General features: G+C 45.4%; 57 protein-coding genes and 2 tRNA genes (2 of these 59 cut by a window edge). 26 read left to right on the forward strand and 33 right to left on the reverse strand.

The window, feature by feature from the left end; all coding sequences use genetic code 11:
- Positions 1-3, reverse strand: the beginning of a protein-coding gene (locus CSUNSWCD_RS11945) for a porin family protein (RefSeq protein ID WP_009494414.1). It extends 948 nt beyond the left edge of the window; 3 of the gene's 951 nt are visible here — the first part of the coding sequence; its start codon is at positions 1-3; its stop codon lies beyond the left edge, outside the window.
- Between the two features lie 493 nt (positions 4-496).
- Between CSUNSWCD_RS11945 and CSUNSWCD_RS04200 the strand changes: the two genes are divergently transcribed.
- Both CSUNSWCD_RS04200 and CSUNSWCD_RS04205 read left to right on the forward strand, forming a co-directional pair.
- Complete coding sequence (locus CSUNSWCD_RS04200) at positions 497-1,657, forward strand: FtsW/RodA/SpoVE family cell cycle protein (protein ID WP_009494415.1); 1,161 nt, start codon at positions 497-499, stop codon at positions 1,655-1,657.
- A gap of 175 nt (positions 1,658-1,832) precedes the next feature.
- Positions 1,833-2,855 (forward strand): UDP-N-acetylglucosamine--N-acetylmuramyl-(pentapeptide) pyrophosphoryl-undecaprenol N-acetylglucosamine transferase, encoded by a 1,023-nt coding sequence (locus tag CSUNSWCD_RS04205; RefSeq protein ID WP_034964349.1) that lies wholly within the window; start codon positions 1,833-1,835, stop codon positions 2,853-2,855.
- 750 nt (positions 2,856-3,605) lie between these two features.
- On the opposite strand, the gene CSUNSWCD_RS04215 is transcribed toward CSUNSWCD_RS04205, so the two are convergent.
- From CSUNSWCD_RS04215 to CSUNSWCD_RS04255, 9 genes are all read right to left on the reverse strand, one after another.
- Entirely contained in the window at positions 3,606-4,112 is a 507-nt protein-coding gene (locus CSUNSWCD_RS04215; RefSeq protein WP_009494418.1) for a PAS domain-containing protein, read from the reverse strand.
- Positions 4,113-4,343: 231 nt separating this feature from the next.
- Positions 4,344-6,197 (reverse strand): molecular chaperone HtpG, encoded by a 1,854-nt coding sequence (gene htpG, locus CSUNSWCD_RS04220; protein WP_034964351.1) that lies wholly within the window; start codon positions 6,195-6,197, stop codon positions 4,344-4,346.
- A 105-nt stretch (positions 6,198-6,302) separates the two neighbouring features.
- Complete coding sequence (locus CSUNSWCD_RS04225) at positions 6,303-6,572, reverse strand: hypothetical protein (RefSeq protein WP_009494421.1); 270 nt, start codon at positions 6,570-6,572, stop codon at positions 6,303-6,305.
- 150 nt (positions 6,573-6,722) lie between these two features.
- The gene (locus tag CSUNSWCD_RS04230; protein ID WP_009494423.1) at positions 6,723-7,409 is read right to left on the reverse strand and encodes a lysophospholipid acyltransferase family protein; all 687 of its coding nucleotides are present in this window, start codon (positions 7,407-7,409) and stop codon (positions 6,723-6,725) included.
- A complete protein-coding gene (locus tag CSUNSWCD_RS04235; RefSeq protein WP_009494424.1) occupies positions 7,396-8,748 on the reverse strand; it encodes an SH3 domain-containing protein in 1,353 nt (450 codons plus the stop codon). Before CSUNSWCD_RS04235 ends, CSUNSWCD_RS04230 begins: the two co-directional genes overlap by 14 nt.
- Positions 8,742-9,407, reverse strand: a complete 666-nt coding sequence (purQ, locus tag CSUNSWCD_RS04240; protein ID WP_034964317.1) for a phosphoribosylformylglycinamidine synthase subunit PurQ — start codon at positions 9,405-9,407, stop codon at positions 8,742-8,744. Before purQ ends, CSUNSWCD_RS04235 begins: the two co-directional genes overlap by 7 nt.
- Entirely contained in the window at positions 9,404-9,664 is a 261-nt protein-coding gene (gene purS, locus CSUNSWCD_RS04245; protein ID WP_009494426.1) for a phosphoribosylformylglycinamidine synthase subunit PurS, read from the reverse strand. Before purS ends, purQ begins: the two co-directional genes overlap by 4 nt.
- A 1-nt stretch (position 9,665) precedes the next feature.
- The gene (gene purC / locus CSUNSWCD_RS04250; protein WP_009494427.1) at positions 9,666-10,382 is read right to left on the reverse strand and encodes a phosphoribosylaminoimidazolesuccinocarboxamide synthase; all 717 of its coding nucleotides are present in this window, start codon (positions 10,380-10,382) and stop codon (positions 9,666-9,668) included.
- Between the two features lie 10 nt (positions 10,383-10,392).
- Positions 10,393-11,652 (reverse strand): S41 family peptidase, encoded by a 1,260-nt coding sequence (locus CSUNSWCD_RS04255; protein WP_051990299.1) that lies wholly within the window; start codon positions 11,650-11,652, stop codon positions 10,393-10,395.
- 222 nt (positions 11,653-11,874) lie between these two features.
- Here CSUNSWCD_RS04255 and CSUNSWCD_RS04260 point away from each other — a divergent pair, with 222 nt between their 5' ends.
- Positions 11,875-14,448 (forward strand): ATP-dependent Clp protease ATP-binding subunit, encoded by a 2,574-nt coding sequence (locus tag CSUNSWCD_RS04260; RefSeq protein WP_009494429.1) that lies wholly within the window; start codon positions 11,875-11,877, stop codon positions 14,446-14,448.
- A 222-nt stretch (positions 14,449-14,670) separates the two neighbouring features.
- On the opposite strand, the gene CSUNSWCD_RS04265 is transcribed toward CSUNSWCD_RS04260, so the two are convergent.
- Positions 14,671-15,735, reverse strand: a complete 1,065-nt coding sequence (locus tag CSUNSWCD_RS04265) for a tyrosine-type recombinase/integrase (protein WP_009494430.1) — start codon at positions 15,733-15,735, stop codon at positions 14,671-14,673.
- A gap of 167 nt (positions 15,736-15,902) precedes the next feature.
- Between CSUNSWCD_RS04265 and dsrO the strand changes: the two genes are divergently transcribed.
- Together dsrO and CSUNSWCD_RS04275 are read left to right on the forward strand one after the other, a co-directional pair.
- Positions 15,903-16,643 carry a sulfate reduction electron transfer complex DsrMKJOP subunit DsrO gene (gene dsrO, locus CSUNSWCD_RS04270; protein ID WP_009494431.1) on the forward strand — a complete coding sequence of 247 codons (741 nt, stop codon included), beginning with the start codon at positions 15,903-15,905 and terminating at the stop codon, positions 16,641-16,643.
- Between the two features lie 10 nt (positions 16,644-16,653).
- Positions 16,654-19,653 (forward strand): molybdopterin-dependent oxidoreductase, encoded by a 3,000-nt coding sequence (locus CSUNSWCD_RS04275; RefSeq protein WP_009494432.1) that lies wholly within the window; start codon positions 16,654-16,656, stop codon positions 19,651-19,653.
- A 141-nt stretch (positions 19,654-19,794) separates the two neighbouring features.
- Here CSUNSWCD_RS04275 and CSUNSWCD_RS04280 read toward each other — a convergent pair whose 3' ends face one another.
- The 4 genes from CSUNSWCD_RS04280 to pta form a co-directional block, all read right to left on the reverse strand.
- The gene (locus CSUNSWCD_RS04280) at positions 19,795-20,571 is read right to left on the reverse strand and encodes a DUF3137 domain-containing protein (RefSeq protein WP_244263910.1); all 777 of its coding nucleotides are present in this window, start codon (positions 20,569-20,571) and stop codon (positions 19,795-19,797) included.
- Between the two features lie 209 nt (positions 20,572-20,780).
- Entirely contained in the window at positions 20,781-20,963 is a 183-nt protein-coding gene (locus tag CSUNSWCD_RS04285) for a hypothetical protein (RefSeq protein ID WP_009494436.1), read from the reverse strand.
- Positions 20,964-21,024: 61 nt separating this feature from the next.
- A complete protein-coding gene (locus CSUNSWCD_RS04290; protein WP_009494437.1) occupies positions 21,025-22,224 on the reverse strand; it encodes an acetate kinase in 1,200 nt (399 codons plus the stop codon).
- Positions 22,224-23,609: a phosphate acetyltransferase gene (gene pta, locus CSUNSWCD_RS04295; protein ID WP_009494438.1), complete on the reverse strand. Its 1,386-nt coding sequence runs from the start codon at positions 23,607-23,609 to the stop codon at positions 22,224-22,226. The genes CSUNSWCD_RS04290 and pta overlap by 1 nt, the downstream gene beginning before the upstream one ends.
- 62 nt (positions 23,610-23,671) lie before the next feature.
- On the opposite strand from pta, the gene flgH reads away from it, so the two are divergent.
- The 7 genes from flgH (at position 23,672) to CSUNSWCD_RS04335 (ending at position 29,273) form a co-directional block, all read left to right on the forward strand.
- Positions 23,672-24,373, forward strand: a complete 702-nt coding sequence (gene flgH / locus CSUNSWCD_RS04300; protein WP_009494439.1) for a flagellar basal body L-ring protein FlgH — start codon at positions 23,672-23,674, stop codon at positions 24,371-24,373.
- Between the two features lie 698 nt (positions 24,374-25,071).
- The gene (locus tag CSUNSWCD_RS04310) at positions 25,072-26,772 is read left to right on the forward strand and encodes an acetolactate synthase large subunit (protein WP_009494441.1); all 1,701 of its coding nucleotides are present in this window, start codon (positions 25,072-25,074) and stop codon (positions 26,770-26,772) included.
- An 8-nt stretch (positions 26,773-26,780) separates the two neighbouring features.
- Positions 26,781-27,242 carry an acetolactate synthase small subunit gene (ilvN, locus tag CSUNSWCD_RS04315; protein ID WP_167536550.1) on the forward strand — a complete coding sequence of 154 codons (462 nt, stop codon included), beginning with the start codon at positions 26,781-26,783 and terminating at the stop codon, positions 27,240-27,242.
- Entirely contained in the window at positions 27,242-28,198 is a 957-nt protein-coding gene (lpxD, locus tag CSUNSWCD_RS04320; protein WP_009494443.1) for a UDP-3-O-(3-hydroxymyristoyl)glucosamine N-acyltransferase, read from the forward strand. The genes ilvN and lpxD overlap by 1 nt, the downstream gene beginning before the upstream one ends.
- Before the next feature lie 54 nt (positions 28,199-28,252).
- Positions 28,253-28,573, forward strand: coding sequence for a DUF2695 domain-containing protein (locus CSUNSWCD_RS04325; RefSeq protein ID WP_009494444.1), 321 nt, complete (start codon positions 28,253-28,255; stop codon positions 28,571-28,573).
- A 13-nt stretch (positions 28,574-28,586) separates the two neighbouring features.
- Entirely contained in the window at positions 28,587-28,781 is a 195-nt protein-coding gene (locus CSUNSWCD_RS04330) for a hypothetical protein (RefSeq protein WP_009494445.1), read from the forward strand.
- Positions 28,782-28,931: 150 nt separating this feature from the next.
- A complete protein-coding gene (locus tag CSUNSWCD_RS04335; RefSeq protein ID WP_034964323.1) occupies positions 28,932-29,273 on the forward strand; it encodes a hypothetical protein in 342 nt (113 codons plus the stop codon).
- 94 nt (positions 29,274-29,367) lie between these two features.
- Here CSUNSWCD_RS04335 and CSUNSWCD_RS04340 read toward each other — a convergent pair whose 3' ends face one another.
- The 10 genes from CSUNSWCD_RS04340 to murA all read right to left on the reverse strand — a co-directional run bounded on the left by CSUNSWCD_RS04340 (position 29,368) and on the right by murA (position 39,104).
- On the reverse strand, positions 29,368-30,537 hold the full coding sequence (locus CSUNSWCD_RS04340; protein WP_009494446.1) for a pyridoxal phosphate-dependent aminotransferase: 1,170 nt from the start codon (positions 30,535-30,537) through the stop codon (positions 29,368-29,370).
- A gap of 26 nt (positions 30,538-30,563) precedes the next feature.
- The gene (gene speA / locus CSUNSWCD_RS04345) at positions 30,564-32,399 is read right to left on the reverse strand and encodes a biosynthetic arginine decarboxylase (RefSeq protein ID WP_009494447.1); all 1,836 of its coding nucleotides are present in this window, start codon (positions 32,397-32,399) and stop codon (positions 30,564-30,566) included.
- The gene (hisS, locus tag CSUNSWCD_RS04350) at positions 32,392-33,639 is read right to left on the reverse strand and encodes a histidine--tRNA ligase (protein ID WP_009494448.1); all 1,248 of its coding nucleotides are present in this window, start codon (positions 33,637-33,639) and stop codon (positions 32,392-32,394) included. The genes speA and hisS overlap by 8 nt, the downstream gene beginning before the upstream one ends.
- Positions 33,632-34,210, reverse strand: a complete 579-nt coding sequence (gene tmk / locus CSUNSWCD_RS04355) for a dTMP kinase (RefSeq protein WP_009494449.1) — start codon at positions 34,208-34,210, stop codon at positions 33,632-33,634. The genes hisS and tmk overlap by 8 nt, the downstream gene beginning before the upstream one ends.
- Positions 34,211-34,212: 2 nt before the next feature.
- Complete coding sequence (gene coaD / locus CSUNSWCD_RS04360) at positions 34,213-34,680, reverse strand: pantetheine-phosphate adenylyltransferase (protein ID WP_009494450.1); 468 nt, start codon at positions 34,678-34,680, stop codon at positions 34,213-34,215.
- A gap of 83 nt (positions 34,681-34,763) precedes the next feature.
- Complete coding sequence (locus tag CSUNSWCD_RS04365) at positions 34,764-35,699, reverse strand: UbiX family flavin prenyltransferase (RefSeq protein WP_009494451.1); 936 nt, start codon at positions 35,697-35,699, stop codon at positions 34,764-34,766.
- The gene (gene flgA, locus CSUNSWCD_RS04370; protein WP_009494452.1) at positions 35,696-36,502 is read right to left on the reverse strand and encodes a flagellar basal body P-ring formation chaperone FlgA; all 807 of its coding nucleotides are present in this window, start codon (positions 36,500-36,502) and stop codon (positions 35,696-35,698) included. The genes CSUNSWCD_RS04365 and flgA overlap by 4 nt, the downstream gene beginning before the upstream one ends.
- Before the next feature lie 59 nt (positions 36,503-36,561).
- Positions 36,562-36,636 (reverse strand) — tRNA-Gly (locus CSUNSWCD_RS04375).
- Between the two features lie 43 nt (positions 36,637-36,679).
- Entirely contained in the window at positions 36,680-37,837 is a 1,158-nt protein-coding gene (locus tag CSUNSWCD_RS04380; RefSeq protein ID WP_009494453.1) for a molybdopterin molybdotransferase MoeA, read from the reverse strand.
- 1 nt (position 37,838) lies between these two features.
- Entirely contained in the window at positions 37,839-39,104 is a 1,266-nt protein-coding gene (gene murA, locus CSUNSWCD_RS04385; protein ID WP_009494454.1) for a UDP-N-acetylglucosamine 1-carboxyvinyltransferase, read from the reverse strand.
- A 170-nt stretch (positions 39,105-39,274) separates the two neighbouring features.
- Here murA and CSUNSWCD_RS04390 point away from each other — a divergent pair, with 170 nt between their 5' ends.
- From CSUNSWCD_RS04390 to CSUNSWCD_RS04405, 4 genes are read left to right on the forward strand one after another with little or no spacing between them, the layout of a single operon-like run.
- A complete protein-coding gene (locus CSUNSWCD_RS04390; RefSeq protein ID WP_009494455.1) occupies positions 39,275-39,934 on the forward strand; it encodes an NlpC/P60 family protein in 660 nt (219 codons plus the stop codon).
- A 52-nt stretch (positions 39,935-39,986) separates the two neighbouring features.
- A complete protein-coding gene (locus CSUNSWCD_RS04395) occupies positions 39,987-40,520 on the forward strand; it encodes a rhomboid family intramembrane serine protease (protein WP_009494456.1) in 534 nt (177 codons plus the stop codon).
- On the forward strand, positions 40,517-41,356 hold the full coding sequence (locus tag CSUNSWCD_RS04400; RefSeq protein WP_009494457.1) for a ferritin-like domain-containing protein: 840 nt from the start codon (positions 40,517-40,519) through the stop codon (positions 41,354-41,356). Before CSUNSWCD_RS04395 ends, CSUNSWCD_RS04400 begins: the two co-directional genes overlap by 4 nt.
- A gap of 1 nt (position 41,357) precedes the next feature.
- Positions 41,358-41,846 carry a SixA phosphatase family protein gene (locus tag CSUNSWCD_RS04405; RefSeq protein WP_009494458.1) on the forward strand — a complete coding sequence of 163 codons (489 nt, stop codon included), beginning with the start codon at positions 41,358-41,360 and terminating at the stop codon, positions 41,844-41,846.
- 558 nt (positions 41,847-42,404) lie between these two features.
- Here CSUNSWCD_RS04405 and CSUNSWCD_RS04410 read toward each other — a convergent pair.
- From CSUNSWCD_RS04410 to CSUNSWCD_RS04425, 4 genes are all read right to left on the reverse strand, one after another.
- The gene (locus CSUNSWCD_RS04410; RefSeq protein WP_009494460.1) at positions 42,405-43,148 is read right to left on the reverse strand and encodes a hypothetical protein; all 744 of its coding nucleotides are present in this window, start codon (positions 43,146-43,148) and stop codon (positions 42,405-42,407) included.
- A 144-nt stretch (positions 43,149-43,292) separates the two neighbouring features.
- On the reverse strand, positions 43,293-43,802 hold the full coding sequence (locus tag CSUNSWCD_RS04415) for a tyrosine-type recombinase/integrase (protein WP_034964325.1): 510 nt from the start codon (positions 43,800-43,802) through the stop codon (positions 43,293-43,295).
- Positions 43,803-43,804: 2 nt separating this feature from the next.
- A complete protein-coding gene (locus CSUNSWCD_RS04420) occupies positions 43,805-44,290 on the reverse strand; it encodes a hypothetical protein (RefSeq protein WP_009494462.1) in 486 nt (161 codons plus the stop codon).
- Positions 44,291-44,719: 429 nt separating this feature from the next.
- Positions 44,720-44,796, reverse strand: a tRNA-Arg gene (locus tag CSUNSWCD_RS04425).
- Positions 44,797-45,209: 413 nt separating this feature from the next.
- Between CSUNSWCD_RS04425 and CSUNSWCD_RS04430 the strand changes: the two genes are divergently transcribed.
- Genes CSUNSWCD_RS04430 through CSUNSWCD_RS04445 form a run of 4 tightly spaced genes read left to right on the forward strand, consistent with a single transcriptional unit; the run spans position 45,210 to position 48,460 of the window.
- Positions 45,210-46,676, forward strand: a complete 1,467-nt coding sequence (locus CSUNSWCD_RS04430) for an acetyl-CoA carboxylase subunit A (protein WP_009494466.1) — start codon at positions 45,210-45,212, stop codon at positions 46,674-46,676.
- On the forward strand, positions 46,669-46,890 hold the full coding sequence (locus CSUNSWCD_RS04435) for a hypothetical protein (RefSeq protein ID WP_009494467.1): 222 nt from the start codon (positions 46,669-46,671) through the stop codon (positions 46,888-46,890). Before CSUNSWCD_RS04430 ends, CSUNSWCD_RS04435 begins: the two co-directional genes overlap by 8 nt.
- A complete protein-coding gene (locus CSUNSWCD_RS04440; protein ID WP_241091505.1) occupies positions 46,884-47,606 on the forward strand; it encodes an arginyltransferase in 723 nt (240 codons plus the stop codon). Before CSUNSWCD_RS04435 ends, CSUNSWCD_RS04440 begins: the two co-directional genes overlap by 7 nt.
- Before the next feature lie 35 nt (positions 47,607-47,641).
- Positions 47,642-48,460, forward strand: coding sequence for an adenylosuccinate lyase (locus CSUNSWCD_RS04445; RefSeq protein ID WP_009494469.1), 819 nt, complete (start codon positions 47,642-47,644; stop codon positions 48,458-48,460).
- A 517-nt stretch (positions 48,461-48,977) separates the two neighbouring features.
- Here CSUNSWCD_RS04445 and CSUNSWCD_RS04455 read toward each other — a convergent pair.
- From CSUNSWCD_RS04455 to CSUNSWCD_RS04470, 4 genes are read right to left on the reverse strand one after another with little or no spacing between them, the layout of a single operon-like run.
- Positions 48,978-50,240: an RNA polymerase factor sigma-54 gene (locus CSUNSWCD_RS04455; RefSeq protein WP_009494471.1), complete on the reverse strand. Its 1,263-nt coding sequence runs from the start codon at positions 50,238-50,240 to the stop codon at positions 48,978-48,980.
- Complete coding sequence (gene lptB / locus CSUNSWCD_RS04460; protein ID WP_002945224.1) at positions 50,240-50,968, reverse strand: LPS export ABC transporter ATP-binding protein; 729 nt, start codon at positions 50,966-50,968, stop codon at positions 50,240-50,242. Before lptB ends, CSUNSWCD_RS04455 begins: the two co-directional genes overlap by 1 nt.
- Entirely contained in the window at positions 50,961-51,362 is a 402-nt protein-coding gene (tsaE, locus tag CSUNSWCD_RS04465) for a tRNA (adenosine(37)-N6)-threonylcarbamoyltransferase complex ATPase subunit type 1 TsaE (protein ID WP_009494472.1), read from the reverse strand. Before tsaE ends, lptB begins: the two co-directional genes overlap by 8 nt.
- Positions 51,359-51,604: a S4 domain-containing protein gene (locus tag CSUNSWCD_RS04470; RefSeq protein WP_034964362.1), complete on the reverse strand. Its 246-nt coding sequence runs from the start codon at positions 51,602-51,604 to the stop codon at positions 51,359-51,361. The genes tsaE and CSUNSWCD_RS04470 overlap by 4 nt, the downstream gene beginning before the upstream one ends.
- Before the next feature lie 166 nt (positions 51,605-51,770).
- On the opposite strand from CSUNSWCD_RS04470, the gene CSUNSWCD_RS04475 reads away from it, so the two are divergent.
- The 6 genes from CSUNSWCD_RS04475 to CSUNSWCD_RS04500 form a co-directional block, all read left to right on the forward strand.
- Positions 51,771-52,994, forward strand: a complete 1,224-nt coding sequence (locus tag CSUNSWCD_RS04475; protein WP_009494474.1) for an argininosuccinate synthase — start codon at positions 51,771-51,773, stop codon at positions 52,992-52,994.
- 14 nt (positions 52,995-53,008) lie between these two features.
- Positions 53,009-53,455 carry a 50S ribosomal protein L9 gene (gene rplI / locus CSUNSWCD_RS04480; RefSeq protein ID WP_009494475.1) on the forward strand — a complete coding sequence of 149 codons (447 nt, stop codon included), beginning with the start codon at positions 53,009-53,011 and terminating at the stop codon, positions 53,453-53,455.
- Positions 53,456-53,989 (forward strand): ATP-dependent protease subunit HslV, encoded by a 534-nt coding sequence (gene hslV / locus CSUNSWCD_RS04485; RefSeq protein ID WP_009494476.1) that lies wholly within the window; start codon positions 53,456-53,458, stop codon positions 53,987-53,989.
- 7 nt (positions 53,990-53,996) lie between these two features.
- Complete coding sequence (gene hslU, locus CSUNSWCD_RS04490; protein ID WP_009494477.1) at positions 53,997-55,319, forward strand: HslU--HslV peptidase ATPase subunit; 1,323 nt, start codon at positions 53,997-53,999, stop codon at positions 55,317-55,319.
- Positions 55,316-56,185, forward strand: a complete 870-nt coding sequence (gene era / locus CSUNSWCD_RS04495) for a GTPase Era (protein WP_009494478.1) — start codon at positions 55,316-55,318, stop codon at positions 56,183-56,185. The genes hslU and era overlap by 4 nt, the downstream gene beginning before the upstream one ends.
- 105 nt (positions 56,186-56,290) lie before the next feature.
- Positions 56,291-57,304, forward strand: partial view of a hypothetical protein gene (locus tag CSUNSWCD_RS04500; protein WP_009494479.1) — the 5' portion only. 498 nt of this gene lie beyond the right edge of the window; the window shows 1,014 of its 1,512 coding nt (coding positions 1-1,014); the start codon lies at positions 56,291-56,293; its stop codon lies off the right edge, out of view.

Here is a 57,304-nt window from a genome sequence, read left to right on the forward strand (position 1 = left end):
CACCGCATCCTAAAAACCGGTCACGCCTTGGTGATTCATCGTTTCTTTTGTGATCGTGTTTATCTGATATGGGGTATCTAGTACCTTTTTGCCCGCTAGCGGACCGCTGGCGACGCCCTTGTTTAGTATGCCTTCGCTAATACCGCTTTCACTAATATTATCGCCGACGCTGTTTACCTCGACCCCCTGAAGCTTGACCGTATCGGCTGCGCCTGCTTATGCTGCAAATAGCGCCAAAACCGCACATGCGGCAACTGAAAATTTCACTCTCATTTAGACTCCTTATTGGTTTTATGCTAAATTTGCATAATGCGCGTATGTTACAAATTGTTTACTTAATACAAAACTAAAATTATATATTGGTATAATATATATTAGTATATTTTTTATAGCGATAATGTTGGTTAAATTTGAAATTTATAAATATCCGATTAACATCTTTGTAAGTCATAGTTAAGTAAAATCGCCCTTTAAATTTAACTCAGGAAAGGGAAAAATGCAGGCGGATAAGTGGATATTTTACTCTTGCGTCGCGCTCATTACTATCGGCATTGTTTTTTCGCTCTCCTTGCCCGTTTTTACCGTGCTTTTCTTTAACTACGAGCCTTATCATTTTTTTATCAGACAGCTTGTCGTGGGGGCGATCGGGATATTTTTGATGTGGGGCATTTCGCGGCTTGACCCTGATAAATCCATGGTATGGATCGGCTTTTGTCTATTCGGATTTTGCGCTATCGCGATGGGAGCTATGCACGCCCTGCCTAGTTCGCTAGTAACCGATGCGGGCGGTGCAAAGCGCTGGATACGTTTGCCGGGCTTTTCTCTAGCGCCTGTTGAGTTTTTTAAGATCGGTTTCGTTTACTTTTTAGCATGGAGCTTTGCGCGCAAGATTGACGGCAGTAAAAAGAGCCTAAAGCAAGAATTTAAGCTCATTTTGCCTTATATGTTTTTGTTTTTGATAGCCGTTTATCTCATCGCCATCCTTCAAAACGACCTAGGACAGGTAGTCGTTTTGGCGCTTACGCTTATAGTTATGATGCTTTTTGCCGGCACTAGCAAGCGGCTTTTTGTCATCGGTATGGCTGTTGCTTCAGTACTTGCTTTTGTAGCTATTTTTACGTCAGAACACCGAATTTTACGTATCAAATCATGGTGGGGTACGGTGCAAAACATGGTCACCTCGCTACTACCTGAAAGTATAGCGGACGCAATACGCGTCGAGGGCGTACCGGAGCCTTATCAGATCTCGCACTCTCTAAATGCAATAAAACACGGCGGATTTTTCGGCGAGGGGCTGGGAGCTGGCGTGTTCAAGCTCGGATTTTTGAGCGAAGTGCACACGGACTTCGTACTTGCCGGTATCGCCGAGGAGGTCGGGGTGCTGGGGATACTTATCATCACGTCGCTTCTTTTGATTTTGCTTTTCCGCATCTTTCGCGTCTCCTCAAGGAGTGAAAACAAAGTCTACCACCTCTTTACGCTTGGCGTCGGGCTTCTCATCTCATTTTCGTTTATCATGAACTCATACGGCATCACCTCGATCACGCCTATCAAAGGTATCGCCGTTCCGTTTCTAAGCTACGGCGGCAGCTCGATCCTGGCGCTTTGTATAGGGGTCGGCATGGTGCTGATGGTGAGTAAAAAAGTAAAAGATTAGGCCCAAATTTGACTTACGACGCAAATTTAAGGTCAAATTTGAACATCCGAAATTAGACGACAAGGAGTAAAATTTGACGTCTGAAAATCTACAAGAAAAAGAGCAAAATTTGGCTGAAATTTTGCCGTCAAATTTGACTAACGGCGAAGCTCAAAACAAAACCGAAAGCGGCGCTATCATTATATGCGGCGGCGGTACGGGCGGACATTTAGCTGTCGCAAAAGCCTTAAACGAAGAATTGGTATCGCGCGGATGTAGGACGATATTTGTAGGATCAAGTAGCGGACAGGATAAAATGTGGTTTGAAAATGACGCCGCATTTAGCGAGAAATTTTTCCTGCCCAGTAGCGGAGTCGTAAATAAAAAAGGGTTGGGCAAACTTTTTTCGCTTTTTAATATCCTAAATTTAGCCTTTAAATGCCGAAAAATCTTTAAGACCCAAGGCGTAAAAGCCGTCGTTAGCGTGGGCGGATACAGCGCTGCACCTGCGGCTTTTGCAGCTATCATATCGCGTATGCCGCTTTTTATCCACGAGCAAAACGCCGTGATCGGCAACCTAAACAAGCTCTTAAAACCGCTTGCAAAGGGCTTTTTTAGTTCGTATTTTAAGCCTGTATTTAGCTATCCCGTTTCGGAGAGATTTTTTAGCGCGGCTAGGCTTCGCAGCGAGCTAAAAACGGTGATATTTTTAGGCGGTTCGCAGGGTGCGGCGGCGATAAATTCGCTTGCTTTAAAGCTGGCTCCCGTTTTTAAAGAAAAAGGCATAAAAATAATCCATCAATGCGGCAAAAACTCGCTCGAGAGTTTGCAAGAGGAGTACAAAAAACTAGGCCTTGCTGGCGATGAACTTGATCTTTTTGACTTTGATCCTAAAATAGAGCTTAAGATGAGTCACGCCGATCTAGCAATAAGCCGCGCAGGGGCGGGCACGCTGTGGGAACTCACGGCAAACGCGCTGCCTAGCGTATTCGTGCCTTATCCTTACGCCGCAAATAACCATCAAGTTTTTAACGCTAAATTCCTTGTGGATCAAAATTTGGCCAAATTTTGCTTTCAAAAAGGCGGCGAAATCAATGCGGATGAGATGCTAAATTTGATAAACGAGATGAATATAGCGCAAATTTCAAGCAAGCTTTCTAGGCAGATAGATAACGGCGGCGCAAGAAAAATAGCGGATGAAATTTTAAAAAATATTTAAATTTACGGCAGAGCATTAAATTTAAATATCTTTGTATTTTTGCAAATTTGAAAATTAGTTTATAAAATCGTCTTTAAGTTCACGCAGCTCGTAAACTAGATAGTGATACACGAGTTCGCCGGCTTGCAGGCTTTGACCGCTAAAATTAGGTCCTATCATAGCAGCGATCTTGTCGCATACGCTGATATCTCGGCTAAAAGCAGCTGATCGCCTCTACTTTTTGCTAAAAACAGAATAAAGTAAAAATTTATACGCATTCTTAAACTTGCCCAAAATAACGTATGAGATGATGCTAGCCTGTGTTTTCAGCATCTGATCTAATTGTGATTGCACATTTAAAAAAGCTCGGCAAGCTGCGTTTTGACGGCGTGTAGACAAGTCGCGTCATTATTAAAGAAGCTTCGTCTTTTGTATTTTTGCATGATGGCGCTTTGAGCTTGCAGGAGCTCGGTTATATCTTTGATATTTTTTGCGGCGACTTGGAGTTTGTGATTTTATTATGCTTATGCTGTTTTTCTCGCTTTTTAGAGATATCTCTAGGAGGATCTGCGAGAGATAGGGGCTGACGTTGACACAGTACCCATCGTCGTCAAAAACAGCCGAAAAAGTATCCGACAGACTTTACCTTTACCCTTTGGCTGAGCTTACTAGAGTACAAAACAGCGGGGCAGTCATGATTACTTATTGCTGCTTGATGTCCATTTTTCAAGCTTGCCAAGCTTGTTATATATTGCCATAGACGATATTATCTTATATCTGTCCTCGCTGAAGTTTATGCACTAGCTCGTCGTAGCTGATACCCGCATCTGATAAAATTTGCCCGAGCAACTTACCCGAGGCCTCCATGCCGCCGCTTTTTTCGGCCTCAAGTAGTTGCTTATATACACCCTCGATAAATTTGACGCCATCAGGGTTTGGCTTGCGTCTGACGGAGTAGTAGCCGATGATCTCGCCGTTAGCATCTAGTGAGGCCGTAACGTTAGCAAATACCCAATAAAATCCGCCGTCAAAGCTCTTGTTTTTAACGAATGCGAAGATCTCCTGCTTTGCCTTGATGCGATCCCATAGTAGTTTAAACACGACGCGCGGCATATCGGGATGTCTGATGATGTTGTGCGGTTTATGCAAAAGTTGCTCTTGCGTCGCGCCGACGATCTTTAAAAACGGCTGATTGCAGTAGGTTATCTTGCCCTTTAGATCGGTTTTTGATACGATAAAATCTTCTTCTTTTACGAAATATTCTTTATTCTCGTTCACTTCATACCTTAAATTTTTCAGTAATTATAACCAAATATTACGCAAATGTAGCTTACTCGTTTTTCAGCTTAGATGGCAAACGTCTGCTAAATCAAATTTGATGCCGTAAATTTAAGGGTAGGGCGAGCGGATTTTGCTATGTAGATTTGAGTGAGATTTTGAAAAGACTCGGCGGCAAATTTAACTCCGCCGCCGAACCGAAACAAAATTTAAGCCCAAAAAGGCTTAAATTTAGATCGCTTTTAGCAAGATCTTAGTTAGCTTTTTGCTAAACGCCGACGGATCGTCGATTGCGACGCCTTCGTTTAGCTTAGCCATATCCAAAAGCAGCTCGGCCGCGTCATAGATCATCGCCTCGTTTTGAGATAGCTTTTCAAAGAGCTCGTGCTTTGGATTTATCTCCAGTATTGGTAAAATTTTACCCGCATTATGCCCCATCTGCTTTAGCATCATCTGCGTAGCGTAGTCGGGATCGTTTTTATCGTAAACGATGACGGCGGCGCTTTCGCTTAGACGCGAGCTTAGCTTTACGTCCTTTACCTCGTTTTTTAGTATCTCTTTCATCTTGGCTAGCAGCGTGGCAAATTTACCCTCGTCGGCTTCGCTTTTTTCCGGTTTGATTTCGGCGTCGATATCGGTGTGATTTACCGCTTTTATCGGCGTTTTGTCGTAGTCTTGCACCATCGGCATGACGATAGAGTCTATCTCCTCGTCCATGATGAGTACTTCGATTCCTTCAGCCTTAAAGCTCTCTAAAAGCGGCGAATTTCTTAGCATCGTTTCATTGTTTCCGCTGATATAGTAGATCGATTTTTGTCCCTCTTTCATCGCCTCTTTGTACTCTTTTAGGCTGATTAATCCCTCGCGCTTGCTTGATTTAAAGAGGCAAAGGTCTAGAATTTGCTCCTTTTCGCTACTAAATCCGTAAAGTCCCTCTTTGATCACCTTGCCAAATATTTTATAAAATTTGATGTATTTTTCTCTATCTTTTTCTTTTAGCTTGGCTAGTTCGCCCAGGATTTTCTTGACGCTTTGCTCCCTTACGCTACGCATTATGCTGTTTTCTTGCAGGATCTCGCGGCTGACGTTTAGCGGCAGATCCTCAACGTCGATTATGCCACGGACAAATCTAAGATACGGTGGCAACATCTCTTTGGCGTCGTCGCTGATAAATACGCTCTTGACGTAAAGTTTCACGCCGCTTTGATAATCCACGCGAAATAGATCAAATGGCTCTGACGCCGGCACGAAAAATAGGGTGGTGTACTCGATCTTGCCCTCGGCTTTTGTATGTACGCATAGCAGCGGATCCTCGCTATCATGCGAGATTTGCTTGTAAAAGTCATTATAGTCGGCCTCTTTTAGCGCGCTTTTACTCATTTTCCAGAGCGCCGAGGCCTTATTTATCTGCACGTTTTTGGTCTCGTACGAGCCCTCTTTTTCGCCTTCTTTAGGCGGTACGTACTCTTCTTTATCCGCAAATATCGGATACGGAATGTGGTTGGAGTATTTTTTGACGATGTTTTCTATGCGGTAAGACTCGGCAAACTCGTCATCTTTTAGATAAAGCGTGATCGAGGTGCCGTGGCTATCTTTTTGTGCAGGCGAGATTTCGTAGGTTTTGGCATCCGAGCTCCACATGAAGGCCTCTTCGCCAAGCGCCTTTTTACTCACGACCTCGATCTTATCCGCGACCATAAACGCCGAATAAAATCCGACGCCAAACTGTCCGATGAGCGCGCTATCTTTTTTGGCTTGGCCGCTTAGCTTGTCTAAAAAACCCTTTGTACCGCTTCTAGCGATGGTGCCGAGGTTATTTATAAGCTCCTCTTTGTCCATGCCGATGCCGTTATCGCTGATCGTTAGCGTCTTTTTGTCCTTATCTATTTTGATATCGATTCGCGGGGAGTAGCTTAGACTTTTGTACGCGTCGTCCGTGAGGCAGAGGTAGTTTAGCTTATCTAGCGCGTCGCTTGCGTTTGAGATTAGCTCGCGCAAAAATATCTCTTTGTTCGAGTAAAGCGAGTGTATCATCAAATTTAACAGCTCGTTTACTTCGGTTTGAAATTCAAATTGTTCGCTCATTTTTTCGTCCTTTGTTTTTAAAATTTTTAGCAGATTATAGCACAAGGTGCTAAGAATATCTTTAAACTTGATACGACAACTATCAACTTATCTAAAATTTGTTTCTCAAATTTGAGTGCTTTTTTCTATCCTCACAAAGTCTATTTTGCCGGTATTAAAGATAAAAAGCACGAAAAGTCGGTCGCAATACTCGCCCAGCTCGTCGCTTATGCGGTGTGGGTTTTGCCGCAAAAAATCTAAAATTTGTTCTAACCCTGAGTCTGTTTGCTTGCTCGTAGCGTTTTCGTCGAAAAAGATCTCAAGGTCTGGCTCAGGCAAATTTGAAGCGAATAAAATTTGAGTTAAAATCATAAAGATAACTGCGAGTTTTTTCATCAATCATCCTAAATTTACAGTTTTTGCGAGGCGACAAATTTGGCTAGCGGATTTAAGGGCTAAATTTGCTCGCGGTAAATTTGGCTCAACTTTTAGCTGAAAAGTTCGTCAAATTTACGTGCGCGGCAAAATTTATGATAAAGCAGCGCATTAAATCGTCGCTTTTTGCCTCTCGTTGTCGAGCGTTTCTTGCATTTTAGCTCTTGTGTTTTCTAGCCACTCAGGGTTGGCGGTATCGATGAGATCTAGGCAGATTATTTTGATTTTGCCATTTTTAAAGCTGAAATTTTTAACGTCCATTATGTCAGAGCCTACAAGGACGACGGGCTGGATTTTTAGATTTAGCTTGTCGGCGATGATTTTCGCACCGCCTTTAAACGGCAAAAGCTCCTTTGAGTGCGAGCGTGTTCCCTCGGGGAAAATAGCCAGCACACGCCCTTTTTCGACGCGGTCTTGTGCGTCTTTTACGAGTTTGATGAGCGAGCGTTTGTTTTCGCGCTCGACTGAGATCATTTGCGGTATGTGGATGATCTGACCGATGACGGGCAGGTCGGCGATCTCTTTTTTAGCGATCCAGCAGAGATTTTTAGGATAGACTTCCTCTAAAACGACGATATCTAGCATACTTTGGTGGTTCATGATGATCATATTCGCCCGCTCGTCAAAGTTGCCGACGACTTCGAGCGAATAAAAGCCAAAAAGCCGCTGGCTCCTACCCCAAAATCTCCTCACGCCGTGAATGTGCTTTTTAAAAAGCCACATAAAAAACACGACCAAAAGTATGCTGATCAGAAACTCGACCGCGAAATACGCGGCCTTTATCCTAGAAAATATCATCTTTTTTTACCCAGCCTATCTTGCCGTCGTCTAGTAAAATTTTGACGTAGTCCTCGCGTTCGCCAAGTATCTCGACCTTTTGCTGCGCTTTTGAGGTATAAAATACGCTCGAGTTTTGCGTAGGCAAAATTTTTACATTTATGTTTTGCCTTAGCGTCGCTCCGCCAAACGGGTTGTAGCTATAAAGGATATAGGCTCCAAGGCCGACTACGACGACGAGAAATATCGCGTCGCGCTTAAACAAAAATGTGATCAAGAAAATACCGAAAAGCGCGTAAACTCCGATATTTTTGTAAATTTCAAATTTGCTTTGTTTTGGATTTAGCCCGATTTGCGTGCTGATTTCATCGTCTTCCACGACGACAGGGAGCGAAAAGCTCACGAAATCTTTTTTAGTGAGACTAAAATAGTTAAAATCTATCGAGGTTTTTTCAGGCGAAAATATCGCGAAATAATATCCGCTTTGCGCGTCAAATTCACCGCTCGTGGAGTCTACACCCTGTTTAATGATGTCCTTATCCTCGATGAAAAAGTCCGCGATATTGCCTTTTTGCGCGTTTACTTCAACAATCATTATGAGGTTTTTATCGTCAAATTTGCTTGTTTTGTATTTTTTGACTTCGAGATTTTGAGCGACGACGTGATTGTATTTTTTACTGCTTTTTAGCGCCACGATTTTAGGTAGCGAAAGCGTCAAATTCGCCGCTTGGAAAAACTCGCCGTTGCGCTTTAAATTTACAGTAATTTTTGGACTTTTTACGGCTTGGGCGGAGGCCTCGGCGTAAATTTGAGCCTTATAAACCCCTTTGCCGTCGTTATCCCAGCGCAAATTTGAGCTTAGCCATTTTAGGTTTTCGGTTTCTGGCAAGATGGTTTGCAAATCAACTGCGATGTTATCCTGGATATCGACCGAGAGCGTAAAGCTAAAAATTTGCCCGACGTAGACTTGATTCGGCACGTTTAAGGCCTTGATGATGATATCGTTTGGCTGCACGCGCTCGTAGAGCTGGCTGTCTTTTAAATTTAGCTCTGGCTCATTTGTAGGAGCGATATTTTGCGGGATAGGCTGGCGCAGATGCGTGCCGCCCTGGTTGCTTGGGGTTTGGCTTTGGGCTACAGGAGTTCTATTTTGCGTAGCCGTACTTTGCGTCTGGCTCGGAGTTTTATTTTGTGCGCTCGGCGCTCTGTTTTGTAAATTTGGCTTTTGTGCCGGCGTTTGCGGAGCGGGCTTGATTACCTTTTGACTTTGCTCGTCGCCCATCATATCAAATACGCTAGGCTCTGTGGCCGTGCAAGCTAAAACAAATATAGTAAAAAGTGCTAAAAAGGGCTTTAGCAAACTAGCCCTTTTAGCATTTTTAATCCGTCATCCGTGCCTAAAAACTTCTCGCAGGCACGCTCCGGATGAGGCATGAGGCCGAATATCTTTTTGTTCTTATCACAAATTCCCGCTATCGCATCGACCGAGCCGTTTGGATTTAGCTCTGCGCCGTTTGCGTCGCAGTATTTTAGCAACACTTGATCGTTGTCGTAGAGGCCTTTTAGCGTAACTTCATCGGCGTAAAAGTTGCCCTCACCGTGAGCAATCGGGATGTTTACAACCTCGCCGACGCTCAAATTTGAGAGAAATTTATTCGCGTTTGACGCCACTTTTAAGTTATGATACTTTGAGATAAAGCTTAAATTTTCGTTTCGTCTCATTGCGCCCGCGAGCAGTTTTAGCTCGCATAGCATCTGAAAGCCGTTGCAAATGCCAAGCACGTATCCGCCTTTTTGGGCGTGTTTGACGACTGCACTCATTGCCGGACTAAATTTAGCGATAGCTGCCGTGCGCAGATAGTCGCCATAACTAAATCCGCCTGGAAGCACGATAAGATCGGCATTTATCTCACTTTCTTTGTGCCAGATGATTTGCGTCTGACAACCTAAAAGCTCAAAGGCGTATTGCGTGTCCAACTCACAGTTTGTGCCTGGAAACAAAACGATGGCGACTTTCATTTTGCGCTCTCGCATTTGTCGTTCAAATTTATCTCGTAGTCCTCTATGACGGTGTTTGCGAGCAGTTCTTCGCACATTTTGGTGAGCTCCTTGCGCGCTTCGTCTTTGCTTGCGACGTCTACGTCAAGCACGATTTGTTTGCCTATTCGCACGCCGCTTACGTTGTTAAATCCAAGCGAGCCGAGCGCATGCTCGACTGCCTTTCCTTGCGGGTCTAAAACGCCGTTTTTTAGGGATACGTTTATGATAGCTTTCATTCTAAACCTTAGATAAAATTCTTTTTAAAACTTCTTCGTAGGCGACTTTTACGCTGCCAAGATCCTGGCGAAATCTGTCTTTGTCAAGTTTTTCGTTCGTAGTCGCGTCCCAAAAGCGGCAACTATCTGGGCTGATCTCGTCTGCTAGCACGATATTTCCGTCTTTATCGACGCCAAATTCCACTTTAAAATCAACCAGTTTCAAATTTATATCTGCGAAAAATTTAAACAAGATAGCGTTTATCTCGCGCCCCATGTGTTTTAGCCTATCAAGGTCGTTTTCGCTCTTGACTAAGCCCATGATTAGGCAGTGCTCGTCGTTTAAGATCGGATCGTGTAGGTCGTCGTTTTTGTAGTAAAACTCCACTAAAGGAAACGGCAAAACCGTACCTTCTTTTATCGCCAGGCGTTTTGTTAGCGAGCCGGTGGCGATATTTCTCACAACCACTTCAAGAGGGATGATTTCGCATTTTTTCACGAGCTGCTCGGTGTCGCTTAGGGTTTCGACCAGGTGAGTTGGGATGCCTTTTTCTTTTAAAAGATGAAAAAGCTGCGTTGAAATTTTATTATTCAGCGCGCCTTTGCCCGCTTCGTTACCTCTTTTTTGCGCATCAAAGGCGGTTAGATCGTCTTTAAATTCCGCTATGAGTAGGTCCGCATCGTCTGTTGCGAACATCTTTTTTCCCTTGCCTTCGTAGATCAGCTCTTTTTTTTGCATTTTGCACTCCTTATTTTAGCTGTAAAATTTTAATCGCGTCAATCGCCGATTTTAGTTGTATATCGTCGTTTACGTTAGCCTCGGTTATTATCTTTTTGTTGTCTGTAGTTTTAGTGACATTTTTATCGCTGTTGCTGTCGATTTTACTTAGTTCGTTGGTTAGGTGTTTTTTTAGTTCGCTCTCTTTTATAGAAAATGCATTTTCATCCTGCTGCGGCACTTTGCCCGGAAACACGACGATATCAGGCTCTACGCCGGTCGCTTGTATAGTGCGGCCGCTCGGCAAATAGTAGCGCGCTATCGTTAGGCGGATGGCTTCTTTGTCGTCCACAGGCAGGATAATTTGCACGCTGCCTTTACCGAACGTCTTTTCGCCGATAACGACGGCGCGTTTATGGTCTTGTAGCGAGCCGCTTACGATCTCGCTTGCGCTTGCGCTTCCACCGTTAACTAGCACGGCTAGCGGTAAATTTGTTATTTTGTTTGCCCTTGCGGCTTTAAATTCGCTATTTTCGCTCTCGTTTCTACCCTTTTGAGATACGATCACGCCACTATCTATAAATAAATTTGTTAGTCCAACCGCTTGGTTTAAAAGTCCGCCGGGGTTATTGCGAAGGTCTAGTATGATACCCTCTGCTTTTGGATATTTTTTGATAAATTCCTCGGCCTTTTCGGTTACGTGCTTATCAAAATTTGTCACGCGAAGATAGAGGATGTTGTCTTTTTCGATCATTTTTGCGTAAACTGATTCGACCGAGATAATGTCGCGTACGAGCTTGACGTCAAACGGCTTTTGCTCGCCTTTTCTCACGATGGTTATCGTGATAGGCGTCTTTGGCTTACCGCGCATTTTATTTACAGCTTCATCTATAGTAGTGCCTAGAGTCGCGTTGCCGTCGATGCGCAGGATGATGTCGCCGCTTTTTATGCCGGCTTTATCCGCTGGCGTATTTTCGATAGGCGAGATGACGGTTAGAGCGCCGTCTTTCATGCCGACTGTTATACCAAGACCGCCAAATTCGCCGTTTGTCTGCACCTGCATATCTTTAAACGCCTTTTCGTTTAAAAATCCAGAATGCGCGTCAAGGTTGTTTAAAAGCCCCTCTATGGCTTTATCCACAATCTCTTTAAACTGCAAATCATCAACATAATATTTTTCGATAGTAGAAATGGTTTTTGTAAGTTTAGAGAGCGATTGCAGTTTGGAATTCGATCCGTCCTCGGTGGCTTTAGCATTTAAATTTGCGCTAAAAACCGCTCCGAATATCATCGCGCCCGCAACGCTTGAAAACAAAAACGTCTTTTTTTTATTCAAAGTTAATCTCCTGCCTTTTGAGTGGGGGTATTTTAGTTAAATTTGCCTAAAAATAGGATAAAAGAATTAATAAAATTTAATTTTATTTCGTAAGTGTTTATATTAAATAACTTAGATAACTTGACAATAATCGACTAAAGTTATATAATACGCTCATTATAAACTAAAGGAGAAAAAATGGCGAATTTAGGCGAAAATTTAACCGCACAAATGCAAGAGCTGGTAGAAAAGGGTGTCGCACTAGCGATACACGCGAAAAATCCACAAACCTTTCCGCTTCATTTGCTTTGGGCACTAGTCGCAGATAGTAGCTCGCTACTCAACCAAGTCTTTAACAAAATGAACGTCAGCAAGGACGCGGTGGAGCTTGAAGTAAAAAGCAAAGCCGCACAGCTACCGACAAGCTCAAACGTCAGCAAAGAAAACGTGCAAATTTCAAAGGAGCTCATAAACTCTCTTGAAAGCGCAAAAGCTATGATGGTGAGCCTGGGAGACAGCTATATCGCGGTGGATACGTGGATCATTTCGGCGCTTGAGCTGCCTGAGATCAAGCAAATTTTAGGCAAATTTACAGATATTTTAGAGATCCGCAAAAATTTAGAAAGCATCAGAGCAGGGCGCAAGATAGATAGTCAAACCGGCGACGAGACGCTAGATAGCTTGGAGAAGTACGGCATCGATCTCACCACAAAAGCGCTAAATAAGGAGCTAGACCCAGTCATCGGGCGCGACGAAGAGATCACGCGCATGATGCAAATTTTAATAAGAAAAAGCAAAAATAATCCTATTTTATTAGGCGAGCCTGGCGTGGGTAAAACCGCTATCGTCGAGGGTCTCGCGCAAAAAATCGTGGCAAAAGACGTGCCTACAAGCCTGGCAAACAAGCGAGTGATCGCGCTTGATATGAGCGCGCTGATCGCGGGCGCGAAATACCGCGGCGAATTTGAAGACAGGCTAAAAGCCGTCATAAACGAGGTAAAAAGCGCGGGAAATATCATCCTATTTATCGACGAGATACATACCATCGTGGGCGCTGGAGCTAGCGAAGGTAGCATGGATGCGGCAAATATCCTAAAACCGGCCCTTGCTAGAGGCGAGCTGCATGCCGTAGGCGCTACGACGCTAAAAGAGTACCGCAAATATTTCGAAAAGGACGCCGCGCTGCAACGCCGCTTTCAGCCAATCGACGTAAAAGAACCTAGCGTAAACGAAGCGCTTCAAATTTTACGCGGGATAAAAGAGCGCCTCGAGGTGCACCACGGCGTGACGATCACCGATAGCGCGCTGGTCGCAGCGGCAAAGCTAAGCGACCGCTACATCTCGAACCGCTTTTTGCCCGATAAAGCGATCGATCTCATCGACGAGGCCGCAGCTGAGCTAAAAATGCAAATAGAAAGCGAGCCCTACGAGCTAGCCCGCATCAAACGCGAGATCGTAACGCTGCAAGTCGAAAAAGAGGCGCTAAAAATGGAAGACGAGACCAAAAACGCGGCTCGCCTAACCGAGATAGAAAAGCAAATCGCCGACCTAAACGAACAAAAACACGCCCTTGACGGTAAATTTGAAAATGAAAAGGCGGTTTTTGGCGGTATCTCAAAAGCTAAAAAAGAGATAGATAGCCTAAAAAGCGAGGCCGAGATAGCGCGCAGAAACGGCGATCTACAGCGCGCGGCCGAGATCGAATACGGCAAAATTTTAGAAGCCGCCAACCGCCAAAAAGAGCTCGAAAAAAAATGGGACGAGATGAAAAAATCAGGCGTGCTGCTCAAAAATCAAGTAGATGAGGAGCTGGTGGCCGAAATACTAAGCAAATGGACGGGAATTTCGGTCAGCAAAATGCTAACTAGCGAAAAACAAAAATACCTAATGATCGAGGAGCATTTGCGAGAAAGCGTAGTTGGCCAGGATGCCGCACTACACGCGCTAGCAAGAGCCATCAAGCGAAACAAAGCGGGCCTAAACGAGGGCGCGCGTCCGATCGGATCATTTTTGTTTTTGGGGCCTACGGGCGTTGGTAAAACGCAGTCGGCGAAGGCTTTGGCTAAATTTTTATTTGACGACGAGCGTGCGCTCATACGCTTTGACATGAGCGAATATATGGAAAAGCACAGCGTATCTCGCCTGCTCGGAGCGCCTCCTGGATACGTGGGTTACGACGAAGGCGGACAGCTAACAGAAGCCGTACGCAGACGTCCGTATAGCGTTATACTTTTTGACGAGATCGAAAAGGCTCACAAGGACGTGTTTAACGTACTTCTAGGCATTCTAGACGACGGAAGGGCGACTGATAATAAGGGCGTGACGGTCGATTTTAAAAACACGATCATCATCCTCACGTCAAATATCGCGTCAAATTTCATCATGGATCTAAAAGGCGAGGAGCGCGAGCAAGCGGTCAAAAACGAGCTTAAAAACTATTTTAAACCCGAGTTTTTAAACCGTCTAGACGACACGATAATCTTTAATCCGCTTGATGAAGACGGGCTCATAAAAATCGTAGATATAATGTTTAAAGAGCTTGAAAAAACGCTGCAAAATCGCGGTATAAAAGCAAGCCTAAGCGAAGAGGCTAAGAAATTTATCGCAGGTGCGGGCTTTGATATCGTTTACGGCGCTAGACCGCTTCGCCGCGCACTTTATGAGCTAGTCGAAGATCCGCTAGCCGATATGATCCTGCGCGACGAGCTTGAAAGCGGCGACGAGATCGTAGTCGGTAGTGACAAAGAAAAAATAACGATCTCTAAAATTTAAACCAAATTTACGGTCGCGTTTTTAGCGCGGCCGTTTTTGTTCTCGCATCAAATTCTCTAAATTTAACCGCGCAATTATCTTATATTATTATAGACTGCTCAAATTTAAAAGTAGCGTCTTAGCTCGCAAACGGCGAGTAAATTTAGTTAAATTTCAAATTTGCCAAGTCATCGCCTCGCTAACCAGCAAATCAAATTTGCCAAAACCGCACAAATTTAGCGGCTATTCTCCACTTAGCTCCTCGGCCACCTGCGCGGCGAGCTTTAGCTTTTCGCTATCAAAATGCGTGTAAATGCGCGAGGTGTTTAGGCTGGCGTGTCCAAGAGCTTCTTGCACCAAAACTAGGTCTTTTTGCTTTTTATAAAGCATTGTGGCAAAAGTATGGCGCAGCATGTGAGCGCCGTTTTTTTCCTTTCGGATTCCCGCTTTAAAGAGGATCTGCTCGACGATGCGGCTAACGTAGGCCTGCGTTAGGCGCGTGCCTTTTTTGTTGATAAAAAGATAGCCTTCTTTATTTATATAGTTTATCGCGATCGCGTCCAGGTGGGCTTCGATGAGGCGGCGCTTGATCATGACGACGCGGTATTTGTTGCCTTTGCCGCGGATTCTTATGACGTAGAGCTCGCCGTCTTCTGCGATATCTTTGCGCTTTAGGTTTAGCGCCTCGCTCACGCGGATACCGGTGAAAATAATGATTTTTATGATGAGCTTGTTGCGGTTGGCGTTGCTTTTAAACTCGGCGTTTTCGATCGCTTCCAAAAATCTCTTGACCTCATCCTCGCTCATAAACTCAGGCAGCTTTTGCCCGCGCGCTCCGCCCACGCCGCCCCAGTTTTTCAGCTCAATGTCAAAGACATGCGCCTTGCCTTCCTCTTCGTTTTGCTTATCCAAAAATGCAAAAAAATTTATCACGCTTATACGGTAGTTTTTCTTACTCGCGTCGCTTAGCCCGCCCGTGACGCTAGCTAGCACCTCGCTTAGCAGCTCCTCGTCGATCTGTTTTAGGCTTTCTAGCTCGTAAAATTTGAGCGTCTCGAATATCTTTTTAAGCGGATTAAAGTAGGTATTTATACCCGTTAGTCCAGCGTTTCTAGCCGATTTTACGAGGCCGTCTAGTTGGTCGATATTTTTTATCTCGCGGCTAAGGGCGAAATTTACGCTTGCTAGCGCCTTTGGGTCGCGAAGCTCTTTGTTTGAGAGCGAGCTAAGCTTAAATTTGACGTAACGAGTCAGCCAAAATATAAACGAGTTTTCAAAACTATCTTTGCAATCAAGTGCGTATTTCAAGATATTTTCCTTAAATTTATAAAAATTTGAAAAGCATTATAACCAAACGCTTCTAAAAAATAAATTTTGGGGTAATCTAAAAAACACTTTTAATCAAAATATTAATATTATCATTTAAGTTAAGTTATGATAAAGTTACGAAACCATTTTGATTCAAAGGAGAAAAAATGCAATCAACGCTAGGTTCGCGTCGTAGCTTTATCGCTGCGGCTGGTGTTTTTATAGCGGCGACCGCACTTAGGGCCGCTCCGAATACTTTTGAAAAAACCAAAGGTCAGCGCTACGGCATGGTCATCGACCTCACGCGCTGCGTCGGCTGCCAGTCGTGCACGATGAACTGCGCTATGGAAAACAACGTCCAAGCAGGCGCCTTTAGGACGATCGTTTCGGAGTACGAAGCTAGCGACAAAGACGGCAACCGCGCCGTTATCGCCTCGCTGCCGCGCCTTTGTAATCACTGCGAAAATCCAGCCTGTATCGACGTTTGTCCGACGGGCGCGAGCTACCAAAGAAGCAACGGTATCGTAAAAGTAGATAGCGCCGAGTGTATCGGCTGCGCGCTTTGTGCCGAGGCCTGTCCGTATCACGCCAGATACCTAAGCATGCAGACCTACAAAGTCGATAAATGCACATTTTGCGATCACAGACTGCGCGAGGGATTGCTACCTGCGTGTGTAGAGACCTGCGTGGGCGGTAGCCGCATAATAGGCGATCTAAACGACGAAAACTCAAATATCAGAAAATTTTTAGCCGCTCACGAGACGATGGTGCTAGATAGTCCGAAAAATACGCATCCGCAGGTTTTTTACTACGGCGTGAGCGAAATTTTGGCTAAGAACGATAAGGAACTGGCGGCTAAAAAAGGCTACAAACAAGCGATCAGCTGGAGCGAAGAGATCGCGCTGTAAGGGGAAAATAATGCAAAGACGAGAATTTCTAAAAAACGCGGCGATGATCTCGGCCGTAGGCGCGACCGCTGCGGTAGCGGACGACGCGGGAAAAATAAAAGACGACTATAAGCCGCAAGGCAGCTCGCTTCAGCCCGAATTTAGCGTAAAAGACGGCAAAATTTCGATAAACGACGGCCATAGCGTGGTATTTTCTATGTGTCACGGCTGCGTGGCAAAGTGCGGGCTAAGGCTGCATGTGGACGAAAAAGCAGACCGCGTGCTAAGATGCACGGGCAACCCATACCATCCGCTATCAAACGTGCACTGGGCGAGCTTTGAGACCTCGATAAACGACGCATTACTAGCCACCACGGCTAGTGGCGAGGACGAGAGGCGCGCCACGGTATGCGCTAGGGGCGCGGCGCTACCGGAGATGATAGCTTCGCCTATTAGGATTTTGTCGCCGCTAAAGCGAGTAGGCAAAAGAGGCGAGGGCAAGTGGAAAAAGATCAGCTTCGAGCAGCTCATCGAAGAGGTCGTCGAGGGCGGGGATCTTTTCGGCGAGGGGCACGTGGACGGGCTTAGGGCTATACTCTCAGACGAGCTCATCGACGAGGCAAATCCCGAATACGGCACCAAACGCAACCAGCTTTTGAGCTTTTATCTCTACGACGGACGCTCGGATATCGTCGATCGCTTTATCAAAAAATCCTTCGGCACCATAAATCACTACTCCCACGGCGGTATCTGCGGCGGCGGCTTTAGAGTCGGCGGCAAGATCGCGCACAACGCAAAGGGCTTTGCTCACACCAAACCCGACTACGAAAACTCCAAATTTACCATCTACTGGGGCACATCGCCGGCAAACGGCGGAAATCCGTTTCAAAAACAAGCCAAAATGGTCGCCCACGCAAGAAGTACAAACGATGACTTCAGCTATGCGGTGGTAGATCCGACGCTAACAAACGCCGTCAAATTTGCCGCCTCCGATAAAGGCCGCTGGATCGGTATAAAACCGGGTACCGATACTGCGCTTGCTATGGCGATGATACGCTGGATCATAGAAAACGAAAAATACGCAGTAAACTACCTAATGCAGCCAAATTTAGAGCAAGCAAAGCTAGCGGGCGAAATACACTGGTGCAACGCCACCCACCTAGTCATCACGCAAAAAGGCCACCCAGACTACGGCAAATTTGCACTAGTTGGCGACGAATGGCAGGTCTGCTCGCAAAGCGGCAAAATCCAAAGCCACAAGATAAACGAGCCGGCTAAGCTCTACTATAAAGGCAAAATTTTACTTAACGGCAAAAAAGTCGAGGTCAAAAGCTCGATGCAGCTGCTAAAAGAGTCCGCCTACAAACACAGCCTAAAAGAGTACTCTAAAATTTGCGGCGTGAGCGTGGAGGATATCCTCTGGCTGTGCGAAAATTTCACCAAAAACGGTAGGCAGGTCAGCACCAACGTCCACGGCGGCATGATGCACACGCAAGCAGCCATGAGCACGTACGCGATATTTTGCTTAAATACGCTAATGGGCACATACGGCTACAAGGGCGGCAGCGTAAATGCAAGCGCGGGCACTCACGAGTTTTTAAAAGGTAGGTACGATCTAGAGAGTTTCGAGGGCGCATACAAGCCAAACGGACTAAATTTATCCCGCTCGGGCAAGTATTACGAAACGAGCTCGGAGTTTAAGCGTAAAGTCGCGGCAGGCGGTAGCGGCTATCCGGCGCAGCAGCCGTGGTATCCTATCTCGATGCCGCTAGTAAATGAAACGCTAACTAGCCACGCCGCAGGCTATCCGTACAAGGTAAAAGCGTTTATAAACTACATGACAAACGTCGTCTACGGGCAGGCAGGGCTCGAGGTCGCGGTGCTTGACGCACTAAAAGATAGCAAAAATTTACCGCTTTTCATCAGTATCGACGCCTTTATGAACGAGACCAACGCCTACGCCGACTACATCGTACCAGACGGAGTAAATCTCGAAAACTGGGCGCTGCCAAACTCGCTTTGGGGTACGATCGCTAAAACCTCGGTCGTGCGCTACCCGGCCGTCGCCGCCAAGCAAGACCGCGCCGCAGATGGCACGGTGATCGACGTAGAGGCCTTTTACATCGCGGTAGCAAAAAGGCTCGGGCTCAAAGGATTTGGCAAAGGCGCCTTTAAGGACAAAGACGGAAAGCCGATGGATCTGGATACGAAAGAGCAGTATTACGCCGCGGCGCTAGCAAATTTGGCCTTTGACGGAGAGGGCGTAAAAGATATCAGCAAAGAGGATCTAAAGCTAAGTAAAATTTCAAAAACCATGAAAAAGCTAGAGCCGTTTTTAAAAGACGACGAAAAAGCAAAAGTCGCGCACGTACTGGCAAAGGGCGGTAGATTTGACAGCTACGAAAGCGCGTATAAGGGCGATAAAACCACAGTAAAAGTACCCGCCGCCACGCCTGCTGCGATCTACTACGAGCCACTTGGCGGACACAGACACTCTATCACGGGCGAGTACATGCCAGGCACTCCGACTCTAGCCCTTGCGGTCGCTAGCGACGGCACTCCGCTGGAAAAATTTTTCCCAAAATCAGAGTGGAAATACCTCGTAAGCTCACGCAAGTCAAACATCCAGCACTACTACACGATCGTTAGTCCAAAGCTACGCGCCATACATCCGAAAAATTTCGTAAGAATCGCCGAGGATATCGCAAGCGAGCATGGTATCAAGACGGGCGACAAGGTCAAGATCACGACTCCGTACGGCTCGCAAACGGGCGAGGCTTTCGTAACAAACGGCGTCGCTAGCGGCGTCATCAGCCTCGAGCACGGTTTTGGACACGACGAGTTTGGCGCCAGGGTGCATTTTATCGACGGCAAACCGGCCTTTTGGCTAGGAAGCGCGGAAAAGGGCGTAAATCACAACAAACTAGGCCTACTAGATCCGAAACGAAAGGGCAAATTTAGCCTAAACGACTGGCTAGTGGGTACCTGCGCTAGACAGGCGCTACCTGCAAATATCCGTAAAATCGGCTAAATTTAACGCGGCGGCCCTGGCTTAGCTGGGTCGCCGTCAAATTTGACGCTTGGGCGGTAAATTTAAAGTAGCGTAAATTTATCGCGGACGGCGTCAAATTTGCAGTATTTTTAAGGTAGTCCGCGCAAATTTGAGTCAAATTTACCGATAAATATCTAAGCTCAAATTTAGCTCGTCGATGACGCTAAGCATCTGCCTGACGTATTTTTGCTCGCGGCGAGCCTCGGCGATGTCTAGTTTATCAAAAAGCCGCCCCTCAAAAAAATTTCTCCTGCTAAAGCAAAATAGGTAAAATTTATTATCCATAAAGGCCACGCTGGGCGATTTTAGCGTGTTTTTGTAGGCTTTTAGTATATTTAGCTTGCCCATAAACGCAGGCGTAAGCAGATACCTCGCCTCCACCTTGTCGGTCGTAAAAACTCTAAAATTTTCATTAAATTTGACGTCGTCGAGCAGCTCTTTGTCGCCTAGAAATTTAGTGTTAAAATCCTTACTCACGGCGACCGTTTTTCCGTGAAATTTCTTATTAAACTCGCAAAATAGCACGCTACCTTTAAAGTCCAAATACTTATCAAACGCATACTTTAGCAGGACGAAGGCGGCGACGTATTTGTTATTTACGCGCGGATATTCGCGCTCGTGATTGATCACCTCGCACAGGTTAAATTTGACGCCTTTATATGCGCCGCGCACGCTATCTTCGCTGTAAAACGTGCTGGGCCTATAAATCCCTGCCGCGTAAAATTCGCTCTGCGAGATGCCGCCATATGCGCTATACGTAAAGCTCTCGTCGATCTCACCAATGAGCGCGGGTACGAAAACTTCTTTATAAAATTCGTTGTACTCATCCTGGGCTTTGCCTATGCTTTTTAGCTTTGCAGGCACCCAAAATAGCAAGCCAAAAAACAATATAAGCAAAACCAAAGCCGCCTCGCCGCCTAGATCAAAAATCTTAAGCGCCGCAAAAAATAGAGCAAAAATGCCGACGCAAAAGGCGATAAAACCGGGCTATCCCGCCGCCGCAGCTCGGCACTCTTTTTGTTTGTTTTTGGTTAATATAAACGCTTGCGAAAGGGTCATTTGCTCGCTTTTGATTAAAATTTACGTAAATTTTGACCGAGTGCGGCTTAAAATAAAGTAAATCGGTCGGGTAAATTTGAGTGATGATTTTTTAAATTTGAGGTTTTTGGAGTCAAATTTGACTCAGCGTAAATTTTGAAATTTGTCGCCGTTTTTGAGCGTAAATTTGGAGTCAAATTTGACAGCCCCGGAAGCGACTCGTCAAATTTGTAGATCGAAAAGCTCGCCAAATCAAAGCGACCTGCCGCAAGCTTACTACTCCGCGCAGGCCACACAGACAGAAGCTCAAATTTAGAGATTTTCTATCACCCTTTTTGTTTCTAGCGCGATTTCTAGCTCCTCGTTAGTAGGCACGACAAGAGTTTTTACCGCCGCGTCAGGGGCGCTTAGATCTCGTATACCGCCGCTTGCGGCAAAATTTAGCTCGTGATCGATCTTGATGCCCATATGCGTTAGGTCGTTACAGATTTTCTCGCGGCTATACGGGGCGTTTTCGCCGATACCGCCTGTAAAAACGACCGCATCCACTCGGCCCAAAACCGCGTAATACGCGCCGATATACTTTTTGATACGGTAGCAAAACATCTCAAATGCTAAATGCGCGCGCTCATCGCCGCCTTGCATCTTGACGACCACTTCGCGCATGTCGTTTGAGCCGCAGATGCCTAGCAGTCCGCTTTTTTTGTTTAAAAATGCGTCTATGCCCTCGGCCGTTAGCTCGCCTAAATTTAAAAGATATGTAAGCACCGCAGGATCCATATCGCCGCTTCTAGTGCCCATTATCAGGCCTTCTAGCGGACTTAAGCCCATCGAAGTATCGATGCTTTTGCCTCCTTGCACGGCGCAGGCGGAGGCTCCGTTGCCTAGATGTAGTGAGATGGCGTTAAATTTCTCGTACGGCACGCCTAGATGTTCGGCGGCCTTTTTGGTCACGTAGTGGTGCGAAGTACCGTGAAAGCCGTATCTGCGGATATGTAGCCTCTTACAAAGATCAAATGGCAGGGCATATCGGTAGGCGTACTCGGGGATAGTTTGATGAAATACGGTATCAAAAACAACGACGTGAGGCACCTTTTTACCACTCTCATGCATTGCATTTTTGATGCCGGCTAGGTGGCCCGGGTTGTGAAGGGGTGCCAGCACGGAGTTTTGCTCGATTTTGGCGATGACGTCAGGGGTGACTAGAGCCGAGTCACTAAAGCTCTCGCCGCCGTGCACGATGCGGTGCCCGATACCGTCTAGTTCGCTAAAATCATGCAGGATATTTGAGCTAACAAACAGCCGCCTCATCGCCTCAAGCCCCTCGTGGTGGTCTTTTAGCGGCGCGCGCTCCTCGTAAATTTTATCCGCACTAACGTCTTTTAGCTTGGCATAGGAGCTTGCTTCGCCGATCTTTTCGACCAGGCCGCTAGCGATGACGCGGTTATCCGCCATATCAAAAAGCTGAAATTTAACCGACGAGCTACCTGAGTTTAAAACCAAAATTTTCACTATTTTTCTCCTTCATTTGCGGCTTGTATCGCGCTGATTAGAACCGTATTTACGACATCTCCCACGCCGCATCCGCGGCTTAGGTCGTTTACCGGTTTTTTTAGACCTTGCAAGATCGGTCCGACGGCGACGCAGTTTGCGCTTCTTTGCGCGATTTTATAGCCGATGTTGCCCGCGTTTAAATTTGGAAATACAAAAACGTTCGCGCAACCTGCTACGTCGCTGTTTGGCAGTTTTTTGCGCGCTACAGCCGGGTCTATGGCCGCGTCGTACTGCACGGGAGCTTCGATTTTTAGGGCGGGAGCTAGACCTCGCGCTATCTCGCCAGCACTCCTAACCAGGTCTATATCAGCGCCGCTGCCGCTATCTCCGCTAGAGTAGCTTAGCATCGCTACTCGCGGTTCTAGTCCGAATGCGCGCGCCGTATCAGCCGAGACTAGAGCGATTTGCGCTAGTTGCTGCGCATCCGGATTTGGATTTATTGCGCAGTCGGCGTAGATCAGGATATCCTCGTCAAAGCACATTATAAACGAGCTTGAAACTAGCGGGCTATCAGGGCGCGTTTTGATGATTTGCAGCGCAGGGCGGATAGTGTGCGCCGTGGTCGTGTTTGCGCCGCTCACCATGGCGTGGGCTAGTCCTTCTTGTACCATCATCGTAGCAAAGTACGTCCTGTCTCGCATGAGTTCGCGGGCTTGCTCTAGGCTTACGCCCTTGCTTTTGCGGGCTTCAAAAAGCGCGGCGGTTAGGCGATCTGCGTGCTCGTTTTTTTCTAAATTTATAAACCTCGCGCCGCTTAAATTTACCCCGAACTTTTCCGCTTTAAATTTAACCTCGTTTTCGTCGCCCAAAAGGATCAAATCTACCGCGCCGCTTTTTAGTAAAAATTCGCTCGCTCTTAATATCCGCTCATCTTCGCTTTCTGGCAAAACGACGGTTTTTTTATCTTTTGCGGCGAGTTTAAAGAGCGAATTTTCAAAGCGCAAAGGCGTGATTATATCTTGCTTTGCATTTAAAATTTCATCCAAATTTCCGCTTACGATCAGCTTTGAGTTTCGCGTAAAAAAGCTCAAATTTTCACGGCAAAAAACGGGAACGTTTAAATTTCTAGCGATCTGTAAATTTAACTCTATTTCGCCGATATTTGCGATGCTTTTTGCGGGTTTAACGAGTACGAAATCAGCGCTCTCGGCCAGGCGGTCAAATTCATTTATCGCGCTTTTAAAAAACTCACGCTCGCTGCCGTTTTCAAAGGCTTTCTGGGCATTTTCTAGTCCGTAAAAATCATTGATGGGGTCAAAAACGGCTACATTTTTAAATTTTGCTGATATAATTTCGTAAATTTCTTGAAAATTCGCGCCAAGCGCAAGGATAGAATCGGCCATAATTTTCCTTTTGGAACTTGATTTGCTTATTTTATCGTAAAATTTTCACTTTAAGGTAAAACGTGAGAAAAAATATTTACTTTTGCGCCCTTGCAGCAGCGTTTTTGAGCGGGTGTTTGCCTAGCGCCGATCCTCGCATAGATATGAAGCCGCCAGTTTACGTTGAGCAGCTTCCTGCCAAGCAGGTCAATAACCAGCCAAACGCGGGCAGTCTTTTCGGTCGCGGCGACAACCCGCTTTTTGCCGACCGCAAGGCAATGAACGTAAACGACATCGTAACCGTCGTCATCAGCGAGCGCGCCAACCAAAGCTCTAGTGGCAAGCACGACACGAGTAAAAACAGCACGATAAGCCTTGGCGGAGGGATATTTACCGCAGGCTCCGCGCCGCTATCGACGCTGGCTACTCAGCTAAACAAAGCCAGCGATATCGGCTTTAGCGCGGGCACGAAAAACGAATTTACGGGTGCAGGATCTAGCGTGCGCGCAGAGGCCTTTACGACTACGATCTCAGCGCGCATCATCAAGGTGCTAGAAAACGGCAACTACTTTATCGAGGGTTCGCGCGAACTGCTCATAAACGGCGAAAAGCAGATCATGCAGCTTAGCGGCGTGATCCGCCCGTACGACATCTCAAACGCCAACGAGATCGACTCGCGCTACATCGCCGACGCCAAGATCCTGTATAAAACAGAAGGCGACGTGGATAGGGCGACGAGGAAGCCGTGGGGGACGAAGCTTATGGAGGCGATCTGGCCTTTTTAAGCTTTTTTATGCTTAGCTAGATGGCTTGTCTTTTGAGCGCTTTTTGCGGATTTTGTTAAAATTTGACTTGATAGGCTACATGCCTTATCTTCGTCAAATTTTAACTTCAAAACCCCAAAAATCATCTCAAAATACTTCGCCTTATCTTTTTCTATTCAAATTTGAAGTCAAATTTGCAAATTTAACTTAAAATTTTTACTCACCGAGACCCGCAACCTGAAAATGCAAATTTAATTTTGCGGCGCGATAGCGCCAAATTTAGGCCTGCACGCAGTGCAGCAACTTCTAACGTGCAGTGGGGTTGGAGAGGGTTTGGGAGAGGGTCTGCCTTCGGCAGTTGCGAGTGCGTAGCACGACGCAAAGGAAGGCGACGCTCTACTTCGCTTCGCTCGTAGCTGCAAGCAGACCGTAAGTAGAAACCCCTTCTGCCTCCCAAAAAAAGAAAAAGCTTAAATTTTAGAAAACTAAAAAATGTGTATCATTAAATTTGAAAACCAATTTTAGCATTTTAAAGGTACGGGTCTCGGCGCGTCAAATTTAATAGCCTATCCAAATTTGAATCCTTCTAAATTTCACTCACAAAATTTACTCAAATTTAAGCCCTTTTAAAGCCGAGCCCAAATTCTAAGCTCGATTTTACGCGTTTTTAAACCTTAAAGCTGTATAATCGGGGTCAAATTTATCAAAAGGCGATACAGATGATAAAAGGCATTTCTGGCTCGCGCATGGTGATGGAAGCCTTGCGCGAGGAGGGCGTAGAGACGGTTTTTGGTTACCCGGGCGGCGCGGCGCTAAACATCTACGACGAGACGTACAAGCAGAGTTATTTCAAGCACGTTTTGACGCGTCACGAGCAAGCCGCCGTGCACGCAGCAGACGGATACGCCAGAGCTAGCGGCAAGGTCGGAGTGGCGTTTGTGACGAGCGGCCCCGGCTTTACAAACGCGGTCACTGGTCTAGCCACCGCATACTCGGATAGCATTCCGCTTATATTAATCAGCGGCCAGGTTCCGACCTCGCTTATCGGCACGGACGCCTTTCAGGAGATCGACGCCGTGGGCATCTCTCGCCCGTGCGTGAAGCACAACTACCTCGTGCGCAGTATCGAGGAGCTGCCGCGCATCCTAAAAGAGGCCTTTTATATCGCTCGTTCGGGACGCCCGGGGCCCGTTCACGTCGATATCCCAAAGGATATAACCGCAGCCGTTGGGGATTTTGATTACCCGACCGAGATAAAGATGCCGACATATAAACCGACCTACAAAGGCAACGCAAAGCAGATCAAAAAGGCGCTCGAGGTAATCGCCGAGGCCAAACGCCCGCTGCTCTATCTAGGCGGCGGCGTCGTAGCGGCGAACGCTAGCGAGCTCGTGCGTAAATTTAGCGCAAAGACGGGCATCCCAGCGGTCGAAACGCTGATGGGGCTTGGCGTCCTAACTCACGAGGATAAAAATCTACTCTCGATGGTCGGCATGCACGGCAGCTACGCGGCAAATATGGCGATGAGCGAAACCGATCTAATCATCGCGCTTGGCGTGCGGTTTGACGACCGCGTGACGGGCAAGCTAAGCGAATTTGCCAAACACGCCAAAATCATCCATGTCGATATAGACCCTAGCTCGATCTCAAAGATCGTAAACGCGCACTTCCCGATCGTAGGCGATCTAAACTGCGTCCTAGAAGAGATGCTGGAAAAAGTAAGCGTAAACGAGCAAAATTTGACCGTGTGGCGTGAGATATTGGCCAGATACGACGCGCTAAATCCGCTGGATTACAAAGACAGCGACGAGATCATAAAACCGCAGTGGGTCGTGTGCGAAACGGCTAAAATTTTAAAAGAATCGGGCAAAGACGCCGTGATCGCCACCGACGTCGGCCAGCACCAGATGTGGGTCGCGCAGTTTTATCCGTTTGATAGGCCGCGCCAGCTGATAACTAGCGGAGGACAGGGAACTATGGGCTTTGGTTTGCCTGCGGCCATCGGAGCAAAAAACGCGATGCCGGAAAGCACGGTTGTAAATTTCACCGGCGACGGCTCAATCCTCATGAATATCCAAGAGCTGATGACTGCCACCGAGATCGGCAAACCCGTCATCAACATCATCTTAAATAACAATTTCCTAGGCATGGTGCGCCAGTGGCAGACATTTTTCTACGGCGAGCGCTACTCTTCGACCGACCTTAGCTTGCAGCCTGATTTTGCAAAGATCGCAGAGGGCTTTGGCGGAACGGGCTTCGTGTGCCGCACGAAGGATGAGTTTCGCTCCGCGCTAAAAGAGGCGATGGCCTGCGGCAAAACGGCGGTGCTAGACGTGCGCGTGGACAGATTTGAGGACGTACTGCCGATGGTTCCTGCTGGCGCGGCAATATACAACATGATCTTAAAAAGCAAGGAATAAAAATGAGCATAAGAAGAGTGATTTCAGTCATCGTGCTAAACGAGCACGGCGTTTTATCGCGCATTTCCGGGCTTTTTGCGGGGCGCGGATACAACATCGACACGCTCACAGTAGCACCGATCCCGGGCACCGAGCTTTCTCGTATCAGCATCGTCACTAGCGGCGACGAGCGCGTGCTAGAGCAGATCGTAAAGCAACTACACAAGCTAATACCGACCTACAAAGTCTTCGAAAGCGGCGAATTCGTAGAAAAAGAAATGGCGCTAGTTAAAATCCCGCTTAGCGAAAATTTCGGCGGACTAGACGCGATACTAAAGGCCTACAACGGAATCGTAGCCAACACCAACGAAAACTATATCGTCGTCATGGTTAGCGACGACGCGAGCAGGATAGAAAATTTCCTCAAAGCTATCAAAAAATTTAACCCAACAGACGTCGTGCGCGGCGGCTCGGTGCTAATGGATCTATGATGAAACTAAGCGAAATTTATAAAATCTTAGGACTGGAATTTAGCGGCGAGGAGCTAGAGATCACGGCTCTAAATTCGCTCTCAAACGCAGGGCCTAGCGAGCTTGGCTACTGCGATAGCGAGAAAAACGCTAAATTTATCGAGGGCTCAAAGGCGGGCGCGATTTTAGTCGCGTCAAATTTAAAAGAACTTGTCGGCGCGCAAAGCAGGGCGGTAGTGGTAGAAAACCCACACCTTGCCTTTGCCATTTTGAGCGAATATTTTGCAAAAGAGCTTCTAGCATCCCAGCCACAGCCGGCGCAAATTTCGCCAAGCGCAAAGATAATGCCAAACGTTTACGTGGGCTCTGGCGCCGTAATCGGCGACAACACGCTCGTGATGGCTGGTGCGTACGTCGGCGACAACGTAAAAATCGGCGCAAACTGCGTCATCCACCCAAACGTCGTCATCTATAACGACACTGTTATCGGCAACGGCTGCCGCATCAACGCAAACGCCGTCATCGGCAGCGACGGCTTTGGCTACGCGCACACGAAAACGGGCGAACACGTGAAAATTTACCACAACGGCAACGTCGTTTTAGAGGATTTCGTCGAGATCGGCGCGTGCACGACGATAGACCGCGGCGTGTTTGAAAGTACGGTCGTAAAAGCATACGCCAAGATCGATAATCTCGTGCAAATCGGCCACAACTGCGAGATAGGCTACGGCTCGATACTAGTCTCGCAGGTGGGGCTAGCAGGCTCAACCAAACTAGGACGTAACGTCGTGATGGGCGGACAAAGCGGCTCGGCGGGGCATTTAAAAGTCGGCGACTTTGCCCAGATAGCGGCGCGCGGCGGCGTGTCAAAAGATATCGCCGGCGGCAAGAAATACGCGGGCGCATATCCGATAATGGAGCTGGCCGATTTTTTCAAACTACAAGCTAAGATCGCTAGGTTTTTTAAAAAGAACTAAAAATTTGACGGCTTTGCATAATAGCCGTCAAATTTGACTATCAAAGGCGTAAATTTGAACGCAAAATCCATGGAAAAAAGCAAAAGAAAAGAAGTTTTAAAAGCTATAAAAGAAAAAGAACTAGCCGAATTTAGGCAAAATTTGCCTATGTCCGAGGATAAATTTATACAGCTTTTTGAGATTTTGGATGCCCAGCTTCACGCGCACGGCTGCGATCACAGCCTAAAACTCACCGAACAAATTCTCTCAAATTTGGATGTAAAAGACGTTTTAAGCGTGCTTGCGTGGCTCGAAGAGCAGGGCGGATACTGCGACTGCGAAGTGATGGCGAATGTGGAGCAGAAATTTGAGTATTTAGACGAAAAATTAATATAAGGAAGTTGCAGACATGAAACAAAATGATATAAAAATTCAAATAGATAAATTTGAAAAAAATAAAACTAGCTCGCATCACCGATATTATTCATTTGATTTTTGCTACAACTATTTTTACAAGAAACAAAACTCTGGCATAGATTTAGAAAAAGATTGTTTACAGTTGGGCTATTACCTGGCTAGCTGGGGTATGCTTCGCGGTAGTTAATTTTTACTTCAAACAAATCTTGCGCACTATAAAAAAGTTATTAAATTTATAAATAGCCTTGACAAACAAGATTGGGATATAGACATAGATAACTACGAAAATAATTTAGATAGAATTGTTGATATTTATAATGGTATAAAGGATTGTATTATGCCGCCTAAAGCTGATAACAATCACCTTGTGCTAGTTAGTAAAATAATGCTAGGCACACTAGGAATAGTCCCCGCATACGACAGATATGTATCTCAAAGTATAAAAAACATATACAATGGAGATAAGTTTAATATTAATACCCTTAACACAACTAAGAATTTTAACAAAAAATACAAGGAGTCCTTAGAATTTTTAAACAAATTCTACAATGCAAACAAGGTCGATTTTGATACGGTTAGTATCTATACAAAGGAATTCGGTAGCGAAAAAGATTCAAAGTTGCAATATACAAAAGCAAAAATTTTGGATATGTACCTATTTTCAAAAGGTCTACTATGAATTTGTTTGCAAAAAACCAATTTTAATCCATTAGCACAGCATAAATTTGACGCCGCAAATTTACTCGCCGCGTCAAATTTGAGTCAAATTTTAATTATCTTTTATAGCTTTTTACAAACTCGCCGATCCTCTCGATACCTTTTTTGATACTATCTAAATCGGTCGCAAAAGACAGCCTAAAGTATCCGTCCATACCAAAGCCAACGCCCGGCACCACGGCAACTTTCGCCTTTTCTAGCAGCTCTTTACAAAATTTCATGCTATCTGGCTCTACCGCGGAGCAGTTGATGAAAAGATAAAACGCGCCGTCAGGCTTAAGCACACTGAGTCCCGGTATAGCGTTAATCATCTCAACGCCTAGGTCGCGGCGCTTTTTAAACTCGCCCTTCATATACGCGATATCTTCGTCGGCTTTGCCCAGCAGCGCAGGGATGGCGCCAGCTTGCGTTAGGGAGTTTATGTTGCTCGTGCTTTGGCTTTGTAGCTTGTTTACGGCAGCATTTAGCTCCTTAAACGGGCTAGCCATGTAGCCAAATCTCCAGCCCGGCATCGCGCCGCATTTGCTTAGGCCGTTTATCGTGATCGTGCGATTAAACATATCCTCGCTCACGGCCGCAGTCGCGACAAATTCGCCCTCGTAGTTTAGCTTTTCGTACATTTCGTCGCTAGCTACGATGATTTTCGTGCCTTTTAGCACTTCGCCCAGCGCCTCCAGCTCTTTGCGGCTATATATCGCGCCCGTCGGGTTGCAAGGACTGTTTAGCGTTAGAATTTTAGTTCTAGGAGTGATCGCCGCCTTTAGCTGTTCGGGCGTGATTTTAAAGCCTGTTTTTTCGCTAGTTTCGATAAAAACGGGCTTACCGCCGCTAAATTTGACCATCTCCGGGTAGCTCACCCAGTAGGGACTTGGCACGATAACCTCGTCGCCCTCGTCGATTAGCGCCTGAAATACGTTAAAAAGAGAGTGCTTCGCGCCGACGTTGGTGATGATCTGATTTGGCGCATAGTTTAGGCCGTTGTCGCGCTTTAGCTTTGCAGCAACCGCCTCTCTAACCTCTGGCGTGCCGGCAACGGCGGTGTATTTGCCGCAGCCTTTATCTAGGGCGGCTTTTACTTCGTTTTTGATGATCTCGGGCGTGTCGAAGTCCGGTTCGCCCGCGCCAAAACTGATCACGTCCTCGCCGCGGGCCTTCATCTCTTTTGCCTTGGTGCTGATTTCGATGGTTAGGCTCTCGCCTAGCACCTGAACTCTTTTTGATAGCATTTTTACTCCTTTTTCTAAATTTAAATTTAAGATATAGTTTTTAGATAGCCGTTATCGTTTAAAAACAGATACATTTCGCCTAAAATTTGCTTTCGCTGCGAGTCGGTTACGAGTTTTGATTTTTCGATGCGCTCGTTTAGGATGTCCTGGATCTCGTAGATGTCGTAGTCCAGATCCTCCATGATATCAAGGATAGACTGGCTTTCTAGCAGGTGCGACACCTTAAATCCCTCTGCGTCTATCTCGATGGTCGCTTCGGTCGGGTGAGTAAAGAGATTGTGTTTCATGCCTAGCACCTCCTGATACGCTCCGACCAGGAAAAATCCTAAAAAGTACTCCTCTTTTTCCACGTCCACGTCGTGCAAAAACAGAGGATTTTCCTCATCGTCAAAGCCTATCTCGCCGTCAGAATCGCATGTGATATCCCACAGTGACGCCGAGCGAGTAGGGCGCACGTCTAGGCGGTCAAGCGGCATAATAGGAAAATTTTGCTTTAAGCCCCAAAAATCAGGCAACGACTGAAATAGCGAGAAGTTTACGAGATAGCGCTCCTGTGCCTCCTCTTGCAGCTTTAAAAGCTCGGCGTTGTGCTGCTTGGTGCCGAGGATTTTAGCCGCTTTTTTGATGATTAGGTGGGTTAAAATTTCAGCGTTCGAGCGGTCTTGCAGATCGACGTATCCTAGATCAAATAGCGTCAGGATACTCTCCATGTGATCGATGCTATCGTGCAGATACTCTATCGCATTTGACGGTTTTATCGTGTTTAGCAGGTCGTTTAGCTCGGTGATTAGCTGAGGATTTTTCTTTTTTAGTACGAGCTTTTCCTCGGTGTAGTCCTGACTAAAGAGCTCCAAAACTGGAGCTATCAGCACCGCGTGCGAAGCCGAGACGAAGCGCCCGCTCTCGATAAAGATGTCTGGCTCCACCTCGTTTCGCTGAGTCGCCATCGTCTTTAGCAGATAGACCACGTCGTTGGCGTACTCGCTTAGGGTATAGTTTCGGCTTGAGTTTTCCTTAAACTGCGAGTACTCTATGGCTAGACCGCCGCCTAAATTTATGGCTTTTAGGTTTTTTGCGCCCATTTTACGCAGCTCGGCGTAGATGTTTCCTGCCTCGATGAGAGCCTTTTTTAGCGGGTGGATTTCGGTTATTTGCGAACCGATATGAAAGTGGATCATGTTAAATCGATCGAGCAAATTTGCCTCTTTTAGCAAATTTACCGCTTCGATTAGTTCGGTCGCTGTTAGGCCAAATTTGGAGTTTATGCCGCCGCTTTTAGCCCAGATGCCAGATCCGCTGCTATGCAGCCTTATGCGCAGACCGATGTTTGGCTTTGGGGCGAAACGCTCTTTTGCGATCGCGATGATAGCCTCAAGCTCGTTTAGTCCCTCTATCGTTAGCGTGATGTTGTGTCCCATCTCGGCCGCAATAAAGCCGATGTTTATCATCTCTTTATCTTTAAAACCGTTTACTGTGATCGGCGCGCCTTCGTTGTTATACGCCATCACCAGCAGTAGCTCCGCCTTTGAGCCCGCTTCCAGACCGTAGCCGTATTTTTGGCCGTGACGGACTAGGTTTTTTACAAAGCCCGGATATTGGTTTACTTTTAGCGGATAGACGGCGTTAAAGCTACCTTTGTAGCCAAATTCGTTTTTCGCGCTCTCAAAGCTTTTGTAAATTTGCGAAATTTGCTTGTGTATGAGGTGAGGGAAGCGCAGCAGCAGCGGGCCTCGGTAGCCTTCGCTCCTGATGCTTTTTACGATGTCGATGATGGCTGGTTTTGAGCCGGTATTGACGCAAATTTTACCGTTTTCGACGATAAAGTTATTGTTTCCCCACAAATTTAAACCATAATCATACATTTAAAATCCTTTTAAGCTCACTCTCCAAATCTGCCAAATCAATCGTTTTTTCAGCCTTCTCGCTCAGATCTTTTAGCCAAATTTTGCCCGATTTTAGCTCATCTTCTCCGACGCAAAGGCAGATCCTAGCATTTGCGTTATCGGCGGCGTTTAGGTGCTTTTGCAATTTTTTAGGCTCGTAGCTCACGAGAACCGGGAGACTTTTTCTTAAATTTATCGCTATTTTATAGACCGCGTCCACCCCCTCCACGTCCATCGCGCCGATATATACGCCGCCTCTTGCGCTCTGGCTCTCGCGGCCGCCTAGGATTTCCATTATGCGCTCGATACCCATCGCAAAGCCAACGCCGTAGCTAGCCTTGCCGCCTAGGTACTCGACCAGCCTGTCGTAGCGTCCGCCGCCCGCGACTGCGCTTTGTGCGCCGATCTCGTTTGAAACGAACTCAAACGCCGTTTTGCAGTAGTAATCAAGCCCGCGCACGAGCTTTGGATCTATCTCAAACTCCACGCCGTTGCCGCTTAAAATTTCTTGCAGCTTTTTAAACTCGCCCGCACATACGTCGTTTAGACTGCCGATTATCAGCGGCGCGTTTTCGTAGATTTTTTGACAGCTTTCCACCTTGCAGTCTAGCACGCGGATAGGATTTGTTAGCTTTCTGCGCTTGCAGTCCTCGCAAATTTGACCTTCGTGCGCGTCTAAAAATTTAACCAACTTTTCGCGGTATGCACCCATACTAGCGGCGTCTCCGAGCGAATTTATAAGTAGCTTGGTTTTGATACCCAGGCGCGAAAATATTTCGTTTATCATCAAAATAACGCTCGCATCCTCATAAACGCTAGGTTCGCCGAAGCACTCGCAGCCAAACTGATGAAACTCGCGCAAACGTCCTTTTTGCGGGCGCTCGTAGCGAAACATCGAACCGTGATAAAAGTACCGTCTCACGCCGCCCGCGCGGTCAAATTTAGCCTCGATAAAGGCGCGCACGACGCCGGCCGTACCCTCGGGACGCAGGCAAACGTCTTTGCCGCCCTTATCCTCAAACTGATACATCTCCTTGCCCACGATGTCGCTACTCTCCCCGACGCTGCGGCGAAAAAGCGCCGTCTGCTCCAGATGCGGAGCTAGCACAAACTCGTATCCGTAGTTTTTCGCGACCTCTTCACAGATTTTGATTATCCTCTCATAAAGTCCCGACTGGGGCGGCAAAACGTCCTTCATCCCCCTTAATGCGCTAATCATTTATAAACTCCTTTGTCAAATTCGTTATTTTTTCTTCGTCCCAGGCGGCATCGATCGTGACGTAGCGAACGCCTAGTTTTTGCAAAATTTCCTCCATCGCGTCCTGAACTCTTAGTAGATAACCAAATCCGCGAGCCTCTATGTCGTCCATCTGCGCGCGCGAGTTTAGGCGCGATCTTAGCGTGCTTTCGTCCGCTTTAAAAAATACTATTTTTTGCGGAAAACTTCCTTGTAGAGCAAACTTGTTTAAGCTTAAAAGCTCCTCAAAGCTAAAATTTCCACCCGCCAGCGCGTAGGCCATACCGGAGACAAAGCCTCTGTCGCTTAAAATCATTTTATCTAAATTGGGTTTTATTATTTTACCGAAATGCTCAGCTCTATCGGCCAAAAATAGCAAAATTTCAGCCCTTTTATCCAGGTCGTTTTCTTTTAATAAAATCTCGCGTAAATTTTCGCCAAGCTTCGTACCGCCCGGCTCTTTAGTCACGATTGCTTGCGGGTAAGCCGCCGCCAGCCGCGCTATCTGCGTACTTTTGCCCGCGCCGTCGATACCTTCAAATAAAATATACAAATTTAGCCTTTCAAAGTTTCTAAAATTTCGCCCGGAACCAGCTTGCTAACGTCGCCGTTATGGCTAAGAACGGAGCGCACGATCGAGCTCGAGATAAAGGCGTTTTGCAGGCTCGGCATCAGATAAACGGTCTCTAGCTCATCCCAAAGCACAGCGTTTGCGTAGCCGATTTGCAGCTCGTACTCAAAGTCGCTGACCGCGCGAAGTCCGCGGATCACGACGTTTACGCCGCAGCTTTTGGCAAAATCAACGAGCAGGTTATCAAAGCCCACGACATCGACGTTTTTTAGATCCGCCGTTGAGATTTTTACCATTTCTACGCGTCTAGCCAAACTAAAATAGGGCTGCTTGCTCTCGCTTGCCGCAACTGCAACGATAACTTTATCGAAAATTTTAGCCGCCCGCCTGATAACGTCGACGTGTCCGTTTGTTACGGGATCAAAGGTGCCAGGATAGATACAAGCTTTCATTTTTTCGCCTTTAAATTTTAAAGGATGATTTTACTATTTTATGCCTAAAACAGGACTTTATCTTGCGACTGGCGCAGCTGTTTTTAGTCCCATCTTTTGTAAATTTGATGCTCTAACCCGAGCAGATCAAGCCACTTGCCGATGATGAAATTTTCCATATCCTCAAGGCTATTTTGACCGGAATAATAACCCAAAACCGGCGGCGCGATAACGGCGCCGAGCGCAGAAAGCTTGGCTGCGTGCTCGAGCGCTAGCGTAGAAAACGGCATCTCTCTAACACCCAAAACCAGCCTTTTTCGCTCTTTTAGCGCGACTGCGGCGGCGCGAGTTATCAGCGTATCGGCAAAGCCCGCGTGGATTTTAGCTAGCGTGCTAATAGAGCAGGGCACGACGATAGTAGCGTCTATGCCAAACGAGCCCGAGCTAGGAGCTGCGGCGAGATCGGAGTCATCGTGGATAACGGCGCGATTTTGCAAATCTTGCCAAATTTGATAAATTTTGTCTTTTTGAGCACGGTTTTTATCAAATTCGCTCTTATTTTGAAATTTACCGCTCTCAAATTTGTCCAAAATTTGGGTGTCTTGCCGCTCGTTTTTCTCGCTGCTATCAAATTTGCAAATTTCCCCGTCTGCGTCGTCAAGAGCGCAGTTATCCAAAGCGTCAAATTTTAAAACATTACTGCCCAAATATTGCGCATTATCAGCAACTTTACCGTTTTGGGCTTGCGATCTCTCGTCTCCGCCTACAAAGTCCAGCTCGCTTTGAGCGGAGCTAAAATTTACAAATTTTGCGTCTTCGTGATCTTTGTCAAATTTGGCGCTACTTTGGTTTGCGTTAAATTTTAAACCCGTTGCACCGTTTTTATAAAAAATATCCGTAAAATTTAGCTCTTTTTCTAGCACGTTCATCGCGTTTTTACTCACGCACAGATGCAGCTCGCTTCTTTTTGCTATCTCACAGGCGAGCTTTAGCCCCAGATTTACGCCGCTTGCGCCGCTAATACCTAGAAAAATTTTCATCTTATCATCACCTGTTTTTTTGAGACGATTTGAGCGCTGAATACCTTTTTATCGTTGTTTTTGACCTTGATGGTTTCGCCTAGATTGCCGTTTTCTAGTGCCATAACCTCGACGATGATGCTGAGAGCACCGTCGTTAAGCACCGCATTTATGCGCTCGCCTTTTTTAATTAGCGGCAATGGTGTAAACTGCCGCAGTCGCAGCACTTCGCCGCTTTTTATGTTTTGCTTTGTCGCTAGCCTCGCGTTTGGAGCTTCGCTCATCATGTCGGGGCTAAACTCGCCAAGCTCGACCCAGTCTTTCGCAAAGTCGTCTATACCTAGCATCTGGCGCGTCGCGAGTGGCTTAGCAGCCCGCAAAACCGGCATTTTTGCGCTAACTTCGTATCTAAAAAATACGCTTGGCTGCGAGCCGTTTGGCGTGATAAAACTAGCCCTGAAGCTGCCTTTTGGATTGATTTTAGTTACGTAAATTTTGTCAAATTTGTATTCGTGGAAGTTTTTAGGAAGTTCATTTTGAGGTTCAATAAGCGGAAATTTGACGAATTGTAGTCCCTTAAACTCGCTCGTAACCTCTTGTAAAAAGGCGCGCTGCACGAGAGCTAACGCGTCGCAGTTTTTGACAAATATCGTCTCTCCGCCGCTTTTATTCTCAAGCTCTAGCCCGTGTTTTTTTAAAATTTCAGTCAAATCTCTCGAATTTATTTTTGCGGCTTTGTTCTCTCCTAAATTTAAAATCTCGTCGTTTTTACCCGCAAAACCCAAGTCCGCAAGCGTGATTTTGCCGTTTGAAACGCAATACATCGGCCAAAGTGCTAAATCTGACGAAAATAAAAAAATGGGAAAAAATAGTAAGAAAAAAATGGAGCGGGAAACGAGATTCGAACTCGCGACCCCAACCTTGGCAAGGTTGTGCTCTACCCCTGAGCTATTCCCGCACCGTTTAAGAAGTCGCAATTTTAGCAAAAACGTTTTCATTTGTCAAGAAAATTTCAAAATTTTTACGATTTCGCCCGCTTTTAGCTCGCCGAGGCTTTCGTTTGTTACCAAAACGGCGTTACTTTTGATAAGCGGAGTTATCATGCCAGATCCGAATTTATTATTATCCGTTACGCTAAATTTGCCTTCGCAAAAGCTGCCCAGCACGATATTTTGGCGTCCAGATTTTATTTTTACGTCTTGATTTAAAACGGCGTCGAGTTTTTCAAGCTGTGCGCCCTTTAAAAAAGGAACTACTAGCAAAAAGCACATCAAAAACGCCGCCATCGGATTTCCGGGCAGGATAAAAACTATTTTTTTACCTTTTATAAAGGCCTTGCTAGGTCGCCCAGGGCGGATATTTACGCCGTCAAAAAGCTCGCTAAAGCCTAAATTTAAAAGCGCCGTTTTCATAAAATCAGCCTCGCCCTTACTTGCTCCGCCGCTTGTTATGATGACGTCAAATTCGGCCGTTTCAAGCGCTCGAGTAGTGCTTTCTAAGTCGTCTTTTATGATGCCAGCATACGAGCTGGCAAAGCCGAAGCTTTGAAGCAGTGACGAGATGCCTGCACCGTTTGCATTATAAATTTGCTCCTCGCTCGCGTTTTGCCACGGCTCGACCACTTCGTCGCCGCTTGAAAATATACCGATCTTTAGCTCGCGCTCTACGCAGACGCAGTAAATGCCCTGGGCGGCTAGCATCATCACCCTTGCAGGCGTTAAAATTTCGCCTTTTTTTAGCAAAATTTCACCGGCTTTGACCTCTTCGCCTTTGTATCTTAGGGCGTTAAATTTTTTGACTTTACTTTGCGGCGAGAGCTTGCCGTCTAGCAAAACCGCATCTTCAAAAGGCACGACCGTGTCGGCATTTGTCGGCATTTTTGCGCCTGTCATTATCTTTACGCATTTGCCTTTTTTTAGTGAGATTTCGGCTTCATCGCCAGCTAGCACGGTCGCTGCGATACTCAAAGGCTCGTCAAAATCATCAAATTTGAGCGCGTATCCGTCCATCGCGGCATTGTCGAAAGAGGGCAAATTTTTAACCGCGACTGCATCCTGGGCTAAGACTTTACCCGTAGCGCGCTCAAGACTTATAAACTCGCCGCAACCGTCAAATTTAGCTTTTTCTAGGATCAAATTTTGAGCAAGCTCTAGCGTCATTTTACTCCTCCAGCCTGCGTATTTTTGCGCCCAAAGCCGCTAGTTTGCGCTCTAGTCCCTCGTATCCTCTATCTAGATGATAAATTCTATGCACGCGGCTAGTTCCGTTTGCGGCAAGAGCGGCTAGCACTAGAGCAGAGCTTGCGCGCAGATCGGTAGCCATCACGTCTGCGGCGTTTATCTCGCCTCCGCCGTAGATCGTCGCGATATGGCCGTTTAGGCGGATGTCCGCACCCATACGCGTGAGCTCGCTAACGTGCATAAATCGGTTCTCAAAAAGCCTCTCGTCGATCGTGCTAACGCCGTTTGCTGCGAGCGAGAGCGCCATAAACTGCGCCTGCATATCGGTCGGAAAGCCCGGAAACTCCGTCGTAACGATCTCGACGGGATTTATGTTTTTAGCCGGCACTATCGTGATTTTATCGCCGTCCACGACGGTTTCAAAGCCCATTTGGTTAAATTTAGTAAGCACGGCTCGTAGATGCGCGGCGTTGGCGTTTGTGATAGTAACCTGCGAGTTCGTGATCGCCCCGGCGCAAAGATACGTGCCCGCCTCGATCCTATCGGGGATGACCGTTATCTCGCCCACATCCAGCAAGCGCCTATCCGTACCCTCGATCACTAGCTCGTCCGTGCCTATCCCCTCGATCTTCACACCACCAGCTGCCAAAACCTCGCAAAGCTGCACCACTTCGGGCTCTTTAGCGACGTTGATTAGATGCGTCGTACCGTGAGCGAGCGCGGCGGCCATTATGATGTTTTCGCTGCCCGTTACCGTGATCTTGTCAAACACGATCTGCGCGCCTTTTAATCCGTCAGGTGCGGTAGCGACGACGTAGCCTTGTTTTATCTCGATATTTGCGCCCATTTTTTCAAGCGCGCTTAGGTGTAGATCGATCGGTCTTTGTCCGATCGCGCAGCCGCCCGGCAGGCTCACCTCGCAGTGGCCAAACCTAGCTAGCAGCGGACCAAGAACGAGGATAGAGGCGCGCATTTTACGCACGATGTCGTAGTTGGCCTTTGTGGAGCTAACGTAATTTGAGTTGATTTTTAGCGTGTGATCGTCCGTAAATTTGCACTTTGCGCCCAAATTTACCAGCAGCGTCGCCAATGTTTTTATATCCGCGACGTTTGGCATATTTTTTAGCGTCACGTCGTTTTTTATGATTAGAGCTGCGGCTATCAGGGGCAGGGCGGCGTTTTTCGCACCGCTTATGGCAACCTCGCCGCCTAGTTTTGCGTTTCCTTCGATTTCTAGATAATACATATTCTTAAATCCTTAAATAAAACCCAAAGTATAGTAAAATTTAGCTTATAAATTTAAATTTATGCCGATATTTACCGATTTATTTATATAATCTTGCTTTTAGGCGGCCAGTTTCCGGCACTCAAATTTACCGCAAAACGTCGTCTTAAATATAAAATAGGATAATTTAAATGAAATTTACCATTTTTTTACGGCTTGCGCCGATTGCGGCTTTGATTTTTAGCGGATGCGCGAACAGTACTCCCAAAATTTACCCGATCGATCAAAGCGGACAGATCTTAAATGCGAGATTTTTAAACTCGCAACAAGACGTCTTTAACGATCTAGGCGGTATCGCGCTTTCAAATTTTATGCAAGGTTTTTTAGGCAAAAAAGACGGCGGAGACTGCTCTGGTTTCGTCTCGCTCGTAAACAAAAACATAAATAACGTTTACTTTTCCGAGACGAATTTACTCAAATTTTACGGCGAACAAGGATCAAAATCGCAAGCCATTTATAATTTTTATAAAAAGCGAAATTTGATCTCGCAAACAAGTCCGAAGCTCGGAGATTTGGTGTTTTTTAACAACACCACGAGCCAAACCAAAGGCAAAAATAAACAAATCATAACGCACCTTGGCATCATAGACCGCATAGAAGATGACGGAACTATAAGATTTATGCATAATACTAGAGGCAAAAACAAAAGCGGATTTATAAATCTATTTCAAAAAAATAGCCACAAAATAGGCGGCAAAGAGGTAAACTCCTACATCGTAGCGTGCAAGGGCGGCGACGCTACATGTCTAACGTCAAACAGATTCGCCGGCTTTGGCAAGGTTAGTTTTTAGCTAAATTTATGTCTAAATTTTATATGATAAAGCCTTTTAAAAGGAGCCGTTTTTGAAAGCCACGATATCGCTCATCGCGCTAAATTGTCTAATATTTTTTGCCGTTTACTGCGGCATTTGCGGCACTAACGCGACGCTTGGGCTAAATATGTTTTTTGTAGACGGGCTTTACGTTTGGCAGCCCGCGACCTCGATGTTTATGCATGCAAATTTGGCCCATCTGCTGATGAATATGGCGGTTTTGTATCAGTTTGGATCGCTTCTTGAGCGGTACTATGGCAGCGAAAAATTTGCCGTTATTTACTGCATCGGAGGCGTTTTAACCTCTCTACTTAGTTTTGTTTATATTTATGTTATGTTTAAAACTAACGGAACTTTTATAAATTTAGTCGGAGCTAGCGGCGCGATCAGTCTGCTACTGGGCGTTTTGGCGTTTTTGGACGCCAGTAGCCGAAAAGGGCTAATAATCGCGATCTTACTAATAAGCTTCGCGCCAGTGGCTATGGGCGTAAACGTCGCCTGGTACGCGCACATAATCGGCTTTGCGCTAGGATATTTCGGTGTAAAATTTAAGGTGATAAAATGAGATTTTTCGATCAAATTTGGGAAATTTTAGAGTGCGGCGACAAGGAGCTTAAATTTGATAAATTTAAACGATTTTACGCCGAATACAAGGCTGGCAAATTTGACGCGCAGATAGAAGAGGGCGGTAAATTTGACGAAATAAAACCGCTTCGACGCCCGAGTTATGCGGAATTTTGCGAGGTCGTAGCCATGAGAGAAATCGGCAGTAAAAAGCAAGCCGACAAACAAAAGGCTTTCCTCCACTCGATCGCTCACATCGAATACAGCGCCGTAGATATCGCGCTAGATGCGGCGTATCGCTTCCGCATGCTGCCAAAAGCCTACTATGACGACTGGCTAGAGGTCGCAGAGGATGAGATTAGGCACTTTAAGATGATCGAGGAACACATGGCTAAATTTGGCGTGAAATACGGCGGATTTGCCGTTCACGACGGGCTTTTTATCGCTCTGCAAAACACCTCCGCATCGCTGCTTGAGCGTATGGCTGTGCTGCCTAGATATATGGAGGCAAACGGCCTTGACGCAAATGCATTTATGCTAAAAAAACTAGAAACCGAGCGCGAAAAATATGAAGACAAGGCGCGGCTTTGCGAAATTTTGCAAGTCATCCTAGACGAGGAAATCTCGCACGTCTCAAAGGGCGATCGGTGGTTTAAATTTGCTTGCGAAAAAGAAGGCGTAAGCCCCGAAATCTACGCGCAAATCGTGCAAAAAATCTATCCCAAAGCCTTTTTGCAGTCTCGCGAACTAAACGTGAGCGCGCGCCTAAAATCAGGCTTTAGCGAGGCGGAAATCGAGCACATAAAAAATATAGCGAAAGCCGGAAAGGCGGAATAAAATGAAAAAAATATACTTTATCAGGCACGCAAAAGCCGTAGATGAGGGTGAGGGTAACGACTTTGAGCGCGATCTAAGCGAGCGAGGCAAAAAGGATCTGGCGCTGATGTGCGAACGACTAAAAAAGCACGAGGTGAAGGCGGACGCGATATTTTCAAGCCCCGCCAAACGCTGCGCCAAAACAGCTCAAAAGCTAGCCGAAGCAGTCAAATTTAAGAAGAAAATCAAATTTAAAGAGGAGTTATACGGAGCGCAGACGCATGATCTTTTAACCTTCGTAAGAGAGTTTGACGACAAATTTCAAAGCGTATTTGTCATAGCTCACAACGACGCTATAACTGAAATTTGCGAGCTTTTGAGCGATGCTGCGATCGGAAATATCCCTACATGCGGCATCTTTTGCGTCGAATTTGACGACAGCTTCAAAGATTTAAAAGAACACGGCGCAAAAGCTCTGTTTTTTGACTATCCTAAAAAGCATAAAAAGTAGGGCTGTTTACAAGTTCTACTTTGATCCTTGCATGTTTTATCAATCCAATTTACTTCATAAAAATTGCTTCAAAAACACACAATAGAGTGCAAAATATTTAGCAAAATAAGCATAAAAATTATCCGTTAAATTTAGCATGAAATTTGATGGATAAATTGTTTTAACTCAAAAGGTAAAACGCTAAAAAAGACCGTGTTTTCAGTATTTGCTAAAGATACTGAGGCAAGACAAAAGAGATATAAATATTTATTTGAAAATTATAGTTTTCAATACAAAATAGCAAAAATAGTCTGCATTTTACTTTTTGACCTATTATTGTAAGCATTAAACTATGTATCATAAAAATTGAGTAGTTTTTGTATTTTTTATCCAAGAATAAGAATTAAATGATTGTTTTTAGTAAGCCGCAAAAAAATTTAAAAGACAAAGTAATAATTTACTCAAGATCTAACGATTTAAATTTTATCTCTAAAAGTTTTTGCTTATATAATTTATATGCAAAACTACTTAAAACAAGAAAATATAATCAAAAAGAAAAGCATGTTTTCGGGCAACATTTCAGAGGACGCTTTTGCACGGCTTTTTACTGCCAAAGGTGCTATTCCAAGTTTCTAAAAACTGATTCATAAATATATCGATTTCCACATAGCTATTCGGATAGCGCTTAGCCATAGCGTAGTTTTGCGCGCTGTGTAGAATCTTTCCATCTTGCAGGCCTTTTATTGAGTCGCATTTGTAGGTTTTTTTCTTGCCAGCCTCCCATTCGCTTGTGGTCTTTCGAAGCAGTTTCGAAACATCATAGCCGATGACTTGCTCTATTTTTTGACGCAAATGCCACTCGCCCGTATTTTGCTTAAACAAATACTCGGGTGACAAAACTTCGACAGATACGGCCTTGCGCGACAAGTGCCGTTTTAAAAAAGCCGAAACTTTAAAAAAATGCGCAGGCAAACAAAAAACCATGGCGTGGATGTGCGGCATCCCGCCGCAGTGAGCCTCGAATACGTATAAAACAAAGATCGGATATCGTTTTAGCTCTTTCTCAATGAGCGTTTTCAGATACTTTTCGAGAGCTCGCGCGGCTTCGACTGCACTCATACGGCCGCAAGTGCCACGCTTTTTTATGCCCGAATTGTCAAGGGTTACGGCGATACCGAGGGCAGTAAAGCCGATTTTTTCGAGAGTTTTTGAAACGTCTGTAGTTCGCAGGCGTATTTCTCGACCTATTGACGAGCGAGTAAGAAGCTCATCGCTAATCACCTCACCGTCATCGAGTGAGAGAAATTTTCTATTTTCTAGCATACTGACCGCCCTAAAAATAGAATATTTTTTAGCAAAACTTCCCGAGATGTTTTATGTGCTGATAAGGTTATATTAGCTAATATTTCAGAGGTCGAAAGGTGAATGCTTTTACAAGTTTCAACTAATTCGGCCCCGCTTTTTTACTCATAACGCCAACCCCAAAGATTTTAAGTAGTTAAACCACCACGTTATAACTTTTCTAGTCATAGCGATATTCGTTGATTTATTGTAAACCCCTGCTACGCCGTGGATAGCGTGAAAAAGCGTGCGTTCGACCTCGTAAGGTATAAGCCCGTTTTGAGGCATATTTTCATGGCAAAATGTAGAGGCTATTTTCCTGAAGCTATGAAATACAAGGCAAACATTATCCCCTAACTTTTCAGAACAATAGTCGCCTAGCACATTTGAGAGAGTCCTGTCGCTTAAAGGCTCGCCTTTTGTATTTCCAAAAAATAATTGACTTCCTTTAAGATTAAAACTCAATAGCCATTCGCCAACCTCCCGCGGAAGTCCTAGATATTCATCGCCATTTTTTTTGGTTTTGTTTTCATCTTTTGGAAAATATAAGTAAAATTCGCCGTTTTCATCAATTTTTAGATGATTTGCGAACATCTTTCGGACGTTTCCGGCACGAAGCCCTGTAGCCAAGCCCATTATTAGAGCTTTTTTATAGAGGATATAGGACTGCGATAATTTAAAACATACGAAATTAAACTCTCAAGATCGGCTTGGTTGCTAATCCAAGCATAACCTTCGCTAGGCGGGCAATCGTAGCTTTCTTTTGAGAGAATGCCGTCAAAAATATCTTTTTTTAAAATGCCTCGCTTTCTAGCAAAACCCCAAAGCTGATGAACAAACTCGCAATAATCGTCAAGACTAGCGTAGAGTTTTTCGCGAAAAATTTCATCGGCGATATCTTGCAAATGTTTTCTTTCAATTTTTGAAATATCCCTATCGGCAAGCACTCCAAGCCTTTTGCCAAAAATAGTTTTCTTTTTCTTGACGGTTGTTGCAGCAAGCGAGGGGCGAAAGGTTGGATATAACTCGAATACGCTTCGTAAAGTATTTTTGGAAGTTTTAGCAGCACTAGGAACGGCTAGCAAAAACTCATCAAGAGCTTTTAGCGCTTCTTTGTAGATCATATCACCAAAACTCCCCAAAAATTTTACTAATTTTCCATTTTTTGAATAATAGAAATCTTTTCGGTATTTTACATGTGTAGTGTTTTTTTGTGAAGCTTTTTAATTTTTAGACACAAGCCCGTGTCGGTAAGCATTTGGCGTCTTTCTTTTTTATCGCTTGGTAGCTTGTAATCACGAATAGCGTCGTCAGGCGCAACTTTAAAGTTTAGTTGTTGAGTGAGTTTCATTTTCGACCCCGCTTTTAATTTAATTATAAAAACTTTGAGGCCTACTTGCCGGGATTTGCTTAAAAAAACTTCCCAAAAACACTTGGGAAGTAAAGTTGGGAAGTTTTAGGGCGTTAAATTTGATAAATTTCGCGTTTAACGGTTTTCGTTAGTTAAATAAAAGCATAAATTTTGGGGATTTTTATCGGTTTTGTAAGTATCGTGGTGCGCTCGAAGGAATTCGAATCCCTGACCTTTTGAACCGCAATCAAATGCTCTATCCAGCTGAGCTACGAGCGCACTTTAAAAGAAGTGTGAAGTATAGCCAAAGGTTTCTTAAATCTTTCATAAATTTTGACATAGTTGCTAAAATTTTTTATATTTTTGCACCCCCTACTACATCAAATTCGCCGCAAGCCTATAAAATTTCAAATTTGTGCGCCAAATTTGCCGCATTTAATCGTCTATAAAAAATCTTTATGTTATCTTATGCAGCAAATTTAATCAAAAATAAGCGCGCCTGGCTACCGAGCACTAAAATATATAAATAAAGGTAGTACAAGCTAAAAATTTAATAGCAAAAACAGTTAAAGATAACAAAAAGAGCAAATTTAAAGACTGTACGCAAAGATCGTACTCTAAAAAAAGCAAAATTCAAGCATCAGCAAGCAAAAAAGAGTAAAATTCAAAAAACGATAAGAAAGGAAAGCCAAGTGATACATAAAATTTTGATCGCAAACCGCGGAGAGATCGCCGTTCGCGTGATCCGCGCCTGCAAAGACCTACACATTAAAAACGTCGCCATCTACACCAAGCCCGATCAAGACTGCCTGCACGTCAAAATAGCCGACGAAGCCTACCAGATCGGCATCGACCCGATCAAGGGCTACTTAGACGCCAAGCGCATCGTTGAGGTCGCAAAAGCTTGCGGTGCGGACGCCATACACCCGGGCTACGGATTTTTGAGCGAAAACTACGAATTTGCCAAAGAGGTCGAGGACGCGGGGCTGGTTTTCATCGGGCCTACCGCCGACGTCATCCGCAAAATGGGCAACAAAAACATCGCTCGCTATCTGATGAATAAAAACGGCATCCCCATCGTGCCCGGCACCGAAAAGCTAAACAACGAAACGATAGAAAACATCAAGCTCTACGCCGAGCGCATCGGCTACCCCGTCATCCTAAAAGCTAGCGGCGGCGGCGGCGGACGCGGCATACGCGTAGTGTGGAAAGAAGAGGAGCTAGAATCTAGCTTTGAAAGCTGCAAGCGCGAAGCCAAGGCGTTTTTTAACAACGACGAAGTTTTCATGGAAAAATACGTCGTAAATCCGCGCCACATCGAGTTTCAAATTTTAGGCGACAAATACGGCAACATCATTCACCTGTGCGAACGCGACTGCTCGATCCAGCGCCGCCACCAAAAGATCCTCGAGATAGCGCCGAGTCCGACGATGAGCGAAAGCCTACGAAAGAGCATGGGCGTGACCGCAGTCGCCGCGGCAAAGGCTGTAAACTACACCAATGCAGGCACGATCGAGTTTTTACTCGATGATTACAACAACTTTTACTTTATGGAGATGAACACCCGCATCCAGGTCGAGCACGGCGTGACCGAGGAGATCACGGGCGTGGATCTCATCGTGCGTCAAATTCGTATCGCGGCGGGCGAGATCCTAGATATGGAGCAAAGCGACGTCATCACGCAAGGCTTTGCGATCGAGGCGCGTATCACCGCCGAGGACGCATGGCAAAACTTCATCCCAAGCCCTGGCGAGATCAGCGGCTACTACCCTGCTCTAGGCCCTTCCGTTCGTGTCGATAGCCACCTATATAAAGACTATCAGATACCACCGTTTTATGATAGCTTGCTAGCTAAGCTCATCGTACGCGCCCCTAGCTACGATCTAGCCGTAAATAAACTAAAACGCGCGCTAGATGAGTTTACGATCGAAGGCAGCGTCAAAACTACGATCCCGTTTTTGCTCAGCATTAGCAAGGAGCGCGACTTTAGGCGAGGATTTTTCGATACGTCATATGTCGAAAACAAAATGCCTACCCTGCTAGAAAAGATGAAAACCAAAGACAACGAGGACAACGAAGAGGTGATCGCTGCAATCGCAGCAGCGATACAAAGGGTAAAAGACGCTAGAAAATTTAAAGAGGAGCACGCGGATGAATGATTTTTTCGATAGTTTAAAGGATATAAAAAAAGAGCTTCAAAAAGAGCAAAATGCAAATTTGAGTTCAAATTCAGCCGCCAAAAACGCCGCAAAGCAAAATTTAAAACCTGAGCCAAAAACCTTCAGCAAAGAAGAAGCCATCACGCATAAAGAGCAAAATTTGCGTGATGAGTTTCTAGCCTACGTCAAGGACGCGGATATCAAAAAGTGCTAGTAGTGCCGTTTTCCACCATGCCCAGCCCCTGCCCCTACCTCAAGGACAGGGACTCGCGCATGGAGTATCGCTACATAGACGGCTGCGACTTTGCCGTAAACGACGCTCTGGCCAGGCGCGGCTTTAGGCGCTTTGGCAAATATTTCTCCAAGCCAAACTGCGCAGGGTGCCGCGAGTGCATAAATATCAGGGTTGATGCGCTAAATTTTAAATTTAATAAATCCGCCCGCCGCACGATGCGCAAAAACGAAAACACCAAAATCATCCTAACAAAGCCGCTCCTAGACGACGCGCACGTGGCGCTATACAAAAAATACCACAAATTTATGCAAGAAAAGCGCGAGTGGAAGTACTACGAGCTGGACTTTCGCCGCTACTACGAGCTCTATGTCGCCGGGCATGCGGAGTTTGGCAAGGAGATTGCGTATTTTGCAGACGGCCGGCTCATCGGCGTCGATCTAGTCGATATCCTTAGCGACGGTATCTCGGCGGTTTATTGTTATTATGATCCTGATTTTGCAGACCTTAGTATCGGCAGATACTCGCTCTATCAGCAAATTTTACTGGCCAGGCAGCTAAATTTACGCTGGATATATCTAGGCTACTACGTCAAAGACTGCCCTAGCCTAGCCTACAAGGCCGACTACAAGCCCTACGAGCGCCTGTGCGAATACGTCGCGCTAGATGAAACGCCCGTGTGGAAAAAAGCGGAATAAAAAATGCTTTCAAATGCGTTTTATAAAGGCAAAATTTGATAAAAGTAAGTCAAAATCTAGAATCACTAAGCATAGAAACATCAGACGCGGATCTGTTTTTCGAGCTGCAAGCGCTCATAAAGCGAAACTTCGCCAAGACGCTGGGGCAAAAAGGCAAAGTGATGTCGTTTTACGACGAAAACGAGAAGGTTCAGCGCAAATATTTCGTCAAATTTCTAAAAAAACTCTGCCAAAGATACGAGCTAAAAAACGTAAATTTAAACTTCGCCGAGTATAAAACCATCAAACTCCACTACATCCAACCAAACTCGCTAAAAGCCATGGTATTCGTCGACGTCGCATTTGTGCGAAGCGGCGCGATATTTAGCTTTGATCGCTCAAACGAGTCCTTTATCTCGCACATCATCAAGGGCTTTGAGTCAAAGCAAATTTTATCCGCCGAGGGTCAAATCATCCTAAATATCGCAAATTTGGGCGAATGCGCACGCCTAGAGGAGCTGTTTAACAAGAGCGAATATATGAAATTTTCGATCATCTTTAACTATAACGAAGAGGAATTTGAAAAATTTAAAAAACAGATCAAAATCTGCGCCAAGAAAAACGAGGCCAAATTTGCCGCACTTACTAGCCTTTTCGAGGATCATTTTACGGTGCTTGGGTGTGATAAAAACGATAGCTTTGAGGAGGTGCGAAACCGCTATCTCGAGCTCGTCAAAGCCTATCATCCCGACTTTCACGCCGCGCTTAGCCCCGAGCTTTTGGACGAGTGCAAAACGCAGTTTCAGCGCATCCAAAACGCTTACGAGAGTTTGAAGCCATATTTTAAGGAGCTGGAATCGGGAGCGGCGGAATAAGATTTAAATTTAGACTTTAGCATAAAAAATATAATTTAATAACCGTTTAATAGTGCCCTGAAAAATCACGCAAACTATAGCCATAATTAACGCATAAGGGCCTATAAATAACATCAAAATCAAAGAAATAATAAGATTAAAAACGTAAAAGTAACTATCGCCGTTGCTATCGTCGAAAAATATATCTATAGGCGTTAGTTCAATATTTTGATTACAAGGAATAAGCCTTAAACAGCGAAATAACCAAAAAATCGGTATAGCCAAAACCAAACCGAAAAATAAACCGCCCATGATGTTGTCCATGTCGGGGGCGATACCCTCAATCAAATAAGTACTCGCAATGCCTAAAAATAGGACAAAAAGAATAAAAAATATGCGCTTCATATGGATATTTTAAATTTTCGAGACTTAAAAATCAAGAGAAATACGATACGAGCCCCGCCAACCCCCTGGCTTAAATTTAAAATTTACGCTCAAATTTGATGTTACGCGTAAATTTATGATCACGCGGTCAAATTTACTTCCCCGATTGCAGCAGATAGGTCTTTTTGCGCTCGCTGGAGCTGCCGATATTTAGCGCAAGGCGGTATTTTGTTATTGTGCGGCGGACGACCTCGACGTTAAATTCCTTTTTTATAAACTCCAAAATTTTCAGATCGCTAAGCGGCTTGACAGGATTTTCGTTGCGAACGAGATTTGCCACGAAGTCCTTGATGGCCTTGTTTGAGACGTCCTCATCGATCGCGGCGGAGAAAAAGCTCTTTATAGGCACTAGTCCGCGTGAACACTCTAGGTATTTATTTGAGATACCGCGCGAGATAGTTGACGGGTTTCGCCCCAGATCCTCGGCGATGTCCTTTAGGCGCATGGGCTTGATATCGCCGCCAAAAAAGTAATCATACTGATACTCCACTAGCATTAGAGCGATCTTTCGCAGCGTGGCTTTTCGCATGTCAAGCGCGTCTATGAGGTCTTTTGCCTCTTTTACGCGCGAGGCGACGAAGCTCTCTTTTTCGTCCAGTCCCTCGACGTCGATGACGATCTCGGGATAAAAGTCGTCGTTTATGCGTACCTCGATACCGCCCGAGCTCGTGTCGATGACGATATCCGGGATGATCGCCGCAGCCTCGCTCATATACTCGATCGCGGGCGGATTTTTTAGCCTTTTGATGACGGCTAGAGCTTCATTATAGAGCGGGATTTTGCGCATTTGGGAGAGATTTTCGAAATTTAACGCAAGCTTTTTAGCGCTTTCAAAGAGCTTTTCGTCCAAATTTAGCTCCTCAAGCTGAAATAAAAAGCTCTCCTTATAGTCCTTTGCGCCGATGCCCGCGGGCTCGAGGTATGCAAACCGCTTTCGCACCGACTCGATCTCCGCCTCGCTAAATTCGTCAAAGACTTCAGGCTCGTAGTAGCCCTCCTCATTTATGCACTCGATGATTTTCATCGCGATTTTTTGGGATTTTTCGGTCGGAAACAGAGGCTTATCTATCTGCTCGATTAGCTTGTCGTAAAGCCCCGTTTTAGCCATGCTAAAGCTTTCGATATTGTCGGTTACGCTGTTTTTTGATATTTCTTTGAAGAAGTTTTTATCTTTTTTGGATGGCGCGGCGCTTGGTAGCTCGCTTAAATTTCGCTGCTGCACGCTAGCAAACGGATTGTCCGCCAAAAACGGCTCAAGCGTCTCCTTTAGCTCCTCGACACTGCTGCTAAGTATCGGCAGCCACGAGCGCAACGTGTGCGAGAGCTTATTTTTGGGAGCTTGAGTTTGCTTTAGCATTATTCTACAAATTTAAACTCTTCGCCCAGATAGTGGGTGCGCACGAGTTTGTTGTTCGCGACTTCGTTCGCGCTGCCGCTAGCTAGCAGGCTACCGTCCTTGATCACGTAGGCACGGTCGCAGATGGCTAGAGTCTCGCGGACGTTGTGGTCAGTGATGAGCACGCCGATACCAAGCTTCTTTAGATCGCGAACTATGCTTTGTATATCGCTAACGGCGATCGGATCGACGCCGGCAAAGGGCTCATCTAGAAGCAAAAATTTAGGCGTGATAATGAGGCTTCTAGCGATCTCGCAGCGCCTGCGCTCGCCGCCGCTTAGGCTCACGCCCTTTCGCAGGCGTATCGGCTCGATGTTTAGCAAATTTAGCATTTCATTTACTTTTTTCTCGCGGACGGCCTCGTCTTTATATAGGATCTCGGCGCCGAGCAGTAAATTTTCCTCGACGGAGAGGTCTTTAAATATGCTTGATTCTTGCGGCAGATAGCCGATACCCATATGCGCGCGCTTATGCAGCGGCACCTTCGTCACGTCTGCGCCGTCTAAAAAGACGCTGCCACTAGTTGGCGAGATGAGACCGCAGATCATATAAAACGTCGTCGTTTTACCCGCGCCGTTTGGGCCTAGCAGCCCTACTACCTCGCCGCTTTTGACCTCCAGCGAGATACCTTTTATGATGTTTGTTTTTTTGATCGTTTTTTGTAAATCTTTAACTTCTAATTTATGCACAGTAAACCTCGTATTTTCGACCTTTTTGGCTAGGCGAGATGACTACCTTGACGCATTTTTCGCCCAAATTTGCCAGTGCCTTTTCCAGTCGCTCGTCGCCCCACTCCACTAGGTGAAGCCCATCTTCTAGCAAATTTTCAAAAAGTCCGTTTTGCAAAATCGCGTCAAGTCCGTTTTGATAGATATCGTAGTGATAAATTTTATCCCCGTAGCTTTGCATAACCGAAAACGTGGGCGAAGTAACCTCCGCATCGATGCCGCGAGCTTTTACGATGGCTTTTACTAACGTCGTTTTGCCGCTAGCCAAATTTCCCTGCAAGATAACGACACCGCTTTGGGGTAAAATTTTTACCACCTCGCTAAGCTCGCCAAGTCCCAAATTTAGCTCTATCATAGCTCTTTTACGTATAGCGCTTGGGCTGATTTTGGGATACTTTTGGTCTCTGGGATCGCTAGCACCTCGTAGCGCGCCTCTTTGGCTAGAAATTTGATCGTTATCACGTCGCCGATTTTAACCTCTTTGGCCGGTTTAGCAACGACGCTGTTTACGCTCACGACGCCGCTTTTACACATGTCTTCGCTAACTGCACGCCTTTTTGTTATATTTACGGTATTTAAAAACTTATCTACTCTCATGGTGGCGATTTTAGCCAAATTTGGCTTAAATTTTTAATTCCTCGTCATCGCATATTAAATTTAATGTAAATTTGGCGTTTAGCGCACGCGATTTTAGCGGAGATATTTATAACAAATTAATCAAATTTGGCTAAAATACGCGTCATCTCAATATAAAGGATAGAGAATGAAAAAAGATGTGAAAAAAGTCGTTCTCGCCTATTCGGGCGGACTTGATACGAGCATTATTTTAAAATGGCTGCAAGACGAGTATAAATGCGAAGTGGTGACCTTTACCGCCGATATCGGTCAGGGCGAGGAGCTAGAACCCGCACGCCAAAAAGCGCTCGAGCTTGGCATAAAACCCGAAAATATATTTATAGAGGATTTAAAAGAAGAATTTGCGCGAGATTTCGTATTTCCGATGTTTAGAGCAAATGCCGTTTATGAGGGCGAATACCTACTAGGCACTTCGATAGCTCGCCCGCTGATAGCTAAAAAACAAGCCGAAATCGCGGCCAAAGTAGGCGCCGACGGCGTGAGCCACGGAGCGACGGGCAAAGGCAACGACCAAGTGCGCTTTGAGCTAGGCTACTACGCGCTGGGAGATAACCTAACCATCATCGCTCCTTGGCGCGAGTGGGATCTAAACAGCCGAGAAAAGCTACTAAAATATGCCGAAAAAAACGGCATCAAGATAGAAAAGAAACCAGGCAAAAGCCCCTACTCTATGGACGCAAATTTGCTCCATATCAGCTACGAAGGCTTAGTGCTTGAAAACCCTGCTCACGCTCCGGAAGCCGATATGTGGCGCTGGACGGTAAGCCCTAAAGACGCTCCAAACGAAAGCGAGATAATAGAAATCGGCTACGAAAAAGGCGACCCGGTTAGCATAAACGGTAAAAAAATGAGTCCAGCGGCGCTACTAGCCGAGCTAAACCGCCTAGGCGCAAAACACGGCATCGGCAGACTTGACCTCGTCGAAAACCGCTCGGTCGGCATGAAAAGTCGCGGCTGCTACGAAACTCCGGGCGGTACGATAATGCTAAAAGCTCACCGCGCGATCGAGAGCATCACGCTAGACCGCGGCGCGGCACACCTAAAAGACGAGCTGATGCCTCGCTACGCAGAGCTCATCTATAACGGCTACTGGTGGTCGCCTGAGCGCATCATGCTACAAGCACTCATCGACAAGAGTCAAGAGAACGTAAACGGCACGGTCAAAGTCGAGCTCTACAAGGGTAACGTCATCGTGCTAGGACGCGACAGCAAGACGGACAATCTCTTTAGCGAAGCATTTTGCACGTTTGAAGAGGACAGCGTATTTGATCAAAAAGACGCGAACGGATTTATCAAGCTAAATGCGCTTAGATTTATCATCGGGCGCAAAAATGGGCGCAAATTTAACTAAATATAAGGACAAAAATGAAAGTACTACTAATAAAAGACGTAAAATCGCTCGGGAAAGCCGGCGAAATCAAAGAGGTAAAAGAAGGCTACGGAAATAACTTCCTAATCGGCAAAGGCTTTGCTAAAGCCGCGACTCCTGATGTCTTGCACCAATACGACGCCGAGCAAAAACGCAAGGCCGAGGAGCTAAAATACGAGATCGCAAATATAGAAAAGCTAAAATCAGAGATCGAAAAAATCACGCTCAAGGTTAAAAAGCCGCTCGGAGCAAACGGCGCGCTCTTTGGTGCGGTGACGAAGGATGAAATTTCAGAAGCGCTAGAAAAAAATCATCATCTAGTCGTAGATAAAAAGGCGTTTGACTTCACGCATACGATAAAAGCGACAGGTATCTATGAAGTGGACGTCAAGCTCGGCCATGCCGTGCGCGCCACGCTAAAACTAGACGTCGAGGGCGAATAAGTGTTTCACGCGACTACCATTTTAGCCTACAAAGGCAAGAATAAATCGGTCATCGGCGGCGACGGACAGGTGAGCTTTGGCAACACGGTGCTAAAAGGCAATGCGGTAAAAATCCGCAAGATCCACGGCGGCAAGGTCCTAGCGGGCTTTGCCGGCAGCACCGCCGATGCGTTTAATCTCTTTGATATGTTTGAAAACAACCTCGATCACGCAAAAGGCGACCTGCTAAAAGCAGTGATCGAGTTTAGCAAAGAGTGGCGCAAGGATAAGTATCTGCGCAAGCTAGAGGCCATGATGCTAGTGCTTGATAGAGAGAAAATTTTCCTTTTAAGCGGAACTGGCGACGTCGTAGAGCCAGAGGACGGCAAGATAGCCGCTATCGGAAGCGGCGGCAACTACGCCCTATCCGCTGCCCGCGCACTGGATAAATTTGCCCAAATCGACGAAGAAGAGCTCGTAAAAGAGAGTCTAAAGATCGCAGGCGAAATTTGCATTTATACGAACACGAACATAAAAACCTACGTTTTAGAATAGAGAAAAGATGAATTTAACCCCAAAAGAGATAGTGAAATTTTTAGACGATTACGTCATCGGACAAAAAGACGCCAAAAAGATCATCGCCATCGCGCTACGAAACCGCTACCGTAGGATGAAACTAGATAAAACGATGCAAGACGATATCATGCCAAAAAACATCCTAATGATAGGCTCGACGGGCGTGGGCAAAACCGAGATCGCAAGGCGTTTGTCAAAGATGATGGGCTTGCCGTTTATCAAAGTAGAGGCTAGCAAATACACCGAGGTTGGCTTCGTAGGACGAGACGTTGAAAGCATGGTGCGCGACCTAGCGGCTGCGTCGGTAAATTTGGTTAAAGCCGAACAGCGCGAGAAAAATCGCGAGAAAATCGACGAATACGTAAAAGATAAGATAATAAAAAAGCTCCTGCCGCCTCTACCGACTGGTGCGAGCGAAGAGAAAAAGGCCGACTACGAAAAAAGCTACGAAAAGATGATGAGTAGGCTAGAAAACGGCGATCTAGACGATCTAAGCATCGAGATAGAGGTCGTGCAAAATAGCTTTGATGCGGGTGCGAACGTGCCGCCCGATATGGCGCAAATGCAAGAGAGCTTCGTCAAAATCATCGGCCTAAGCAACAAAACCGTCAAAAAAGAGATGAAGGTAAAAGACGCTAAAGAGGCGCTCAAAAACGAAGCTAGCGATAAAATTTTAGATATGGAAAGCATCAAAACCGAAGCTGTGCGAAGAGCAGAAAATGAGGGCATAATCTTTATCGACGAGATCGACAAGGTCGCGGTAAGCTCCGGAAACTCAGGCAGGCAAGATCCGAGTAAAGAAGGCGTACAGCGCGACTTGCTACCTATCGTGGAGGGCTCTACGGTGACAACCAAATTTGGCGCCATAAAAACCGATCACATCCTTTTTATTGCTGCGGGCGCCTTTCACATCAGCAAACCAAGCGACCTAATTCCGGAGCTTCAAGGGCGTTTTCCGTTGCGAGTAGAGCTTGACAGCCTAGATGAAAATGCACTGTATCAAATTTTAACTCAGCCTAAAAATTCGCTACTCAAACAATACGAAGCGCTTTTAAAAACCGAAAACGTGGAGCTTAAATTCAACGATGAGGCCATCAGAGCTATCGCTAAAATCGCTCAAAACGCCAACGAAAAAATGGAAGACATTGGCGCTAGACGCCTACACACAGTGATCGAGCGCGTGATCGAGGATATCAGCTTTGAGGCTAACGAGCACGGCGGCGAAACGGTAGAGGTAGACAAAGCTCTCGTAGAAAAGCGCCTATCAGACGTCGTCGAGGATCAAGATCTGGCGAGATATATCTTATGAAATCAGGCTTTGTTAGCATCATAGGCCGTACGAATGCGGGCAAAAGCTCGCTTTTAAATTTTTTGCTTGATGCAAAGATCACCATCGTCTCACACAAGCAAAACGCCACGAGGCGCAAGATCAGCGGAATCGTAATGAACGGCGAAGATCAGATCGTCTTTACCGATACGCCGGGGCTTCACGAAAGCAACAAAACGCTAAACAAACTCATGATAAACGAAGCGATAAAATCCATGGGCGACTGCGATGCTATCGTCTTTTTGGCACCCATTCACGACAGCATAGAAGACTACGTCAAATTTCTAAATTTAAATCCGCAAAAACCACATATCTTGTTGCTTACCAAGGTTGACGAAGTCCCAAACGCCAAAGTGCTTGAAAAAATCGCGCAATATCAACAATTTCAAGATAAATTTACAGCGCTTTTACCTTTTAGCGTCAAAAAGCAAACCTACAAAAAGCCGCTTTTGGATGAAATTTGCAAGCTTTTGCCAGAGCATGAGTATTTTTACGATCCGGAATTTTTAACGCCGACAAACGAAAAAGAAATTTTTCGTGAATTTATCCTTGAGGCACTATACGATAATCTAAGCGACGAGATCCCCTACTCTACCGACGTACTTATAGACAAAGTCAAAGAAAAACCAGATATAACTGAAATTTATGCCACTATAATCACCGAACGCGAGATACATAAATCTATGATTATCGGAAAAAATGGACAGACCATCAAAAGAATCGGGATAAATTCAAGAAAGTTAATATCAAGTTTTACTGGCCAAAAAATACTCGTAAAGCTCGTTGTAGTCGTAAAAAAAGACTGGCGCAAAGACGAAAAAACTATAAAAAACTTGAATATTTTATAAATAATTATTAAGTTATATGTTTTTATGATATAATATATGCGTCTAATTGGCCAATATATGGTAAGATTAACTCAAATTTGAGGTTGCATTGAAGGATACTTAAAAATGGCAAAAAACAAAAATGGAGTAGCAAGTATAGTCACGTATGACCCTTACATGCAAACTTCATATGCATTTTCTGGTAACAAAATTTCGCAAATAGATCTAAGTAAAGCAAATAAAAATAACTTTTTTATATCATATATAAAATATAAAGACCTATTGATAGGAAACATAGAAATTCCAATATCAACAGAAGAAGATGATATATCAAATTTAATAACAATTAAGGCATATGAACAATTTAATTTGGATCCATCTTCAGAGTATAAGATTGTATATAATGAAACAGTAAGCATATCATCTGAAACCAAAATTTTTAATGTATTTATAACCGATGTTGTATTGACGGATAAGTTATATTCTTTTGCTCTTAAAAAAATTCCATATATAGATTATATAGCGGCTGCGCCATTGATGTTTTATCCGCTCTATAAAAAGAACATACTTTCAAGCCAAGATACCGATGCTTTTATGGTAATACAAGAAGATGATGCTTTTTTAGCTGTTTACCAAAATGGAGAGTATATTCAATCAAGGCCACTTAGATACTCGATTAAAAATATCAGCGATAAATTTTCTACTTTAAGCGGTAATAAATTAAACGATAGTGCTTTTTTAGATATTATAAAAAATGGAACAAACACTCAAGATGATAGAAATAGAGATTTTATAATTGAAATATTTGATGAAATTTCCTATTATATAGGAGACCTAGTAAATAGCTTAAGTAGATTTATTGGGTCAAACATTTCAAATATAAATGTGATAACTGATATAAAAATGGGTAATTTTGCAGAATTTATACAAGAAAAACTAGATATACCCACAATACATCTCGAACCAAATATTGCCATAAATTCAAAAGAAGTTGCAAGTAGTAATATTCACAATATTATGGCTATAAATTCACAATATTATAAAGAAACACAGGAAAATGATTTTAATTTCTCTAATTTTCTAAGACCGCTACCGTTATTTCAACGCAACAGTGGAAAATTGATACTATACACACTAGTA

Origin of the sequence: Campylobacter showae CSUNSWCD, from assembly GCF_000313615.1 — a bacterium.
Classification (GTDB): domain Bacteria; phylum Campylobacterota; class Campylobacteria; order Campylobacterales; family Campylobacteraceae; genus Campylobacter_A; species Campylobacter_A showae_A.

What these genes read in the sequence shown, in the direction of transcription:
- CSUNSWCD_RS04340 (WP_009494446.1), bottom strand. Translation starts at nt 30,537, where the DNA reads ATGCTATCAAAAAGAGTTCAGGTGCTAGGCGAGAGCCTAACCATCGAA.
- CSUNSWCD_RS04330 (WP_009494445.1), top strand. Translation starts at nt 28,587, where the DNA reads ATGAAACAAAATGATATAAAAATTCAAATAGATAAATTTGAAAAAAAT.
- CSUNSWCD_RS04420 (WP_009494462.1), bottom strand. Translation starts at nt 44,290, where the DNA reads ATGATCTACAAAGAAGCGCTAAAAGCTCTTGATGAGTTTTTGCTAGCC.
- CSUNSWCD_RS04410 (WP_009494460.1), bottom strand. Translation starts at nt 43,148, where the DNA reads ATGCTAGAAAATAGAAAATTTCTCTCACTCGATGACGGTGAGGTGATT.
- era (WP_009494478.1), top strand. Translation starts at nt 55,316, where the DNA reads ATGAAATCAGGCTTTGTTAGCATCATAGGCCGTACGAATGCGGGCAAA.
- CSUNSWCD_RS04255 (WP_051990299.1), bottom strand. Translation starts at nt 11,652, where the DNA reads ATGATATTCGGAGCGGTTTTTAGCGCAAATTTAAATGCTAAAGCCACC.
- CSUNSWCD_RS04200 (WP_009494415.1), top strand. Translation starts at nt 497, where the DNA reads ATGCAGGCGGATAAGTGGATATTTTACTCTTGCGTCGCGCTCATTACT.
- CSUNSWCD_RS04405 (WP_009494458.1), top strand. Translation starts at nt 41,358, where the DNA reads ATGAAAAAAATATACTTTATCAGGCACGCAAAAGCCGTAGATGAGGGT.
- CSUNSWCD_RS04415 (WP_034964325.1), bottom strand. Translation starts at nt 43,802, where the DNA reads ATGGGCTTGGCTACAGGGCTTCGTGCCGGAAACGTCCGAAAGATGTTC.
- CSUNSWCD_RS04230 (WP_009494423.1), bottom strand. Translation starts at nt 7,409, where the DNA reads ATGATATTTTCTAGGATAAAGGCCGCGTATTTCGCGGTCGAGTTTCTG.
- CSUNSWCD_RS04390 (WP_009494455.1), top strand. Translation starts at nt 39,275, where the DNA reads ATGAAATTTACCATTTTTTTACGGCTTGCGCCGATTGCGGCTTTGATT.
- CSUNSWCD_RS04365 (WP_009494451.1), bottom strand. Translation starts at nt 35,699, where the DNA reads ATGAAAATTTTTCTAGGTATTAGCGGCGCAAGCGGCGTAAATCTGGGG.
- CSUNSWCD_RS04260 (WP_009494429.1), top strand. Translation starts at nt 11,875, where the DNA reads ATGGCGAATTTAGGCGAAAATTTAACCGCACAAATGCAAGAGCTGGTA.
- CSUNSWCD_RS04275 (WP_009494432.1), top strand. Translation starts at nt 16,654, where the DNA reads ATGCAAAGACGAGAATTTCTAAAAAACGCGGCGATGATCTCGGCCGTA.
- CSUNSWCD_RS04455 (WP_009494471.1), bottom strand. Translation starts at nt 50,240, where the DNA reads ATGCTAAAGCAAACTCAAGCTCCCAAAAATAAGCTCTCGCACACGTTG.
- CSUNSWCD_RS04225 (WP_009494421.1), bottom strand. Translation starts at nt 6,572, where the DNA reads ATGAAAAAACTCGCAGTTATCTTTATGATTTTAACTCAAATTTTATTC.
- rplI (WP_009494475.1), top strand. Translation starts at nt 53,009, where the DNA reads ATGAAAGTACTACTAATAAAAGACGTAAAATCGCTCGGGAAAGCCGGC.
- CSUNSWCD_RS04400 (WP_009494457.1), top strand. Translation starts at nt 40,517, where the DNA reads ATGAGATTTTTCGATCAAATTTGGGAAATTTTAGAGTGCGGCGACAAG.
- coaD (WP_009494450.1), bottom strand. Translation starts at nt 34,680, where the DNA reads ATGAAAGCTTGTATCTATCCTGGCACCTTTGATCCCGTAACAAACGGA.
- htpG (WP_034964351.1), bottom strand. Translation starts at nt 6,197, where the DNA reads ATGAGCGAACAATTTGAATTTCAAACCGAAGTAAACGAGCTGTTAAAT.
- CSUNSWCD_RS04380 (WP_009494453.1), bottom strand. Translation starts at nt 37,837, where the DNA reads ATGACGCTAGAGCTTGCTCAAAATTTGATCCTAGAAAAAGCTAAATTT.
- CSUNSWCD_RS04335 (WP_034964323.1), top strand. Translation starts at nt 28,932, where the DNA reads ATGCCGCCTAAAGCTGATAACAATCACCTTGTGCTAGTTAGTAAAATA.
- purS (WP_009494426.1), bottom strand. Translation starts at nt 9,664, where the DNA reads ATGAAAGCTATCATAAACGTATCCCTAAAAAACGGCGTTTTAGACCCG.
- CSUNSWCD_RS04470 (WP_034964362.1), bottom strand. Translation starts at nt 51,604, where the DNA reads ATGAGAGTAGATAAGTTTTTAAATACCGTAAATATAACAAAAAGGCGT.
- purC (WP_009494427.1), bottom strand. Translation starts at nt 10,382, where the DNA reads ATGCAAAAAAAAGAGCTGATCTACGAAGGCAAGGGAAAAAAGATGTTC.
- CSUNSWCD_RS04435 (WP_009494467.1), top strand. Translation starts at nt 46,669, where the DNA reads ATGAATGATTTTTTCGATAGTTTAAAGGATATAAAAAAAGAGCTTCAA.
- purQ (WP_034964317.1), bottom strand. Translation starts at nt 9,407, where the DNA reads ATGAAAGTCGCCATCGTTTTGTTTCCAGGCACAAACTGTGAGTTGGAC.
- flgA (WP_009494452.1), bottom strand. Translation starts at nt 36,502, where the DNA reads ATGTATTGCGTTTCAAACGGCAAAATCACGCTTGCGGACTTGGGTTTT.
- CSUNSWCD_RS04475 (WP_009494474.1), top strand. Translation starts at nt 51,771, where the DNA reads ATGAAAAAAGATGTGAAAAAAGTCGTTCTCGCCTATTCGGGCGGACTT.
- speA (WP_009494447.1), bottom strand. Translation starts at nt 32,399, where the DNA reads ATGTATGATTATGGTTTAAATTTGTGGGGAAACAATAACTTTATCGTC.
- dsrO (WP_009494431.1), top strand. Translation starts at nt 15,903, where the DNA reads ATGCAATCAACGCTAGGTTCGCGTCGTAGCTTTATCGCTGCGGCTGGT.
- murA (WP_009494454.1), bottom strand. Translation starts at nt 39,104, where the DNA reads ATGTATTATCTAGAAATCGAAGGAAACGCAAAACTAGGCGGCGAGGTT.
- CSUNSWCD_RS04310 (WP_009494441.1), top strand. Translation starts at nt 25,072, where the DNA reads ATGATAAAAGGCATTTCTGGCTCGCGCATGGTGATGGAAGCCTTGCGC.
- tsaE (WP_009494472.1), bottom strand. Translation starts at nt 51,362, where the DNA reads ATGATAGAGCTAAATTTGGGACTTGGCGAGCTTAGCGAGGTGGTAAAA.
- hisS (WP_009494448.1), bottom strand. Translation starts at nt 33,639, where the DNA reads ATGATTAGCGCATTAAGGGGGATGAAGGACGTTTTGCCGCCCCAGTCG.
- lpxD (WP_009494443.1), top strand. Translation starts at nt 27,242, where the DNA reads ATGAAACTAAGCGAAATTTATAAAATCTTAGGACTGGAATTTAGCGGC.
- hslU (WP_009494477.1), top strand. Translation starts at nt 53,997, where the DNA reads ATGAATTTAACCCCAAAAGAGATAGTGAAATTTTTAGACGATTACGTC.
- pta (WP_009494438.1), bottom strand. Translation starts at nt 23,609, where the DNA reads ATGGCCGATTCTATCCTTGCGCTTGGCGCGAATTTTCAAGAAATTTAC.